The 57,671-nt window shown below is 62.7% G+C and carries 51 protein-coding genes (1 of these 51 running past the window's edge); 33 read left to right on the top strand and 18 right to left on the bottom strand.

The genetic code is table 11. The features are described from left to right. On the bottom strand, positions 1 to 181 hold the 5' portion of the coding sequence (locus BWR02_RS05550) for a thiamine pyrophosphate-dependent enzyme (protein WP_162560034.1). The gene continues 623 nt to the left of window position 1, outside the view; only the first 181 of its 804 coding nucleotides appear in the window; it begins with the start codon at positions 179 to 181; the stop codon falls past the left edge of the window. Positions 182 to 936: 755 nt separating this feature from the next. Here BWR02_RS05550 and BWR02_RS05545 point away from each other — a divergent pair. From BWR02_RS05545 to BWR02_RS05535, 3 genes are all read left to right on the top strand, one after another. Further along, positions 937 to 1,674, top strand: coding sequence for a HEAT repeat domain-containing protein (locus BWR02_RS05545; protein ID WP_162560033.1), 738 nt, complete (start codon positions 937 to 939; stop codon positions 1,672 to 1,674). Between the two features lie 156 nt (positions 1,675 to 1,830). Next, complete coding sequence (locus BWR02_RS05540; protein ID WP_139556761.1) at positions 1,831 to 2,280, top strand: hypothetical protein; 450 nt, start codon at positions 1,831 to 1,833, stop codon at positions 2,278 to 2,280. A 357-nt stretch (positions 2,281 to 2,637) separates the two neighbouring features. Further along, positions 2,638 to 3,144, top strand: a complete 507-nt coding sequence (locus BWR02_RS05535; protein ID WP_139556760.1) for a hypothetical protein — start codon at positions 2,638 to 2,640, stop codon at positions 3,142 to 3,144. A gap of 109 nt (positions 3,145 to 3,253) precedes the next feature. On the opposite strand, the gene BWR02_RS05530 is transcribed toward BWR02_RS05535, so the two are convergent. Then, positions 3,254 to 4,018 (bottom strand): 4'-phosphopantetheinyl transferase family protein, encoded by a 765-nt coding sequence (locus BWR02_RS05530; protein WP_139556759.1) that lies wholly within the window; start codon positions 4,016 to 4,018, stop codon positions 3,254 to 3,256. A gap of 453 nt (positions 4,019 to 4,471) precedes the next feature. Between BWR02_RS05530 and BWR02_RS05525 the strand changes: the two genes are divergently transcribed. Then, positions 4,472 to 6,172 carry an MFS transporter gene (locus BWR02_RS05525; protein ID WP_139556758.1) on the top strand — a complete coding sequence of 567 codons (1,701 nt, stop codon included), beginning with the start codon at positions 4,472 to 4,474 and terminating at the stop codon, positions 6,170 to 6,172. 114 nt (positions 6,173 to 6,286) lie between these two features. Here the strand turns inward: BWR02_RS05525 and BWR02_RS05520 are convergent, their stop codons facing one another. After that, positions 6,287 to 7,354: a CARDB domain-containing protein gene (locus tag BWR02_RS05520; RefSeq protein WP_139556757.1), complete on the bottom strand. Its 1,068-nt coding sequence runs from the start codon at positions 7,352 to 7,354 to the stop codon at positions 6,287 to 6,289. A gap of 73 nt (positions 7,355 to 7,427) precedes the next feature. Continuing rightward, positions 7,428 to 8,183, bottom strand: a complete 756-nt coding sequence (locus BWR02_RS05515) for a hypothetical protein (RefSeq protein ID WP_139556756.1) — start codon at positions 8,181 to 8,183, stop codon at positions 7,428 to 7,430. 530 nt (positions 8,184 to 8,713) lie between these two features. Here BWR02_RS05515 and BWR02_RS05510 point away from each other — a divergent pair. The 9 genes from BWR02_RS05510 to arsB all read left to right on the top strand — a co-directional run bounded on the left by BWR02_RS05510 (position 8,714) and on the right by arsB (position 17,059). Beyond that, positions 8,714 to 9,835, top strand: coding sequence for an FIST signal transduction protein (locus BWR02_RS05510; RefSeq protein WP_139556755.1), 1,122 nt, complete (start codon positions 8,714 to 8,716; stop codon positions 9,833 to 9,835). Beyond that, positions 9,814 to 11,517 (top strand): ATP-binding protein, encoded by a 1,704-nt coding sequence (locus BWR02_RS05505; protein WP_139556754.1) that lies wholly within the window; start codon positions 9,814 to 9,816, stop codon positions 11,515 to 11,517. Before BWR02_RS05510 ends, BWR02_RS05505 begins: the two co-directional genes overlap by 22 nt. Before the next feature lie 299 nt (positions 11,518 to 11,816). Beyond that, entirely contained in the window at positions 11,817 to 12,158 is a 342-nt protein-coding gene (locus tag BWR02_RS05500; protein ID WP_139556753.1) for an ArsR/SmtB family transcription factor, read from the top strand. Then, positions 12,155 to 12,667, top strand: coding sequence for an arsenate reductase ArsC (locus tag BWR02_RS05495; RefSeq protein WP_139556752.1), 513 nt, complete (start codon positions 12,155 to 12,157; stop codon positions 12,665 to 12,667). Before BWR02_RS05500 ends, BWR02_RS05495 begins: the two co-directional genes overlap by 4 nt. A 56-nt stretch (positions 12,668 to 12,723) precedes the next feature. After that, positions 12,724 to 13,101, top strand: coding sequence for an arsenite efflux transporter metallochaperone ArsD (arsD, locus tag BWR02_RS05490; protein ID WP_139556751.1), 378 nt, complete (start codon positions 12,724 to 12,726; stop codon positions 13,099 to 13,101). A gap of 31 nt (positions 13,102 to 13,132) precedes the next feature. Then, positions 13,133 to 14,890, top strand: a complete 1,758-nt coding sequence (gene arsA / locus BWR02_RS05485) for an arsenical pump-driving ATPase (RefSeq protein WP_139556750.1) — start codon at positions 13,133 to 13,135, stop codon at positions 14,888 to 14,890. Between the two features lie 50 nt (positions 14,891 to 14,940). Then, on the top strand, positions 14,941 to 15,384 hold the full coding sequence (locus BWR02_RS05480; protein ID WP_139556749.1) for an ArsI/CadI family heavy metal resistance metalloenzyme: 444 nt from the start codon (positions 14,941 to 14,943) through the stop codon (positions 15,382 to 15,384). Beyond that, positions 15,381 to 15,869, top strand: coding sequence for an arsenate reductase ArsC (locus BWR02_RS05475; protein WP_236101953.1), 489 nt, complete (start codon positions 15,381 to 15,383; stop codon positions 15,867 to 15,869). Before BWR02_RS05480 ends, BWR02_RS05475 begins: the two co-directional genes overlap by 4 nt. Before the next feature lie 68 nt (positions 15,870 to 15,937). Beyond that, a complete protein-coding gene (gene arsB / locus BWR02_RS05470; RefSeq protein WP_139556747.1) occupies positions 15,938 to 17,059 on the top strand; it encodes an ACR3 family arsenite efflux transporter in 1,122 nt (373 codons plus the stop codon). Between the two features lie 24 nt (positions 17,060 to 17,083). Here arsB and BWR02_RS05465 read toward each other — a convergent pair whose 3' ends face one another. The 6 genes from BWR02_RS05465 to BWR02_RS05445 form a co-directional block, all read right to left on the bottom strand. Next, positions 17,084 to 17,959 carry a SphA family protein gene (locus tag BWR02_RS05465; RefSeq protein WP_162560032.1) on the bottom strand — a complete coding sequence of 292 codons (876 nt, stop codon included), beginning with the start codon at positions 17,957 to 17,959 and terminating at the stop codon, positions 17,084 to 17,086. A gap of 56 nt (positions 17,960 to 18,015) precedes the next feature. Then, entirely contained in the window at positions 18,016 to 18,624 is a 609-nt protein-coding gene (locus tag BWR02_RS05460; protein WP_236101951.1) for an REP-associated tyrosine transposase, read from the bottom strand. 340 nt (positions 18,625 to 18,964) lie between these two features. Further along, complete coding sequence (locus tag BWR02_RS20805) at positions 18,965 to 19,135, bottom strand: hypothetical protein (protein WP_162560031.1); 171 nt, start codon at positions 19,133 to 19,135, stop codon at positions 18,965 to 18,967. A 169-nt stretch (positions 19,136 to 19,304) separates the two neighbouring features. Further along, positions 19,305 to 19,454, bottom strand: a complete 150-nt coding sequence (locus BWR02_RS05455) for a lmo0937 family membrane protein (RefSeq protein WP_139556745.1) — start codon at positions 19,452 to 19,454, stop codon at positions 19,305 to 19,307. Positions 19,455 to 19,583: 129 nt separating this feature from the next. Next, entirely contained in the window at positions 19,584 to 19,949 is a 366-nt protein-coding gene (locus BWR02_RS21070; RefSeq protein WP_201276174.1) for a Thivi_2564 family membrane protein, read from the bottom strand. A gap of 145 nt (positions 19,950 to 20,094) precedes the next feature. Further along, on the bottom strand, positions 20,095 to 28,818 hold the full coding sequence (locus BWR02_RS05445) for a glycoside hydrolase family 94 protein (protein ID WP_139556744.1): 8,724 nt from the start codon (positions 28,816 to 28,818) through the stop codon (positions 20,095 to 20,097). 328 nt (positions 28,819 to 29,146) lie between these two features. Between BWR02_RS05445 and BWR02_RS05440 the strand changes: the two genes are divergently transcribed. From BWR02_RS05440 to BWR02_RS05430, 3 genes are all read left to right on the top strand, one after another. Beyond that, entirely contained in the window at positions 29,147 to 29,872 is a 726-nt protein-coding gene (locus BWR02_RS05440) for a Crp/Fnr family transcriptional regulator (protein ID WP_139556743.1), read from the top strand. A gap of 383 nt (positions 29,873 to 30,255) precedes the next feature. Further along, positions 30,256 to 31,011, top strand: a complete 756-nt coding sequence (locus BWR02_RS05435; RefSeq protein WP_139556913.1) for a Crp/Fnr family transcriptional regulator — start codon at positions 30,256 to 30,258, stop codon at positions 31,009 to 31,011. Between the two features lie 312 nt (positions 31,012 to 31,323). Further along, on the top strand, positions 31,324 to 32,091 hold the full coding sequence (locus BWR02_RS05430) for a Crp/Fnr family transcriptional regulator (RefSeq protein ID WP_139556742.1): 768 nt from the start codon (positions 31,324 to 31,326) through the stop codon (positions 32,089 to 32,091). A 78-nt stretch (positions 32,092 to 32,169) separates the two neighbouring features. Here the strand turns inward: BWR02_RS05430 and BWR02_RS05425 are convergent, their stop codons facing one another. Further along, the gene (locus BWR02_RS05425) at positions 32,170 to 33,033 is read right to left on the bottom strand and encodes a transglutaminase family protein (protein WP_139556741.1); all 864 of its coding nucleotides are present in this window, start codon (positions 33,031 to 33,033) and stop codon (positions 32,170 to 32,172) included. A 206-nt stretch (positions 33,034 to 33,239) separates the two neighbouring features. Between BWR02_RS05425 and BWR02_RS05420 the strand changes: the two genes are divergently transcribed. Together BWR02_RS05420 and BWR02_RS05415 are read left to right on the top strand one after the other, a co-directional pair. Beyond that, positions 33,240 to 33,566 carry a chaperone modulator CbpM gene (locus BWR02_RS05420; RefSeq protein ID WP_162560030.1) on the top strand — a complete coding sequence of 109 codons (327 nt, stop codon included), beginning with the start codon at positions 33,240 to 33,242 and terminating at the stop codon, positions 33,564 to 33,566. A gap of 99 nt (positions 33,567 to 33,665) precedes the next feature. Then, complete coding sequence (locus BWR02_RS05415; protein WP_139556739.1) at positions 33,666 to 34,493, top strand: transglutaminase-like domain-containing protein; 828 nt, start codon at positions 33,666 to 33,668, stop codon at positions 34,491 to 34,493. Between the two features lie 94 nt (positions 34,494 to 34,587). Here BWR02_RS05415 and BWR02_RS05410 read toward each other — a convergent pair whose 3' ends face one another. From BWR02_RS05410 to BWR02_RS05400, 3 genes are all read right to left on the bottom strand, one after another. Continuing rightward, a complete protein-coding gene (locus BWR02_RS05410) occupies positions 34,588 to 36,333 on the bottom strand; it encodes an ABC transporter ATP-binding protein/permease (protein WP_139556738.1) in 1,746 nt (581 codons plus the stop codon). Positions 36,334 to 36,560: 227 nt separating this feature from the next. Next, positions 36,561 to 37,895, bottom strand: coding sequence for a Na+/H+ antiporter NhaA (nhaA, locus tag BWR02_RS05405; protein WP_139556737.1), 1,335 nt, complete (start codon positions 37,893 to 37,895; stop codon positions 36,561 to 36,563). Then, on the bottom strand, positions 37,892 to 38,587 hold the full coding sequence (locus BWR02_RS05400; RefSeq protein WP_139556736.1) for a VIT1/CCC1 transporter family protein: 696 nt from the start codon (positions 38,585 to 38,587) through the stop codon (positions 37,892 to 37,894). Before BWR02_RS05400 ends, nhaA begins: the two co-directional genes overlap by 4 nt. A 150-nt stretch (positions 38,588 to 38,737) precedes the next feature. Between BWR02_RS05400 and BWR02_RS05395 the strand changes: the two genes are divergently transcribed. The 10 genes from BWR02_RS05395 (at position 38,738) to BWR02_RS05350 (ending at position 47,005) form a co-directional block, all read left to right on the top strand. Continuing rightward, positions 38,738 to 39,874: an ABC transporter permease gene (locus BWR02_RS05395; RefSeq protein WP_139556735.1), complete on the top strand. Its 1,137-nt coding sequence runs from the start codon at positions 38,738 to 38,740 to the stop codon at positions 39,872 to 39,874. Between the two features lies 1 nt (position 39,875). After that, positions 39,876 to 40,703, top strand: coding sequence for an ABC transporter ATP-binding protein (locus BWR02_RS05390; protein WP_328591505.1), 828 nt, complete (start codon positions 39,876 to 39,878; stop codon positions 40,701 to 40,703). After that, the gene (locus BWR02_RS05385) at positions 40,700 to 41,638 is read left to right on the top strand and encodes an MlaD family protein (RefSeq protein ID WP_201276173.1); all 939 of its coding nucleotides are present in this window, start codon (positions 40,700 to 40,702) and stop codon (positions 41,636 to 41,638) included. Before BWR02_RS05390 ends, BWR02_RS05385 begins: the two co-directional genes overlap by 4 nt. Further along, the gene (locus BWR02_RS05380) at positions 41,635 to 42,282 is read left to right on the top strand and encodes an ABC-type transport auxiliary lipoprotein family protein (protein WP_139556734.1); all 648 of its coding nucleotides are present in this window, start codon (positions 41,635 to 41,637) and stop codon (positions 42,280 to 42,282) included. The genes BWR02_RS05385 and BWR02_RS05380 overlap by 4 nt, the downstream gene beginning before the upstream one ends. A 384-nt stretch (positions 42,283 to 42,666) precedes the next feature. Beyond that, positions 42,667 to 42,981: a BON domain-containing protein gene (locus tag BWR02_RS05375; RefSeq protein WP_139556733.1), complete on the top strand. Its 315-nt coding sequence runs from the start codon at positions 42,667 to 42,669 to the stop codon at positions 42,979 to 42,981. Positions 42,982 to 42,995: 14 nt separating this feature from the next. Continuing rightward, positions 42,996 to 43,226, top strand: coding sequence for an ElaB/YgaM/YqjD family protein (locus BWR02_RS05370; RefSeq protein WP_139556732.1), 231 nt, complete (start codon positions 42,996 to 42,998; stop codon positions 43,224 to 43,226). Between the two features lie 68 nt (positions 43,227 to 43,294). Further along, a complete protein-coding gene (locus tag BWR02_RS05365) occupies positions 43,295 to 43,525 on the top strand; it encodes an ElaB/YgaM/YqjD family protein (protein ID WP_139556731.1) in 231 nt (76 codons plus the stop codon). 59 nt (positions 43,526 to 43,584) lie between these two features. Continuing rightward, complete coding sequence (locus BWR02_RS05360) at positions 43,585 to 43,980, top strand: phage holin family protein (RefSeq protein WP_201276172.1); 396 nt, start codon at positions 43,585 to 43,587, stop codon at positions 43,978 to 43,980. Between the two features lie 137 nt (positions 43,981 to 44,117). Then, positions 44,118 to 44,426, top strand: coding sequence for a hypothetical protein (locus BWR02_RS05355; protein ID WP_139556730.1), 309 nt, complete (start codon positions 44,118 to 44,120; stop codon positions 44,424 to 44,426). Between the two features lie 161 nt (positions 44,427 to 44,587). Beyond that, positions 44,588 to 47,005 (top strand): phosphoketolase family protein, encoded by a 2,418-nt coding sequence (locus BWR02_RS05350; RefSeq protein WP_139556729.1) that lies wholly within the window; start codon positions 44,588 to 44,590, stop codon positions 47,003 to 47,005. Between the two features lie 253 nt (positions 47,006 to 47,258). On the opposite strand, the gene BWR02_RS05345 is transcribed toward BWR02_RS05350, so the two are convergent. Continuing rightward, complete coding sequence (locus BWR02_RS05345) at positions 47,259 to 49,139, bottom strand: PQQ-dependent sugar dehydrogenase (RefSeq protein WP_201276171.1); 1,881 nt, start codon at positions 49,137 to 49,139, stop codon at positions 47,259 to 47,261. Between the two features lie 734 nt (positions 49,140 to 49,873). On the opposite strand from BWR02_RS05345, the gene BWR02_RS05340 reads away from it, so the two are divergent. Beyond that, positions 49,874 to 52,636 carry a cation-translocating P-type ATPase gene (locus BWR02_RS05340; RefSeq protein WP_139556728.1) on the top strand — a complete coding sequence of 921 codons (2,763 nt, stop codon included), beginning with the start codon at positions 49,874 to 49,876 and terminating at the stop codon, positions 52,634 to 52,636. Between the two features lie 195 nt (positions 52,637 to 52,831). Here the strand turns inward: BWR02_RS05340 and BWR02_RS05335 are convergent, their stop codons facing one another. Then, on the bottom strand, positions 52,832 to 53,242 hold the full coding sequence (locus BWR02_RS05335) for a hypothetical protein (protein ID WP_139556727.1): 411 nt from the start codon (positions 53,240 to 53,242) through the stop codon (positions 52,832 to 52,834). A 174-nt stretch (positions 53,243 to 53,416) separates the two neighbouring features. Beyond that, positions 53,417 to 53,593, bottom strand: coding sequence for a CsbD family protein (locus tag BWR02_RS05330; protein ID WP_139556726.1), 177 nt, complete (start codon positions 53,591 to 53,593; stop codon positions 53,417 to 53,419). Between the two features lie 530 nt (positions 53,594 to 54,123). Here BWR02_RS05330 and BWR02_RS05325 point away from each other — a divergent pair. The 4 genes from BWR02_RS05325 (at position 54,124) to BWR02_RS05310 (ending at position 56,686) form a co-directional block, all read left to right on the top strand. Further along, positions 54,124 to 55,290 (top strand): class I SAM-dependent methyltransferase, encoded by a 1,167-nt coding sequence (locus tag BWR02_RS05325; protein ID WP_139556725.1) that lies wholly within the window; start codon positions 54,124 to 54,126, stop codon positions 55,288 to 55,290. Positions 55,291 to 55,499: 209 nt separating this feature from the next. Beyond that, entirely contained in the window at positions 55,500 to 56,018 is a 519-nt protein-coding gene (locus tag BWR02_RS05320; protein WP_139556724.1) for a PRC-barrel domain-containing protein, read from the top strand. Between the two features lie 213 nt (positions 56,019 to 56,231). Continuing rightward, positions 56,232 to 56,432, top strand: a complete 201-nt coding sequence (locus BWR02_RS05315) for a CsbD family protein (RefSeq protein WP_139556723.1) — start codon at positions 56,232 to 56,234, stop codon at positions 56,430 to 56,432. Between the two features lie 95 nt (positions 56,433 to 56,527). Next, positions 56,528 to 56,686 carry a DUF3309 family protein gene (locus BWR02_RS05310; protein ID WP_139556722.1) on the top strand — a complete coding sequence of 53 codons (159 nt, stop codon included), beginning with the start codon at positions 56,528 to 56,530 and terminating at the stop codon, positions 56,684 to 56,686. A 176-nt stretch (positions 56,687 to 56,862) separates the two neighbouring features. Here the strand turns inward: BWR02_RS05310 and BWR02_RS05305 are convergent, their stop codons facing one another. Further along, positions 56,863 to 57,153, bottom strand: coding sequence for a GlsB/YeaQ/YmgE family stress response membrane protein (locus tag BWR02_RS05305; protein ID WP_201276170.1), 291 nt, complete (start codon positions 57,151 to 57,153; stop codon positions 56,863 to 56,865). Positions 57,154 to 57,671: the final 518 nt, after the last annotated feature.

Here is a 57,671-nt window from a genome sequence, read left to right as displayed (position 1 = left end):
CGCTGACGGGGTCATGGCAGCCGTGGGCCACGACGACGTTGTTGTAGTTCACTTTCCCGGCGTGGCCGAGTGTGGCGCTGCCTTCAATGACCGGCACTTGAAGGCGAGTATGGGAAAACGCAGTCTGGCTGGCGATTGCGATAGCGGTTCCCATCGAAGCAACAATCAGTTTTTTAAGCATTTCTTGTTTCCTGTTTGTTTCCGTCACTGCAAAGTCTCTGGGTCTGGAGGCTGGGCGCCTGAGTCATTAGTCCAGTTTGAGGTCGCCCTGTCCGTTCCAGATCCTCCCCTGTAAAGCCCTCTAATCGTGGGCAGAGCGCCAAACACACTTTTCGTGCCATGCAGGCTCGCGCCGCGTCAGAGGCATCTGGACTGACCGGGTCGCGGTCGTTCCGGCGTGTTTCGGTGCGGGAAAGCGCTCACAAACATGGGAAATGACGCAGTTGACAACGATTCTCGGCGACGCAGGATTCTCGGTGCCGCTATGCCGCTATGCCGCGTCCGCTGCCGCGTTGGATACAGGTCTTCCGCGGCAGAAGCCAGTGCCTGTGTCATCAGGGTGGAGCGGTGCAGCCCTGAGCGCCGCGCCGCGCGTGGCGGCTGGCCATCACCCCTGTCGCGGTGTGCTTGAGCCAAGGACCAAAGGTCGGTTCGGCGTTCGGCGATGTGCAGATGCATCGTTGGCATTATTTCTGCAGTTTTGACTGCCTGCCGTTAGGGTCAGCGACACTGGACCGTGCGCCATTGTTTGTGTCCGCCGCCCCGGCCATGGCGATTTAAGAGATCAAGGTTCGGTTGGTGGCGATGACGAAGGTGCGGAAGATCGCGTTAGGTTCGTTGGCATGGGTGGTGGTAAGCGCGGCCTCAGAGCCTTGCCGTGCAGTTCCGTCGGAGGCGCCACGCAACGTCGTCGCAACCAGAACGGCCAGCGGCTTCTTGACTCTGGACGCGAGGGCGGCGCCGCTTGGCGCTGCGATTGACGAGCTGTCGCGGGTTGCCGGAGTGGCGATTCACTACTCGGTACTGCCCAAGGAGGTCGTGACGGCGACCTGTGCCGGGACTTCGCTGCTGACGGTTCTCGCGTGCCTGGTTGGACCCGCCGTGAACGTCGTGGCGGTGGATGCGGCCGATGCGGCCCGTGGCGGGTCGGAGGGACAGGCCGATGGCTTATGGATTACGGGCAGTAGCCTGGCACCTCGCGGGGAGACGGGAGAGTCTGGCGCCGGCGGGTGCACGCCCGCTGCGGGTCGGAAGCCCATCCGGTCGGACCGAGACATCAGGACCGCCAGGCTGACTCGAAAGGAAAAGGCGGACCTCATCGAGAAAAGTACCGGTCAGGATCCGGTGCAACGGGCTGATGCCGTCGCGCGTCTGGTGCTGGAGACTGGCCAGGGCGATGTAGAACTGCGTCGAGTCCTTGAGGCGGGGTTGACGGACAAGGATGCCCGGGTGCGCGTTCAGGCGGTTTACGGCTTGGCTCGAGAACCCAGTCCCGAAGCGCTTCCCGCGCTTCGAGAGGCGCTGCATGACGTCGATCCTGACGTGCGCCTGATGGCGGTCGATAGCATCGGTGCCGACGCCGCGATGCGTCCGCTGCTGGAAGAAGCCTTGGGGGACAGCGACGAAACCGTGCGGCAAGTGGCTGCGACGAAACTCAGGTCGGCGGACCGGTGATGACTGGCTTCTCTGCCGGGTGGAACTTTCGGGCTTTGGCTCGGGTGATGGCGGTGCGCCGAGCCCGCTGCGTAGACGCTGTGGGAGCTTGAAGGCGCCCGCAGCCAACCGTTCGCCCCACGTCATGGGGGCGTCTCAACGCTGGAGAGCAATGCAATGAAAAATAGGGTTATTGGTGCTTTTGGGGTGTTGGCTGGCATCGGGCTTGCGCCGGGGGTGTTGGCCCATACGCAGGGGGGGAGCTTGGGCTCGCCAGCCGCTGCAACGGACTACTACACCGTGACATGCTCCGACGACGGTAACGGTGCCCCGCTTTCGCTGGCGGCGCAGGTTCAGGATCTCTTGCCGGCCGGGTCCGCGCTGGTCAGCGTGACGGCTAAAAAGGGCAACGCGGTGACACACAGTACCGATATCGGAACCGATGGCGATGCGAACCCAAGCCCGGTGGTGTATCTGAATGGTGGCGCCGGGGTATACGACCTGATGGTATCGAAGAGCCGAAGCGGCGCCGAGACCTATACCCTGACCTTTCATTGCATGACCGGCACGAACGGCACTGGCGTGCATACGGGCACCAGCGATCCGGGAGTGCGGCAGAACCAATAGCGTGTCGCTAGAGCTGAGGGAGCGGGCCCGCCCGCGAATGGGCCTGGTCATTCATCACGTTGCGGCCAACCGCAAAGAACTGCATTGGAAGGCAGGCGGCACGGACGACAGGGCAGTTCGGGACTCGTGGGGATCCTTCACAGGCCAGCCCGAGCCCCCGCGCATACCCGCGTTCTGGAAGGCAACGCCACGCCAGTTGCGGGATGGTGCGAAAGCCGAGCAGAGCCCAAGCGCGACATGGCCACATAGCCTCCGCTTGCTTCTGTCGAACTCGCGCGGACGGAGAAGTCAGCGCGAGTTCGGAGTGCTTGGCCGGAAAGCGGTCGGGAGACACGGTTGCCAGGTGTGAAATCGTCGATGCGGCGAACCAACGAAGACATGATGTGTGCTGCGCGTTTCCTGCTCGCCACGGGAGTCCTTTGCGCTGCCCTCCCGGTGGCTGCCGTGAATGACTCGAAGCGATCCCCGATGGATCCCATCTATATTGAGGAGTGCGGGTCCTGTCACGTTCCCTACGCGGCGGAGTTTCTGCCGGCGTCCTCCTGGAAATCGCTGCTCGGAAAGCTGTCGGAACATTTCAAGTTCGATGCTGTTCCGGACAAGGAACATCTGAAGCCGATTTCCGACTACTTGTTGAAGCATGCCGGGCCGGTGACCTGGTTCGGAAAACCCCCGTATCCCGAGCAGATCAGCCGAGCTCGCTGGTTTCTCGGCGTCCATCAGAACATCGATGAGGTGGGTTGGCCCCGGATAAGGAAGATGGCCAATTGTGGCGTGTGTCATCCCGACGCACAGCAGGGGAAGTACAACCGGCTGATCGAGCCGGCCACTCAGTACCCATTTCGTCCCTTCAACGAGCGTTGACGCTTGGCGTTGCCGCACCGCCCGGCAGCTCGCTCGTTATCGGCAAGGACCATTGCCATGCTTCGGTCTTCGGGCGCGCCGGGCCCCGCGCCTTATCGTCGCCGTCGTGCTATGCGTACCCACGGGACAAGTCATCCAATCGCGAGTTGCCTGTCCACGCGAAGCGTCGGACACGCGCCAGACAGCGCGTGACCGCCAGCCCTGCTGCGTAGCCCACCGGTGCGTCCAGCGACACCAAGCGCCAGTCCAACCCGTCGTCCCGTTTGGCCTCGATCGCGATGCGGAACGTGTGGCCATTGGGATCGGGCATGATCTCGAACGCGCGCAGCGGGAGCGTCAGGCCGCAGCCTCGGCCCTTGAGATAGGCTTCCTTGAGCGTCCAGATCGCCCAGGGGGGCAGCGCTGCCTTGCCGTGGCCGTCCGACAAGCCCTGCGCCTCGCGCGCGGAAAACATATCAGGACACAGCGCCGGCCAGTCGATGACGCGCGTCGTGTCCTCGATATCGACGCCGACTTCGGCGCGCGCCACCGCAATGAGGGCCAGCGCGCCTGAGTGGCTGAGGTTGAAGCGGATGCCCCTGCCAGCGCATTCCGCGGGAAGGTAGGGCTTCCCGTGCTCGGTCGTCAGGAACTGCAATCGGTCGGGTCCCATGCCGACATAGCGGCTCAGAATCCGCCTCAGGGCGGTGTGGGCCGCAACCCAGCGTCGGCGGTCCCGCTCGAAACGAAAGCGCTGCGCCCGCTGCCGCTCGGTCTCGTCCAGGCAGCACGGCCAGGCATCCGGTGCATCGAGATCGACTTCCCAGACGTGGACCTCATGCTCATCCACCCGCAGGGGGGGCTCGATTGCCGAGTTGTTCGAAAGGTCGTGCACGGGGTGGACTCGGTGACGTCGTTCGATTGTGCCGTCGGAGTCGGTCGGACCGCGAGTCCGGCACACGGCATTCTACGGGTTGTGGTGGGCTTCATGCCAAGGCTGTGCCGCGGCCGAAGGAGCGCCTTCCGCGTGGGCCACAGTCGTTGGAACAGACCCATGGCATGCCCGGCTCGCGGCTCGTTGCGGTGGCGGGTAGCATAACGGGGGCAGGCGACTCATTCACCGGATGCCGGTGGGGTCGCCGGCACCCCGATAGGAAACGCCGAACCGAAGCCGTGCCGGTGTGGTTCGGCTCCCGTGAGACAAAACGCGGTTTCGCCTCACTTGCCGGGATCGAACGTTCACGACGTGTGATTCTGGCGATTCATCCGGCTGGCGCGGGAAGCTCCGGATGCAGCACGACTTCCCTTACCCTGGCAACGCCAAACCCAGACCGCCGGAGAACCGAGCATGCAGGCGCACGACAGTACAGCAGGCAAGGACACGGAGAGTGCCGTCGCGGAAACCTTCGTGGCCGGAACGGACGTGGCCAGCCCGGCGCCGTTCAGCGCCGCCGCGCCGACGGAAGGGCTGGCGTCAGCCACGAACGCATGGAGTCCTCTGCGGCAACGCCTGTTCCGCGGTCTGTGGCTCGCCTCGATTGCCTCGAACATCGGGACCTGGATGCAGGACGCGGGCGCGGCCTGGCTGATGACGACGCTGGCGCCATCGCCCACCTGGGTCGCCGCGGTACAGGTGGCAACGACGCTGCCGATCCTGGCCTTTGCGTTGCCGGCCGGCGCGCTCGCGGACGTCGTCGATCGCCGCCGCCTGTTGATCGGAGCGGAGATCTGGATGCTGGTGATGGCGGGGTTGCTGGGCGTGACGACGCTGCTGGGCCGGACGACGCCGGAATCGCTGTTGGCCCTGACGCTGGCGCTGGGGCTCGGATCGGCGTTCGCCATGCCGGCCTGGGCAGCGCTGATGCCCGAACTGGTGCCGCGGCCTCAACTCAAGCCCGCGATCACGCTCAACGCGCTGTCGATGAACCTGTCGCGTGCCGTGGGCCCGGCGCTGGCCGGTTTCCTGATCGCCGAGACCGGCACCGGGCCGGTATTCCTGCTGAATGCCGCGTCGTTCCTCGGCATTCTCGCGGTGCTGCTGCGCTGGCAGCGGCCGCCGCGCGACAGCAGTCTGCCGGCCGAGCGGTTGTTCGGCGCGATGCGGGCTGGGATCCGTTATGCCCGACATTCCCCGGCACTGCTCCGGGTCATCGTGCGCGTGGGCACCTTTTTCACGTTCGGGAGCGCTGCGTGGGCGCTGATGCCGCTGCTGGTCCGCCTCGAATGGAAGGGAGGTCCGACCGCTTACGGCTGCGTGCTGGCGGCGATGGGCGGCGGGGCGATACTCGCGGTGTTCGGGCTGCCGCGGCTGCGTCGGTTGCTCAGCGACGACTGGCTGGTCGGTCTCGCCTCGCTGCTGTACGCGGGTATGCTCGGTTTGCTGGCGCTGGTGCCCGGTCTGGTGCCGGGCCTGGCAGTGGCCGCCGGCGCCGGAGCGGCCTGGCTGAGCGTGATGACGACCCTGCAGGGCGCCGCTCAGGTCGCCTTGCCGGCCTGGGTTCGTGCGCGGGGTCTGTCGTTGGCGATGGTCGCGATGATGGGCGGCATGGCCGGGGGCAGTCTGCTGTGGGGTCAGGTCGCGAGCCACAGTTCGCTCCACGATGCGCTGATCATCGCCGGCATCGGCCTGGCGGTCGCAACGCTGGTGACCCTGCCGCTTCGGGTCGGTGGTTTCGAGAAGCATGACCTGACGCCGTCCCTGCACTGGTCTTCGCCCCTCTCCGAGCCCGACGTCGAACATGACCGAGGCCCCGTGCTCATCACCCTCGCTTACCGCGTCAAGCCTGATCGGTGCGAGGAGTTTCGTCGGCTGATGAAAGCCTTGCGTAAGTCGCGCCGGCGCGACGGGGCGTACTACTGGCAATTGTTTCGCGACACCGCGCACCCTGACTGGTATCTGGAGACCTTCCTGGTCGAATCCTGGGTCGAGCACCTGCGGCAGCACGAGCGCGTCACCGTCGCGGACCAGCGGCTGCAGGACCGTGTTCAGGATTGCCTGCATGAGCGGGCCGAACCCAGGGTTTCGCACTGGATTGCGGAAACCGGCTAGGCCTGGGCAGCACGCCCGGGAAACGTCGGATGCGAAAAAAGGCGGCGCCGGGTCAGGCGCCGCCTTCCGTTTGACCGATGCCCCGCACGCGTGCGCGGGAGCGGAGCGGTTCGGCTAGTTCACCCGAATGATGTGATAGGCCGTGTTGTTGGTCGACGTAATCTCGGCGAGCGTATTGTTCCAGTCCACATAGGCGCCGATGTAGTACGTGTTGCCGGAGGTCAGCGTGGCCGGAATCGTGATCGTGCGGGTGTAGGTGGACACGTCGCCCCGGCCCAGCCCGAACGGGAAGGTCTGCAACTGTGTGTCGGCGGTGGTGATCACGGCATTCGTCGAGAGGTACATGCCGACGCTGGTGTTCTGATAGCTCTCGCCGTTGTTTTCATAGGTGAACTCGACCCGGACCTGCTGCCCCTTGGTCACCTGGTACCGGCGTTGCCCGTTGAAGGTGGTGTACGGCAGTTCCACGCCCGAGGTGTTGTACATCTTGGTCAGGCCGTGGCTGCTGTATTCGCCCGAAGCGCCGGTCCGCTTCATGTGGACGACACCGACGTCTTCGATGACACCGCCGGACCAAAGTCCGTAGAGGGCCACCGCGCCATCGTTGGCATCCTCGCCCGAATAGCTCCGTGCCGTCTGGTCGGCCAGACTCACATGGTTCCAGTCGGAGCCCATGATGTTGTACTCATCCGCTTCATGACCCAGGCCGAGCGCGTGTCCGTACTCATGCATGGCCGTCGTCTCGAACGGCCGGTAGGCACCGCCGTAAGGCCAGATGGAGGTCTTGTTCATCGAGGTCGTATAGCCGGCCGCGTTGTAAAAACAGATGTCGGTTTCCGTCAACTGACCAGACCCATTCCACCAGGAATAGGTCACGGCGGGGCTGCACAGGCTCGCATCGGAGCTGAACCAGACTTCGCTCTGGCCGTTTCCCAGGCCGACCGATGCATCGTTGTAGAGCTGCGTAAACCGGAAATTGCTGGGATTCTGGTTCCATCGGGAAGCCACCGTGCCGAGCGCGGTTCGATAGGCATTGCCCGCCGGGAAACTTACGGCCGATGCGCGCAGGGTCGCGTTATTGGTCGGCCAGCGAGCATAGGTGGTGTAGCCGAAAGCCGAGAGGCTCAGCATTTGGGCGCAGAGGCCCAGGACAAGATGTCGCGTGGTGATTCGGATATTCATCGGTATTGCTCCTGTAAGGGGTTTTGCTGCGGTCACGCAGGTAATGCGCGGCGACCGGAGTTATCTGTTCTTGTCAGTGGGCGCTCGGGGGAGCGGCCGGGGTCATGTCGATTTTGGGCAGCGCGGCCTGTGGGTCGTCGCCGCTGAAGGCTTCCAGTCGCGCAACCGGGCTTTTGGCCACGGTGTCCACGATGGCCTGTGCGAAGGCATCGGAGCGCATCGCGTTCGACGGCGTTCCAGGCGCTTCGGCTTTGGCGTGGCTCTGGAAGCTCATCGTCCGACCGGCGACATCGGTCGTGACGACTTCCTGGAAGGCATGGCGCTTGCCGGTATGCACGCTTTTACCCTTGTCGATCGTGACTTCCTGTCCTTCGTTGCTGTAAACCTGATCGCCGATGACGCGGAACCGTCCTTCCTTGTTGCGGACCAATGAGCTCAAGGTGCCGCCTTTTTTGGCGAAGACGATGTCTTCGTCGCCGACGTCGAACAGCGGAGTCTGATCGCTGGTCATGAACAGGCCCGTGCGTGGATCCAGACCACCCAGGAAGCGCAGGGTGACCGTCTTCCCGGCCGGAGCGCCTTTCATGGCGGTGCTGACCTTGAACGTCACGAAGGTAAATGGCAGTTGGGCACTGTCGGGTCCGGTCGGCTCGGACAGTTCGTATTTCACGGTGTCCACGGTGCCGCGGAAAATGAAGTCAGCCTCGCTGACATAGGCATCCAGTTTCGGAGAGCCGCCGGAGCTGGTGGCAGGGCTCTCTGCGGAATAGATTCCGCCAACCGCAATGACTGCGGCGATAATCTTGCTGAGGTGATTATTGCGGTACATGGTGTTTTCCTCTTCGGTTTGGCCTGGGTCTCGTGAAACGCGATCTGTTTTTGGGTGAGGTATTTGATAATCCAGCCCGGATAGCGTCCGGATGGTGGTATCTGTAAATGACCTTCACCCGCCATGAATCCGGTTTCCTCCGGACTCGGGCGTAGATTACCGGCGGCCTTTTCATCGCTCCGTGACCGGTTACCAAGCCGGCCTGTGAAATATTCCCCGCCGGTCATCTCCGTCGATCACGATGCAGACTTGGTCGCCATGGAGCGGGAGGAACCATCGATGACGAGGTGCATGGGGCCTGCGATGTTTCGTTTTCCCGGGTCCCGCGGCTTGCCGATCGAGCGTCATGGCAGGGAGGGATTAGAGGCTCAGGCGGGTCGTTCCTGGCGGTCGCGATGCCGGAAGCGAGCACGCTACTTTCCAGCGGTTGGCTGGGGGATGTCTTGCCGTCTCGGCTGCTCTCTGATGTACTCCGAAGTGAACAATGACTGCTCCGAAGGGCGTAGTCCGATGATGGGACAAGGGTCACAATGACGACAGAGCAGGCGTGCTACGGGCCCACGGGCGGCTTGGCGGAACTTCTGCAGCGGTCCAGCGCGCCCGGTGCCCTGGTGCTGCTGCCCGAAGGAGAAGCTGGCCGCGTCAGTGCGATCCAGCGCGCTTTCAGGCAAGCCGGTCGGCGGTTGGTGGGGGCGATATTTCCGGCGCTGGTCGACGGCGCGGCGTTTCGTGAGCAGGGATGCTGGGTTCTGCCCTTCGAGTCCATGCCACCCGCAGCCTTGCTGGGTGACCTGCCGGGGGGGGCGGAGCAGGCGGCGGCGAAGATTGCCGCTGCCGTCGAGCCGCTGCTGACCGCCGAGCCTTTGACGCTGTTCATGGTCTTCGACGCGACGATCCCGAACATCGGCTCAATTCTCGATGCGCTTTATCTGCGTCTGGCCGATCGCGTCGCGTATGCCGGAGTGAACGCGGGCAGCGAAACCTTCCGCCCGATGCCCTGCCTGTTCGACAGCGGCAAGCTCGTTGGCGGAGGCGTGCTGTGCCTGCTACTGCCCGGCCCGCAAGGCGCGGCGCTCGATCACGGCTATCTCGCGCCGCCGATGGTCATCTCCGCCACCGCCACTGACGGTAACCGGATTCTCTCGATCGACTGGCGCCCGGCCTTCGCCGTGTACCAGGAACAGGTGCGGTCGCTGTACGGCGTCGAGCTGACGTCGGAGAACTTCTACCGCTGCGCCACCCATTTTCCGTTCGGCTTGCTGCTGGCCAACGACGAAGTCATCGTCAGGATCCCGGTGGCCGTGGAGCCCGATGGCTCGCTGCACTGCATCGGAGAGGTGCCACCCAATGCGATGCTGACCCTGCTCCGTGCGCCGGACCTGAATGCCGCGCAGACGGCCCGCAGGCTGGCGGAGCGTCTGCGCACGGATTTCGGCGGTGCGGCCGGCCGGGATCTGGTGACCTTCTACTGCGCCGGTCGGCGCGCTCACCTCGGTGCCGACGCCGTCGAAGAACTCGCTTGCCTGGCCCGCGCAACCGGCGCTCGGCAACTGGCCGGCGCCTTGTCGCTGGGCGAGATCGGCAGCCTGAGCTCCTGGGGCTATCCGCTGTTTCATAATGCGACTCTGGTTTGTCGGCCGAGGTTGCCGTAATGGAGCGCGAGCGCATCCTGACCGTGCTGTACGACCTCGCGCTGGTGATCGGCGCTCAGGTCGAGCTCGATGCCCTGCTGACCCGCAGTCTCCAGCGGATTCTGCTGCACACGGCGTTTCCGGCCGGCGTCGTGCTGTTGAATTGCGTGGCCCGCAACGCGGACATCGAGACCGAGATCGCGGCCGCCATCGGGAATTTCGCACTGGCGAACAAGCTCGGTCAGACGGTGATATTGCCGGAGCGCTTGCTGAATGGGCCGGCAGAGCTCTGCCGTGATTCCGAACTGATTTCCTGCATTCCGGGCGCCGAGCATTATCGGTGCTGTCTGCGGCTACCGATCGACGGCCAGGGGGTGATCCTCTTGCTGGCGCCGGCAGAACCGGCGACCGATCTGCCCATCACCCAGGTCTTTCAGCCGGTCATGAGCAACCTCGCCCGCGCCATCATGCTGTGCCGCAATCACGCCGCCTATCTGCGCGGGTTGCGCGAGGCCAAGGAAGCAGCCGAAAGCGCCAGTCTGGCGAAGAGCGCCTTCCTGGCCAACATGAGCCATGAGATCCGCACGCCGCTGAATGCGGTCATCGGCCTCGCCTATCTCGGTCACCGCGATACGCATGAGCCCCAGGCGCGCAGCCAGTTCGAGAAGATCTCCCAGGCGGCAAAGCATTTGCTGCAGATCCTCAACGACATTCTCGACATTTCGAAGATCGAGGCCGGCAAGATGCAGCTGGCCGCGGCCACGTTCGAGCTGCGCGACGTCATCGAGAATGTCCGCGGCCTGAACGAACACAAGGCCAGAGACAAGGCGCTGGGGTTGGTGGTCGAACTGGGACCGAATCTCGACGGTGCGTTTCTGGGGGATCCTCTCCGTTTGAGGCAGGTCCTGCTGAATCTGGTCGGCAATGCGTTGAAGTTCACTGACAGCGGCGAAGTGCGCTTGCGGGCACAGGTCGAAGAGGAGGGCAGCCCGGACTCGGGCTTGCTGGTGCGCTTCGAGGTACGGGATACCGGTGTCGGGATCGCTCCGGCGGATCAGGACCGCCTGTTCGAGGCGTTCGAGCAGGCGGACGGATCATCGACCCGGCCGCATGGCGGGACCGGACTGGGCCTCGCCATTGCCCGGAAGCTTTCGCAGTTGATGGGTGGCGATGCCGGGGTCGAAAGCACGCCGGGACAGGGCAGCACCTTCTGGTTCACGGTGCGGCTGCACCGCCAGACGGCCATGCCGCCGGCAGCACCCCATCCAGCACCGGCCATCTCGGTGGAGGAAGCCCTGAGACTCCGACATGCGGGCGCTCGTGTGCTGCTCGCCGAAGACAATATGATCAATCAGGAAGTAACCTCGATGCTGCTCGAAGACGTGGGTCTGTGTGTCGACATTGCGGCCGACGGTGCCGCGGCTGTCGAGCGCGCCCGCTGTGGCGAGTACCGCCTGATCCTGATGGACGTGCAAATGCCGGTGATGGATGGGCTGGAGGCGGCGCGCCGCATTCGTGCTCTGCCAGAGCGGTCGGCTCCGCCGATTCTGGCGATGACGGCCAATGCCTTCGAAGAAGACCGGCAGCGCTGTCTCGCGGCCGGGATGGTCGACCATCTCGGCAAGCCCGTCGAGCCCGCCGTGCTTTACGGCAAGATCTTGCGCTGGCTGGATCGGCCGCCGGGCGTCGAGCCCGGTACCTGAGTCTGCGCCGGCCGGGCAAGCGTCGGGTAACCGTTCACGCCCCCCTCGCGGGAGCGATCCGGGAGGCCGAGACACGCCGTGAATCCGTCCCTGGCTCGGCTGCGGGTTCCCGCCCGCAGACGGTCTCCGCCCTCCCGGCCCGCGCCCACTACCCGACAAGGCAGCAGGGTGAATGGTTACGATCGTCGGCTCCTCCTCCTGCGGGTCGCTGGTCACTCGTCCTGTCGCTCCTCGCGAGTCCGGCGCGCAGGTTTCCTGTGCCTCTTGTCACGTCTCGATATTTCGACTAATGTAGAAATATGGAAAGTAAAATGGTTGTGGCCGCGCTGTCGGCCCTGGCTCAGGAGTCGCGCCTCGCGATCTTTCGCCTGCTGGTGCAGGCCGGCCCAGCCGGTTTGTCCGCAGGGCGGATCGCGGAGTCGCTGGCTGTGCCCTCGTCCTCGCTGTCCTTCCACCTGAAGGAACTGAGCCGCGCCGACCTGTTGCTGTCGCGCCAGGACGGTCGCTTCGTGATCTACTCGGCCAACTTCGACGCGATGAACCGGTTGATTGCCTACATGACCGAGAACTGTTGCGGCGGGGAGCCCTGCGGGACGGATGATGTTGCAGGCGGGGTCTGCTGTGAGGAAGCCCGTGCATGAGTGAGAAACCCTACACTGTCCTGTTCATCTGCACCGGCAATTCGGCCCGCAGCATCATGGCGGAGGGCCTGTTGAACACACTCGGCGCCGGGCGCTTTCGGGCATACAGCGCCGGCAGTCACCCGACCGGTGTGGTCAACCCCCTGGCACTCGAAAGGCTTCGGAAGGAAGGCATCGATACCACGGGGCTGCGCAGCAAGAGTTGGGAGGAGTTCGCGCGCCCCGGTGCCCCGGAACTCGACTTCGCGATCACGGTCTGCGATCGGGCCGAGGGCGAGGCCTGTCCGGTCTGGCCGGGGCAGCCGATTACCGCGCATTGGGGCGTTGCCGATCCCGCCGCAGCCATCGGTTCGGAAGGCGAGCAGCGCCTGGCCTTTGCCCGGGCCTTCGCTCTTTTGGAACGCCGCATCGCACTGTTTGCCAACCTCAATCCGGCCAGCCTGGAGCGAATCGCGCTGGAGCGCGAGACGCGTCGCATCGGTCTCGAAGGTGCCGGCCCGCGCGGCTGAGAACGAGCCAGGCCGATTGCACTGATTTCACTCTGGTCATTTGCAGGAGTCACGCCATGAAACGCTTTGAAATCTACGAACCCGCCATGTGCTGCTCCACCGGAGTCTGCGGTGTCGACGTCGATCCGGTGCTCGCACAGTTTGCAGCCGATCTGCAGTGGTTGGCCGAGCAGGGCGTCGAGGTCCTGCGCTACAACCTGTCGCAGCAGCCGCAGGCTTTCGCCGCGAACCCCGCTGTCGTGAAGGAGATGGAGGCGGGGATCGAGCGCCTGCCGGTGGTCACCGTCGATGGGCAGGTTGTCTCGACCGGCGTCTATCCGTCCCGCGATCAACTGCGGCAACGGCTGGAGCACGGTGCGGCGGCCGGTCAGCGGGTGGTCGCCATCCCGGTCGTCGAAGCGGGTGGCTGCAAGCCCGGCAGCGGCTGCTGCTGAACCTCGCAGACGGCCCGGCAGGTACGACCCCATGGAACTGAAGCTGCTGACGACCCGCCACCTGTTCTTCACCGGGAAGGGTGGCGTCGGCAAGACGTCGCTGTCCTGCGCGACCGCGCTGGCGCTGGCGGAGTCCGGAAAACAGGTGCTGGTCGTCAGCACCGATCCGGCGTCGAATCTGGATGAAGTGCTGGAGGTATCGCTTGGGTCGACGCCGACCGCGGTACCGTCCGTCGACGGCCTGTACGCACTGAACATCGATCCGGAGGCAGCCGCGCGCGAGTATCGCGAACGGACGGTCGCTCCCTATCGGGGCGTGCTGCCGCCGGCGGCCATCCAGAGCATGGAAGAGCAGTTCTCCGGCGCCTGCACGGTGGAGATCGCCGCTTTCGATCAGTTCTCGGCGCTGCTGGGCGACCCGGAGCGCACCCGCGAGTTCGACCACGTCATCTTCGATACCGCGCCCACCGGCCATACGCTGCGGCTGCTGTCACTGCCGTCGGCCTGGAACGACTTCATCGGCTCGTCCGCGAATGGCGCCTCGTGCCTGGGTCCACTGGCGGGATTGGAGCAGCAGCGCGCGTTGTATGCGGCGACGGTGGCAAAGCTGGCGGATGCGGCGCAGACCACCGTCGTGCTCGTCGCGCGCGCCGAGACGGCCGCGCTGCGCGAGGCGGAGCGGACCGCCGGGGAACTGGCCGCGCTGAACATACGCAACCAGGTGCTGGCGATCAACGGCGTGTTCCGCGCGTCGGAGCCGGGCGATAGGGTTGCCGATGCGATGACCGAGCGCATGCGCGCGGCGCTGGCCGCGATGCCCGCCGCGCTGACCCGTTTGCCCCGTTTCGAGACCGCGTTCGTGCCGGGCGGCCTGACCGGCATCTCGGCCTTGCGGGATTTCTGTACGCCCAACGGGGCGCGCGCCGAACGGACGGTTCCAGTTGGCTTGCCGCCTGATCTGGACCGGCTCGACCGTCTGGTCGCCGCACTCGAAGCTGCCGGGCGGGGCGTCATCATGACCATGGGCAAGGGCGGTGTCGGCAAGACCACGGTTGCCTGTGCGATCGCTGCCGCGCTGGCTCACCGCGGGCATCGGGTGCTGCTGTCCACTACCGATCCGGCGGCCCACGTGGTGGCGACGATCGGCGCGCCGGTGTCCGGGCTGTCGGTGGCTAGGATCGACCCGGCGGCGGAGGTCGAGCAATACCGGCGCGAGGTTTTGGCGAGCGCCGGGGCAAGTCTCGACGCGCAAGGCCGCGCGCTGCTGGAGGAAGATCTGCGTTCCCCTTGTACGGAAGAGATTGCAGTATTTCGCGCTTTCGCGAAGACCGTCGATGTCGGCAAGGACGGTTTCGTCGTTCTCGACACGGCGCCGACCGGCCACACGATCCTGCTGCTGGATGCCGCCGAAGCCTATCACCGCGAGGTCATGAGGGTGCAGGGCGACATGCCCGTGGCCGTCCGCGAGTTGCTGCCGCGCCTGCGCGACCCCGCATTCACCCGCGTGATCATCACGACGCTGCCCGAGGCCACGCCGGTGCACGAGGCGGAGCGTCTGCAGGCGGATCTTCGACGGGCGCAGATCGCGCCCTACGCCTGGGTCGTGAACCAGAGCCTGCTGGCCAGTGGCACCCGCGATCCGCTGCTGGCCGAACGCGGTAAGCACGAGTTTCCCTACATACGGCGGGTAGCCGACGAACTGGCCGAGCGGTGTGTGCTTGTTCCCTGGCTGCCGGAGCCGCCCGTCGGCGTCAACGGGCTGGCCGTCCTGACCGAGCGTGCCGCCTGAAGCCGGTTCCGGTTGCCCGTTATCAGGCATCAATCCGAAGAGGTTCGACCGTGAAAAGACTGCATGTCCACCTCGCCGTGGACGATCTGGACAGAAACATCGCGTTCTACAGTGCCTTGTTTCAGGCGGAGCCGACGATCCGCCACGCCGATTATGCGAAATGGCTGCTCGAAGATCCGCGCGTCAACTTCGCGATTTCCGCTCGTGGTAGAGCGCCGGGGCTCGATCATCTCGGCATCCAGGTCGAGTCTGATGACGAACTGGGAACCGTGCGGGCCGCTTTGACCGCGGCCGAGTTGCCGGTCGCCGCTCAGCAGCAAGCGGCCTGCTGTTACGCCAAATCCGACAAGTACTGGACGGTCGACCCGCAAGGCATCGCCTGGGAGGCCTTCCACTCGCTGAGCGCGATCCCGCTGTTCGGAGATGACATCGTCATCCGCGTCGCGCCCGTTTCGAACTGTTGCCAACCGTCTGAACAAGGTGATCCATCGTGAACTCGAGACCCCTGAACATCCTGGTGCTGTGCACCGGCAATTCCTGCCGCAGCGTCCTGGGTGAAGCCCTGATCAATCATTTGAGCGCCGGTCGCTTCCGCGCCTACAGTGCCGGCAGCCATCCGGTGGGCAGGATCAATACGAACGCGCTGGCCACGCTGGCGCGGCACGGCCTGCCGACCGGCGGCTATACCAGCAAGTCCTGGGATGACCTGGGCGACACGCCGATCGACATCATGATCTCAGTCTGCGACTCCGCCGCCGGCGAGACCTGCCCGGCCTATCTCGGTACTGCAGTGCGTGGTCACTGGGGTCTGCCCGATCCCGCTCATGTCAGCGGCAGCCCGGACGTGGTCGAAGCGGCCTTCGAGGAAACCTATGCGGCGCTGGAAAAGCGTATCGGCCAGCTGTTGGCGCTGCCGGTCGAGACGATGTCGAGGACCGATCTGGCCGCCGCGTTGAATCGGATCGGGGAACAGGCCTGAGGCCATTTCGGCCACGCAACTCGGACACGTTTCAAGTACCCGCCCACCAAACCATCAGGTCGCCAGGCATGAGCACGGTTGAAGATTCCAGTTTGCCCCAGGTGGGATCGACGGGTCCCAACGCAGAGCCCAAGCGGCTCAGTCTCTTCGACCGCTATCTGACGGTCTGGGTGGCGCTGTGCATGTTCGAGGGAGTCCTGATCGGGAAGGCGATGCCGGGGCCGGTCGCGGCCCTGCGCGAGATGGAAATCTCGCACATCAATCTGCCGATCGCGGTGCTGATCTGGCTGATGATCTTCCCGATGATGCTGAAAGTCGATTTCGGCTCGGTGCTGAACGTCGGCAAGAACCCGAAGGGCTTACTGGTCACGCTGTTCGTGAACTGGCTGGTGAAGCCGTTTAGCATGGCCTTGCTGGGCTGGCTGTTCTTCAAGCACCTGTTCGTGCCTTGGATCGGGCCGGAAGACGCCGACCAGTACACGGCTGGCGTGATCATTCTGGCCGCCGCGCCGTGCACCGCGATGGTCTTCGTCTGGAGTTATCTGACCGACGGCGATCCGGCTTACACGCTGGTACAGGTGGCGGTCAACGACCTGATCATGCTCGCGGTCTTCGCGCCGATCGTGAAGTACCTGGTGTCCGGTGCATCCGGGCTGGAAGTCCCGTTCGACGTGCTGTTGTACTCGGTGATCGTGTTCATCGTGATACCGCTGGCGGCTGGGGTGCTGACGCGACGGTGGCTGCTGCAAGCTAAGGGTCGGGACTGGCTGGAGCAGGAGTTTCTGCCGCGGCTGCATCCGGTCGCGATCAGCGCGCTCTTGCTGACGCTGGTGCTGATCTTCGCGTTCCAGGCCGACAACCTGACCGGCCGCCTGCTGCATGTCGGACTGATCGCGATCCCGATCCTGATCCAGGTCTATTTCAATTCCGGCCTGGTCTATGGCCTGATGAAGCTGTTCAAGGTCGACTATGCGATCGCGGCGCCGGGTGCGTTGATCGGCGCCAGCAATTTCTTCGAACTGGCCGTCGCCACCGCGATCACACTGTTCGGGCCCGAGTCCGGTGCCGCGCTGGCCACGGTCGTCGGTGTGCTGGTCGAAGTGCCGGTGATGCTGTCGGTCTGCTCGGTCTGCAATCGCACGCGGGGCTGGTTCGCACAGTCCGTGCACGTGTCTGCGGGACGCGCGTGATTGCGTCTGGCCGCTCCGCGAGCGTCACGGGAGCGGCCAGGCCAGCAAGGACAGGCTGACGACCAGTATCTGCCCCTCCGTTCGCGCTCGCGCGCCCAGGTCCCATTCGTAGCGGGCCGTCAATTTCCCGCGGATGGCCGGGATCGTGATGCCGATCTCGGGGCCGACGCCGTAGACCCGCTCCCGCGCACCGCGCGCGGCGGCCGGTAAGGCCGAACCGGTGTCGTCCGCGACCTGCCACAACGCATAGGCGGCGACGCCAAAATCCAGTATCTGGAAAAACTTGGCGCCGAAGCCGCCCTGCAACTGCACCGTATCGCCGCGGGTCAGGTCGATCGAGAGCTTCCGGTGGTAATGGTTGTAACTGGCGAGCGCGCTCAGCCGCCAGCCACGGTCGTCATCGAAGAACAGCGTTCCTCCCAGCGACAGCTGCTGTGTCCATTGCGGCTGTCCCAGTCCTTCGCGATTCAGTTGCCCGGTCGGTGCATAAAACGCGTAAGACCCGACGGCATCGTAGCGCTGTGAGCGCCAGCCGATCTTCAGCGGCTGCACGACCAGATCGCCGAGCCCGGATCGGCCGATATCGGTCGGCGGCAGATCGGCCTGCGTCGACATCCACGCGACCGGAACCGCGAAAGCGGCGCTCAGATAGGGCCAACCGTCGGGTTTGATCGTTCCCGACACGCCGATCACGTTGGCATAGGCATCGATTTCGAGACCCTTGATGGGCAGCGGTTCCCCTTTGCGATTCAGCAGCCGGTCGGCAGAGTAATAGAAGAATCGATCACCGGCATAGACCCCTTCCGGCGATTGCGTGCCCGCGTCCAGCCCGACCGAGCCGAGCACCCGCTGGCCGAGCTCGCCGTCCGCTGCGGCGGCGTTGGCGAGCAGCCAAAGCACCGCCCACCATGACCTTGTAGGAGCGGGCCATGCCCGCGATTCTTTCTGCCACGGGCCTATAACCACGCCGCGTCCCAAAACGGATAATCGGCCAAACGCTCCACCAATCCCGCACGGAGCGGATTGGCGACGACATAACGCGCGGCGGTCCGAAAATCTTCATGGGATCGTAGGGCGTGATCGTGGTAGGCCGCCTGCCACAATGCCCCGCATCGGTTCAGGACCCGATTCGCGTGGCGGGCGCTTGCCGATTTTACTCGGTTGACCACTCGATCCAGCGAATCCTGTTCCCCCAGTTGCAACAGCCAGTGCGCGTGGTCGGGCATCAACACCCAGGCCAGCAGCGATGCGTCGCCCAGGACTGCCGGATCGATGAAGCAACGCGCCGCTGCGCAACCCGCTTCAAAGCTGGCGAAAAAGCTTTGGCGGTCAACCGTCGCCGAGGTCACCAGATAGGCTTGATACGGCACCGATACGCGCCCGCGCCGCAGAGCGTGGTTGCCGGGGAAACCTGCGTTGCGGGCGGGGTCGCGGTCAGGGTCGCGGGCGTGGCCCGCTCCTACGGCGCGGGGTAGAGGGTTGCGGTTGGGCTCACGGGCATGGCCCGCCCCTACGGCGGGGGGTAGAGGGTCGATCGGGTAATGGCGGGCGTCGGCCTCGTTCATGCTCCTGGACGTTTCTCCTTGCCCGGCAGTGGCGTGTCGGTCAGGCCGGCGTGCCACTTGCTGAATGTTCGGCTATGGCCGGTCCGGCGAACTGCGGTTGGTCGCGTGCCGGGGCTGGCCATCGGGTTTGGCGGATTCTAGCTTTCGGACGTCGTCAGGAGAAGCGCAGGGTCGCGGGCGTGGCCCGCTCCTACGGCGGGGGGCGGATGGTCGCGGTTGGGGTCGCGGGCGTGGCCCGCTCCTACGGCGGGGGGCGGATGGTCGCGGTTGGGGTCGCGGGCATGGCCCGCTCCTATGGCGGGGGGCAGATGGTCGTGGTCAGGGTCGCGGGCATGGCCCCCTACGGCGAGCAGACATCAAGGCTCGCGGAGCATGCGGTGCAGCGGATAAACAACGACCGCAGGATGGTTTCGATGGTATCGGCCGCCGCAGTGGCAGCACCGCTGATTTCATCGCCGATGGCACCAATCACCCAGCGGAGCGCATCACCGAAAACACGGAAGAGCCTCATGATGTTGACTCGTGTGGTGATTGATCGATCCGGGACCGTAGGTCGATGCCCGTCGTGTCAGGTGCGGGAATGTCGGGCAGGTCCCCGAGACTTTCTTTCGAAAGCCCGGGGAAACGCTTCCTGGTTGGAGTTCCCGGAGGTGGCACCCCGTTTGCGCCGGGCGTGCCCGCTACAGCACTCTTCGGCCTTGAATGACGCGAAGGATGATCACGACGACCGCGATGACCAATAGAATGTGAATGAATCCTCCCAAGGTATAGGAAGAGACCAACCCCAGTACCCAGAGAATAACCAGGATGATGGCGAGTGTTTCGAGCATTGTTTCTTCTCCAGAAGAGCCCATCCGTTGGCGAAAATGGTGCCCCCGAGGCGGTATTCGATGTCGCCATCGAACACGCTCGGGAGACGCTCAAAAAACCTAGGTCGAATAACGGATAAGGCTGAAAAGCTATGGGCTTCCGACGTGGATTCTGGGGATTCCACTCAGAATACCGAAGGCGCTCAGCAGCCACAGCACCACCGCGATGATCACCACGATATTCAGGATCTGCTTCATGCGCGATTCCATCGGGATGTAGCTATTGACCAGCCACAGCAGGATGCCGACGACGATGATGCCGATCACTATGGATAGCAACTCCCTTGGGACTGCGCTCAGGACTCCGAATACATTCAGCAACCACAGCACCACCGCGATAATTACCACGGCGTTCAGGATCTGTTTGATGCGCCCCTCCATGGGGATATAGCGGTTGACCAGCCATAGCAGAACACCGATGACGATGAGCGTGATGACGAGCGAAATTAGGTCCATGACTTTTCTCCAGAAAACTTAATAACATGAGTGGCGTAGACGATGCCGCCTGCCCGTATCTTCCCTGTCGACAACCACGTCGTCTCAGGGGCCTGAGGGATAGGCTCGGATCGGAGCGGTTGCACGTAATTTATGTTCTGTTTCATTAGCCCAGCACCACCTGCACTTCGTGCGTTCGTCCGTCGTCTTGTAAGGTGATGCCGGTCGCTATCGGCTGGGATTCTCCGTCCAGCACGATGCGGCTGACGCCGCGCGTCACGCCATTCGGATTCCGGACAGTGATTTCATAGCGCGCCGTTCCGTGCCGATAGGCCATGCGGTAACCGGGCCAGGCTCTGGGAGTGCACGGATCGATGATCAGGGTATCGGCCTGGACCCGCAGCCCTAAGACCCATTCCAGTCCGGCCCGGTGAAACCAGCCCGAAGCGCCGGTGTACCAGGTCCACCCGCCGCGTCGGACATGTGGCGGCTCGGCATAGATGTCCGCTGACAGCACGTAGGGCTCCACCTTGTAGGCATAAATGCCGGTCCGGGTTGCCGTGCGGTTGATGGGATTCAGCATACGGAGCAGCTCCGCCGCCTGATCCCCGTCGCCGAGCATTGCGTAGGCGATGACGGACCAGATGGCCGCATGGGTGTACTGGCCTCCGTTTTCGCGGATCCCCGGCGGATAGCTCTTGATGTAGCCCGGGTCCCGCTCGGTGCGTTCGAAGGGCGGGGTAAACAGCAGCACCAGCGCGTCGCCATAACGCACGAGGAATTCGCGGAGCGAGTCCATGGCCCGCTGGGCGCGCTCCGGGTTCGCTGCACCGGAAATCACGCCCCAGGTCTGCGCGATGGAGTCGATCCGGCACTCGGCATTGGAAGCGGAACCGAGCGGGCTGCCGTCATCGAAATAAGCCCGCCGGTACCAGGCGCCGTCCCATCCGTCCGCCTCTACCGCGGCCTTGAGTTGGCTTGTATGTTGGCGCCATCGCGCCGCTCGCGCGTTCTCTCCGCGGGCCTCGGCCACCGTGATGAAGTCGGGCAAGGTGGCCAGCAGAAACCAAGCCAGCCACACGCTTTCGCCTTTCCCCTGAAACCCGACCCGGTTCATGCCGTCATTCCAGTCGCCGCTGCCCATCAGCGGCAAACCGTGCCCACCCGTGCCCAGGCTCAGGTCGAGGGCCCGCGCGCAATGCTCGAACAGCGTCGCGGACTGCATCGACACAGTGGGGTCGAAATAGGCGTCATCCTGCTCCGGGTCGAGCGCCAGGCCTTCCAGGAACGGCACCGTCTCGTCGAGCACGGCGGCATCGCCACTCACTTTGATGTAGTGAGTCACGGCGTAAGGCAACCAGATGCGGTCATCGGAGAAATGGGTACGCACCCCGCGCCCGGAGGGCGGATGCCACCAATGCTGCACATCGCCTTCGGCGAACTGACGCGCCGCGGCCCGAAGGAGGTGAGCACGGGTGAGATCAGGCCGCGCGACCGCCAACGCCAGACAGTCCTGCAATTGATCGCGAAACCCGAAGGCCCCACCGACCTGGTAGAAGCCCGCCCGGGCCCAGAGGCGGCAACTCAGTGTCTGGTACAGCAGCCAGCGGTTCAACATCAGGTCGAGCGCCCGGTCCGGGGTCTTGACCTGCACCTTGGCCAGCAGACTATCCCAGGACTGCGTCACCTGGGCCAGCGTCGTCGCGACCGCCGTGGCGCGATAGCGCTCGATCAGCTCGCGCGCCTGCATGCGGTCTTCCGCCTGTCCGAGGAGAAAGACGACCTCCGCGCTGCCGCCGGGCTCGAGTTCGATCACCGTCTCCAGTGCCGCGCACGGGTCCAGTCCGGCGCCGACGCGCCGCTTCAACACATGGGAACCCAACAGTCCGGCCGGTGCCTGCAGGCTGCCATTGCGGCCGATGAACTCCGCGCGATTGGCAGTCCAGCCGGTCTGTAGCCCGGAGAGGTCGGCAAAGGCGATACGATGGCCGAATTCCCGGTCTCGGGCGTTGTAGGCAAACATGGCGCCAGTGCCCGCGTCCCGCTCGGTGATGGTGTGAAATGCGGTGACGCTGCGCGACGCGCCGAGCACCCATTCTGCGTAGGCGACGACGGTCAGCCGGCGGCTTCGGCTGGACGTATTCGTCAGCGTCAGGGATGAGATCTTGACCGGATCGTCCGGACTGACGAATTGCAACAGCTCGCTGTGGATACCGTGGGACGCATGCTCGAAACGGGTGTAGCCCTGACCATGGCGAATCACATAGCTCGCATTGTCGACCCGGATCGGCAGAGCGGTCGGACTCCACAATGCGTGGGTTTCGTCATCGCGCAAATAGAAGGCTTCCCCGGGCGGATCGCTGACCGGGTCATTGGACCAGGGTGTCAGCTGGTTCTCGCGGCTGTTGCCGCACCAGGTGCAGCCGCTGCCCAGTTCGGAGACCGTGAAGCCGAAATCGGCATTGGCGATCACATTGATCCACGGGGCCGGAGTCCATTGCCCCTTGTCCAGCACGATCACGTATTCGCGACCGTCGTCGGCGAATCCGCCGAGCCCGTTGAAGAACTCCAGCGGTGGCGCCACCAGGGCCGCGGTGTCGGTGTCGGCGACCGCGACCGGCTTGGGCGGAACGAATGCCGCGGCGGGCCTCGGGTGTCGCAACAACTGTTCGGCCAGCGTGCCCCGACTGCTGACGAGCACCGCGCGCGCCGCCGTCTGGAGCAGCAGCCGTTCTTCGTCTGCCAGCTGATCGACCCGCAGCACGAACACGCTGCCGTGCGCGGCATGCGCCGGGTGGCCCGACAACGCCTGGCTTTCCCGGATCATGCCTTCCAGCAGGGTCTGGAGTTCCTGGGCGTAGGACAGCTCCCTTTCGTTCAGGACCAACAGGTCGACGGCGAGACCCTTCATGCGCCAGTACTCGTGGGCGCGCATCAGCTGGTCGACGATGGTCCGGTCCTCCGGTCCGGAGACTCGCAGTAACACGATCGGAAGATCGCCGGAAATGCCATGCCGCCACAATCCGGTGACGTTCAGGGTATTTAGTTGCATCGCCCGGCTGGATGGTCGTAGCGAGGGGTCGGCATAGATCAGGCGGTTGGCCAGATCCTGAAATAGATGAGCCTCGTCGGGTTTGGTGCGCAGATGGTGCAGTTGCACATGGGCGTGCGTCCACGCCAGGGCCGACACGCGGTCGAAGGCAGCCACGTTGTGGTACTTGTCCGCGAGATCCTCCGCTGCCTCCCGTGACTCGGCGACCAGGGTCGTGAACGTCATGTGCGCCGTCGCGCCCGGGGCAATGCGAACCCGGGTGCGCAAGCTGAAGATCGGATCGAGAACGGCGCCGACGGTGTTCGTCAACGGGCGGCCGTCGATGACCGCAATCGGTTCCCGCAGCGTCTGTCCGCGCCCGATGAAACGCGCCCGGTCCGTTTCATATTCGAGCCCGTCGCCGGTGCGGCGGCCGGCGATCACATGGGCTGCCCAGAGCGTCGGGTCGGCGGACGTGCGCGGCTGCCGGCGCGCCAGTAGCGCGCGCGAACGGGGCAGATATTCGGTCCGGATAAACAGATTAGAAAAAGCCGGATGCGCGATGTCGGCGGTCAGGGGTGCCAGCACGACCTCCGCGTACGAGGTGATCTCGATTTCCCGCTCGCCGGTTCCGGTGTTCAGCAGGCTCAGGCGCCGCACTTCGGCATCGTCCTCGGGCGACACGACGATCTCGAGTGTACTGACCAGGGTGCCGTCCGTGCGAGTGATGCGGGCGCGGTCTTCGGCAAAGCTGACGTGGTAGTGTTCCGGCAATGCGGCTGTGGGCTGATACCCGGCTGACCAGACCTGACCGCTGGCGATATCGCGCAGATAGATGAAGCTGCCCCAGCCATCCCGCGTCGTATCTTCGCGCCAACGCGTGACGGCCAGATTCTGCCAGGCGCTGTAGCCCGACCCTGCGGCCGTGATCATCACGGCGTAACGGCCATTGGACAATAGATGCGCGGAGGGAACGGTAGAGGTGGGCGAGGGTGCCCGCCGAATCGGCGGCTGGGCCGATTCCTTGACGTCGGACAGCAGGTCGAGGTAAGGCATGCTGCTCGTTTCCGCGCCGCGCGGAATGCGCTCCTGCAGCAACAGATCGACCGCCTGGATCAGCGGCACGTGATGGAAGCGATGGCGCATCGCACCGTCATGCACCACATTCGCGAAGGCGACTAGGGACATGCCCTGATGGTGTGACATGTAGCAGCGAACGATGCCGACGCGCAGCCCCTCAGCCAGCCGGATCGGTGTGAAATCGAGGGCTTCGTAGAAGCCGTAGCGCCCCAGGGCCCCCTCCTTTTCAAGCCGCGCGAAGTTCGCGACGGCGGCATGCGGCAGGTACATGGCGGCCAGCGCCGTCGCGTACGGGGCGATCACCAGGTCGTCGCCAAGTCCTCGTTTCATCCCCAGGCCCGGCACGCCGAACGCGGCGTACTGATAGGTGAAGGCGAGATCGCGGACATTGAAGGCCGACTCGGAAATGCCCCAGGGGACGCCGCGCTTTGCGCCGTATTCGATCTGTCGCTTCACCACGAGGCGGCAGGTCTGATCCAGCAGGCTGTAGCGCGGGGTAAAGGTCACCAGCGACGGCATCAGGTATTCGAACATCGATCCCGACCACGACAGCAGGACCGTGCCGCGGGCGGCGCGTGTCACGCGTCGGCCCAGGTGAAACCAGTGCGTGCTGGGGACATCGCGCTTCGCGATCGCGATGAAACTGGTGAGGCGTGCCTCGGACGCGAGCAAATCGTAATAGCTCGGATCGAGGTCGCCTTCCGTCACCCGATAGCCGAGCGCAAACATGTGGCGCTCCGCGTCGTAGAGAAAGCGGAAGTCCATCGCGTGGAACAGTTCGTCCAGCTGCGTTGCCAGCAACTCCAGCCGGCAGGCGAGCGCTTCGGCCTGCTCGCCGGAGCGCTCCAGGATCGTTGCCGGTGCTTGATCGCCCGGTGCCAGTGCCAGCCGTTCGGGCGCAGCGTCGACCTGGCTTACGGCCAGCGCGCAAGCGCGCGGCAGGTCGGTGAGGCACGTGTCCAGGGAAAGCGCTTGCCGCCATGGGCCGGGGAGCGGTGTCTCGCCGTCCGCTGCGAGCTGAGCGTGGAGACGGTCGGCAAAATGGATCCAGGGCACCAGGGTGTCCACATCGCGCACGTGGGAGCGGAGGTCGTCGCGCAGGGCCTCCGTCCAGGCCAGCACTTCGCTGTCGCCGTCGTCGCCGCGTTCAGCGGCATGGGCGCGCGCCAAATCGAGCAGCGTGTCGGCGCAGGCCGTCAAGCGGCCCCACAGCTGACTCCACCCGGCCGGGTCAACCGGAACGCTTCCCAACAGCCCCGCGAGCATAACGGCTTGTTGGCTCAGCTCTTTGCGGGTCACCGTGAGCGTGCGCCGGTCATCATTGACTCGATCGAGCGCGGCCATCAGCAGGCTATGGGTATCCGCGAGACCGGTCAGTGCGTTCGGGAACGCCAGCGGTCGCTTCAGTGCTTCACGGCAGGCTTGAGACAAAGCCAACAGATGCCCGGCCAGGTTCCCGCTATCCACGGTCGACACATAGCGCGGTTCCAGCATATGCAGATCGCGCGTGTCATACCAGTTGTAGAAATGGCCATGGAGACGCGGCAGCGTGTGCAGGGTTCTCAGCGTCGCTTCTAGCCGGTCGACGGCGTCCATCAAGCCGAGCCACCCGAAATCCCGGGCCGCCACGACGGACAGCAGATAGAGGCCGAAATTGGTGGGGGAGCTGCGATGGGCGATAACGGGTTGGGGGTCTTCCTGAAAGTTGTCCGGCGGCAGATGGTTTTCCTCGGCCGTCACGAAACAGGTGAAATAACGCCAGATGCGCCGTCCGATCAGGCGCAGCTGCGCGGAGTCCTGGGGTAACAGGGTTTCGGCCCGGTCGAGTCGCGGCGGGAGGCTCAGTGCGCGGGCAATGACCGGCGCCAGCCACCACAGCAGCAGGAACGGGGCCGCGCCTTTGAGGCCAGCCGGATTGAACAGCAGCACCAGCGCGCCGGCGCAGACGACGATCGTCGATGAACTGCCCAACGGGCGGATCAGGTTACGGATGGCGTAACCCGACGCCGCCTTGGCTTCCAGTGCGGTGACCCACTTCAACAGCTGGCGCCGGGTGATAAACAGCCGGACCAGCGTCCGGGCGATGGCATCCATCATCCGCCAGGCGTGTTGGGCGAGCAGGGTCAGCGCCACCGCGCTGTTGCCCACGGCCCAGAGTACGTTCTCGCCGGCCGCCCGCACATGCGTCGCCAGCAGGATGCCGCGGCGGGGTGCCGTGAACCCGCCCATGACGGCCAGGATCGCGGGCAGGGCCAGGGCCGTCAGCACGAATCCGATCAGAACACCCTGCGGTGCGTTGGGGATGGCCCAGGTCGCGACCAGGGTGCAGAAAGCGCCGGGCGCCGATAGGGAGCGGCGCAGATTATCGATCATCTTCCAGCGTCCGAGCATCGGCATGCCCTTGCCCCGCAAGCCGAAGATCCAGGGGAGGAGTTGCCAGTCGCCCCGCACCCAGCGGTGTTCGCGTGACGCAGCGACCTCGGTGTGGGAAGGGAATTCCTCGAAGAATTCGATGTCGCTGACCAGCGCGCAGCGGGCGTAGACGCTTTCGAACAAATCGTGACTGAGCTGGGTGTTTTCCGGCACACGTCCGGCGAGGGCCGCCTCGAAGGCGTCGACGTGATACAAACCCTTGCCCGCATAAGTGCCGAGCGCGAACAGATCCTGATACAACTCGGAGACGGCGCTGGCATAGGCGTCGGTCCCGGATGCGCCGGCAAAGAGCCGGTGAAACAACGAGCGTTCCCGTCGCTCCGGCAGCGTCGGCGTCACGCGGGGCTGGAGAATCCCGTAGCCATCGACGACACGCCGAGTGCGGGCGTCGAAGACCGGCTGGTTCAGGGGATGGGCCGCCACGCCGACCAGATGCGATACCGCACCGATGGGCAACTTCGTGTCGGCGTCCAGCGTGATGACATAGCAGACGCCGGGCGGCGCGGTGGCGGGTTCGCCGTCCAGCGGCAGAAAGGAGGTGTCGGCGGCACCACGCAACAGACGGTTGAACTCATGCAGCTTGCCGCGTTTGCGTTCCCAGCCCATCCACTTGCCCTCGCCGGGATTCCATAGGCGCCGGCGGTGGAACACGAAAAAGCGCTGTCCGCCGGCGTACTTCGCGTTGAGCGCGGCCACGGCCGTGCAGGCCAGGTTCAATAATGCTTCGTCGTTCGGCATGGCTTCTTGCGGGGCATCCGCCCAATCCGACAGCAGGGCGAAGCGCACATGGCCGCCGGCATTGGCGAGATAGCGAATCTCCAACTGTTCCACCTGCTCTTTGACCCCGGCTTCACTGGTGAACAGCGTCGGCACGACGACGAAAGTGCTGAGCGTCTGGGGCACACCGTTCTTCAACTCGAGACGGGGCAGGTGGCGCGGCGGCAGGGCCGCAATGATCGCCCGGTTGACCAGGCCGACGGCGATATCGGACGCGGGTAACAGGCTGAACAACCCGAGCAGCAACAACGGAAAGCCGGAGACTCCGGCGGCGAGAGCGGCACTGACCGGAAGGGCCAGCAACAACAGGGTCAGCATAGCCAGTGTGCCCAGATAGGCGGGCGCCGCATGCGTCACGTAGACGCGGAGCAGCCGCTGCTTCAGCGATGGTCGATACGCGACGGCCTCTTCGAACGCGCACCGCCCGGCACCGATCAAGTGGTAGCCCGGCTCCTGCTCCCGCGTGTTGCCGACGGAGTTCTCGCCGACGCAACGCACCTTGGCGATCACTCGGCATGCGATATCCACCTCCGTATGGGGAGAACGCTTGGCGAGGTCCTCGACCGCGTGGCGATAACGGTCGCGGGTCAGGAAGTCCATGGCGGCGTAGCCCTCATGAGCGCGCAGGCACGCGTCTACCAGACTGGCATCCTCGACGAACTGAGGCCACTCGAAGGCGGAAATGGCCCGCATGCTGGTGATGATGTTGCGGACCGTCAGGTTGTCGGCGACCTGGTCGGCATGCTCCCGATGCACGATTTCATCGAGGCTGACGCCCTGCTCGTTCAGCCAGTCGTTGAGGACATCAAGGGACAGCGCGGCGCCCGGGTGCGGGTCGTGCAGACGCTGCAGAATTTGGACCGCATAGGCCTGACGCAGCGGAATCGGGGGTAGAACCGCGGGGGGCAGGCTAGGGTCGGGGGTGTCGCTTTGAACGGTAAGCTGTTCGATCCGGTCGACGAACTCGTCGGCGAGTCGACGCCCGTTCTGCGAACGCATGATGCGGACGGCCAGCCGGCGGAGGTTCTCGACCAACAAGACGCGCAGCGTGATCGGTATCGCCCAGAGCTCCCCCAGCGTCAGGGGGTCGACGCCTTGATACGCGTGCACGAACAGCGTCAGCAGATCCGGCGCGAAGCGGCTGTCGGTGTGGGCGACCAAAGCCCACGCGATGCCATAGACACGGGGATAGCCGGCGAGCATGCCTTCGGCCAGCTTGGGTAACTCCCGGTAATAGCTTTCGGGCAGGTCGACGTGGATGTCGCTAACCTGCTCTTCGATGACGTGGAAGTTATCGAGCAGCCATTCCGCCGCCGGCGTGATGGCCTGTTGCCGACCGACGGCCAGGGCGACGGCCTTGTAAGCTTCGAGCAATACCCGCGAGTTTTCCCGCACCCGGGGCATCAGCTTGAGTCCTTGCCTCTGGTGGCTGATTTTCTGTGCTTGCGCCAGACTAACGGCATGTTGTTCCAGGCGTTCGTTGCTGAACAACTCGAAACGGATCGGCTCTTCATCCCCCCCGGGGTGGTCGACTCTCGCGTACCGTCTTCTGTCTCGCCGCCTGATCATGTTGGGATGGTTCCGAGCCTGCAACAGGAAAGCCGCAAGTGGGCTTTTTGCGATGCCGCGGCGCGCTCGAAGCCCTTGCCTGAATGAGAAAACAGCCTAGGCGGAAGGGGTGGCGGGGTCTGTACGGTAACGCACACAGGGTTGCCGTCGCGTTCGGATGGCGCGTGCCTGGGGGTCTGATAACACTCCGGCGACGGCTCGCGCGGCGGACGAGTAGAGCGCTTGGTGCGGTGCCGCACCCATGACGGACCTCTGTGCTAAGCTCGGACACCGGTCCAGGCCCTGTTCATCCCGCGTTCGGTCCGGCGGCAAGAGGAGACGCTCGCTCATGAATGCCCAACCCAGTCCGCGCCAAAACCACCTGCTGAATGTCCTGCCCACCGACGAGTACGAGCGGCTGCTGCCTCATCTGGAACGGGTCGCGATGCCGCTCGGCGACGTGCTATACGAGTCCGGCGGCGAGTTACGCCATGTGTATTTCCCGACCACCTGCATCGTGTCACTGCTCTATGTGATGGAGAACGGTGCATCGGCTGAAATCGCCGTGGTCGGTAACGAGGGCATCATCGGCGTCGCGCTCTTCATGGGCGGCGGCACCATGCCGAATCGCGCCGTCGTGCAGAGCGCCGGTCATGCCTATCGGTTGCGGGGGACCATCATGCAGCAGGAGTTCGACCGCTACGGGGTTTTGCTGCATCTGCTGCTGCGTTACACGCAGGCCTTGATCACACAGATGGCGCAGACCGCCGTCTGCAATCGGCATCATTCCCTGGATCAGCAGCTCTGTCGCTGGCTGCTGCTCAGCCTCGACCGCTTGTCCGGGGACGAGTTGGTCATGACGCAGGAATTGATCGCGAACATGCTCGGCGTCCGCCGCGAGGGCGTCACCGAGGCCGCCGGGAAGCTGCAGCGCGCCGGGCTGATCGAGTATCGGCGCGGCCACATCAAGGTGCTGAATCGCGAAGGTCTGGAAGCGCGCGTTTGCGAATGCTATCAAGTGGTCAAGGCCGAGTTCGACCGCCTTCTGCCCCCCGCCGCCGGCGTGAGCTTTTGATCGCGCACCCAACCGGACTCGCTGTCCGCGAGGCGGTGGTTTAACTGCTGCGATCGCTTGCCGCGCGGGATTCCGCGACAGCTGGACTCCGAGGATGGAGCCGAATCTGCCGCGGTTTCCCTAGGTAGCCCTACGGATTGCGCCCCTGCCGCAGTGACCAAAGAATAGCGTCACCGAAGTGCCGCTGAGTTTCTTCTCCCATCACGCCACGGGGTGTTCAGGATGCGAGCGGCGAAACTCGAGAAGGTGCAGCGCCACCGCGTTTCGTCATCGCCGTTCGGAACCACGCCGGGCTTGGTGAGCGCACCCATGGCCTTTCGGCTGACATCAAGGGCTGATCCGTGGAGTTCCCTATGCCGACGAGACGCTTAGCCATGCCGCTCATGACCGATCGTGGCAGCCCGCGGCAAAATCATCTCCTCGCCTTGTTGCCCGCAGCCGATTACGGGCGTCTTCTGCCGTATCTGGAATGGGTTGAGATGCCCCTCGGCGACATTCTTTACGAGTCTGGGCACGAGTTGCGTCATGGGTATTTCCCGACGGACTGCATCGTGTCCGTGCTCTATTGTGACGAGAAGGGTGCATCGACCGAGGTCGCCATGGTCGGCAACGAGGGCCTCCTCGGCATCGCTCTCGTCATGGGCGGTCGAACCATGCCGAATCGTGGCGTCGTGCAAAGCGCGGGTCACGCCTATCGGCTGCCGCGGTCAATGTTGCAGCAGGAATTCGATCGCTGCGAGGCACTGCAGCATCTGCTGCTGCGGTACGCCCTGGCATTGATTACGCAGATCGCTCAGACGGCGGTGTGCAATCGGCATCACTCGCTGGACCAGCAACTGTGTCGGTGCCTGCTGCTGAGTCTCGATCGGTTGGCCAGCAACGAGTTGAACATGACGCAGGAACTGATCGCCAATCTGCTGGGCGTACGCCGGGAAGGGGTCACCGAGGCCGCCGGGAAACTGCAGCGCGCAGGACTGATCGAATACCACCGAGGTCATATCACGGTGATGGACCGCTCAGGACTGGAGGCGCGGGTCTGCGAGTGCTATCCCGTGGTCAAGACGGAATTCGATCGTCTTCTGCACCCGCCCCTTGGCCGGTTAGCCGGCAACCGACAGGCTGCCGCGATGTACTCGTGAAACAAGCCGTACATCCATTTGGCGAATGGATCGTGCAGCGCCAACATTGCCCGTCGGCATGCCGGAAGGGCCGGTTGCGTTCATCCCAGCCTCCCTGCACTCGAACCCCGGGGCCGGCTCTGCGGACCGCAGAGCTCGCGCCACATGCTCCGATGTGTTTCGCTGGAGCGCCGTGGTCATGGTGCCCTGGTCAAACCTCGATTCCGGATGGATGCGGTCGAAAGGCCGTGCGTGCGCCAGCGTACAGACCGCAATAACCCTTCAGGGTAGTTTTGACGCTCAGGTTTCCCCGCACATCGGAGGAGAGCGCCAGTGCCCTTGAACCAAGCGGTCCCCGCCACCAACCGCCTGCTGGCCGCGCTGCCACGCGAGGATAGTGAGCGGTTGCTCGCCGACTGTGAGGAAGTCGAGCTCATTCTCGCCGACGTCATCTACCGCGCCGGAGAACGCGTGCCGCACGTCTATTTCCCGACCGAAAGCTTAATTTCCCTGTTGACGCCTGTCGAGGGTCACGCGGCGTTGGAAGTCGGCCTGATCGGGAACGAAGGCATGCTCGGTATTACCCTGATGCTGGAAGTCGACACCGCGCCATTCCATGCGCTCGTCCAGGGGGGAGGGCCGGCACTGCGCATTGCGGCGCCGTCCTTCATCCACCAACTCGAGGAGAGTCCGGCGCTGCAACGGGAGTTGAAGCGCTATCTCTATGTCTCGATGAGCCAACTCGCGCAGACGGCGGCCTGCACCCGCTTTCATGTGGTGGAAAAGCGGCTCGCCCGCTGGTTATTGATGACCCAGGACCGGGCGCACTCGGATTCGTTTCACGTCACTCACTTGTTCCTCGCCTACATACTCGGTGTGCGGCGCGTCGGAATCACCAAGGCGGCCAGTTCGTTGCAGCAGCGGAAGCTGATCAGCTACCACCGCGGTGAGATGACCATACTCGACCGTGCTGCGCTGGAGGCCGCTTCGTGCAGCTGTTATCGCGCCGGGGAGGAAACCTATGCGCGTATCCTGGGGTGCGGTGCCGGCAGCGAAGCGAATTCCTCGACGGCGCCCGCTCCCCCGAGCGGAGTGAAGTGAGGCACGAGAGCTATGGCCGCTTCAGCGGTTTCCGTGTCGACCGGCGCAAGCCACGGGGAACGGGAGGCCAGATCAGGCCTACGCGGAAAGCTCGATCACCTCGACCACCACGCGCATGACCGGCGACTGGGGGCTGGCTGCCAGAAACGAACCGGCGACGGGTGGCACCGATTCGGGATGTCGGCTCACGGCTACGGCGATATGATCGTTACCGACCACTTGGCCGCAGGTCGGGTCGAAGCCTTTCCATCCGGCGCCGGGCAGGTAGACTTCAGACCAGGCATGGGTTGCGCCCTGACCTGCCATGAGGGTGGGGGAATAAAGGTAGCCGCTGACAAAGCGCGCGGCCAGACCCAGCCCGCGGCAGGCTTCGATGAACAAGGTCGCGAAGTCGCGGCAGGAACCGGTGCGCCTGGCCAGGGTCGTCGCCGGCGTCTGGACCCCGGGCTCCTCGCGTTGCTGATAGGTGAATCCGGTCGCAATCGCTTTGTTGATCCAGTCCAGCAGGAGATAGGTTTCGACGATCTGGCCGGAATACCAGAATTGCTGCAACCAGGTGTTCAGGAGGCCCGTATCCTGTGTGTAGATCGGCAGCAGGTAAGGATCCAGTTCGATGCGTTCGGCGGCATCGTATTGAAATGGAAACGATACGGCCGAATCCGCCACCAGAAAATCGAGCGGCCGGTCGTCGTAATGCTGCAGGACCAGGCGGCTGTCGATCACGAGTCGGCGGCACGGCTCCTTGAAGGTCACCAGAGCTACTGCGTTGTCGTAGACGTCGCGTTGCCACTGCAATTGATGGGCCGGTGTGATCGTGAGATGGGTCGACTCGATGCGGATGTCGTGCCCCTCGCGGGGGCGCAACAGCAACCGGTGCGGGAGCAGCGTCACGCTGTCAGCGAACTGGTAGGACGTCACGTGCTTGATCTGCAGGTGGCGCATCGGTATCTCTCCAGGCATAAGGCCACGGCAACAGGCGATCGACGGTCCGCCCTGCCACGCGACACGGCGTCATTGAGATATCGGCATCAGAAATGACATCGGTCCGGGCGATTATGCCCATCGCCAGATCACCCGTCATCGGCGATCGGTGACATACACAGTTCGTAATGCCTGATGGGGCACCCCACCCAAACCGGAATGCAGCAATGGAAATCGAACCAACGACACGGCTTTGGCAGCGCAAGCGCTACCGATTTTCCCTGGCCGAACTGGCTGAACTGTCGAGCCTGCCCGAAGCGGAGCTGCGCCAGTGGGTAGACCAGGGCGTGCTGGTGCCGATTGATCCGGAGGCTGCGCAATGGGTCTTCGGGGTGGACCACAGCATCACCGTGCGGATGGCGCGACGGCTGCGCAAGGACATTGCCCGCGAGCCCGACGGCCTGTCTCTGGTCGTCACGCTGCTGGACCGTGTCCAGGCGCTCGAAGCGGAAGTCCGCGATCTGCGGGCAAGCGCTCCGCAGAGTCCGCGTTAGGAGCCCCGGGTTGCAGGATTTTGGTCGGAAACACCGTGCCTTTCACGCTGCAGGGGGAGAACCCCGCGCAATTCATCGCCACACTCTCGAGGAGTCACCATGAAAATCCGGGTCGGCTACGAACTCATCTACGACTGCCCCCAACCGACGCCGATGATATTGACGTTGAGCATTCACTTTACGCGCATCTCCGATATCGTTGTTCCCGATCATCTGATCACGACCCCGTCCCTACCCATCACCGCGTATCGCGATGCCTACGGCAACTGGTGCACGCGGCTCGTTGCGCCGGCGGGCCGGCTCCGGCTTACGGCCGATGGGGTGGTGAACGATACCGGCATGGCCGATCGCGTTGTACCCTCGGCTCCACAGCACTCTGTGGAGGATTTGCCCGAAGAGACCCTCGTGTTTCTGCTGGGCAGCCGTTATTGCGATACCGATCGGCTCTCGCAGACGGCCTGGGATCTCTTCGGCAACACGCCGACGGGATGGGGACGTGTCCAGGCCATCTGCGATTACGTCCATCGCCATGTCACGTTTGGGTATGAACACGCCCGCGCGACGAGAACGGCCGGTGAGACGCTCGCCGAAGGCGTTGGCGTCTGTCGTGACTACGCGCACCTCGCCATCGCGTTCTGCCGCTGCATGAACATTCCCGCCCGCTACTGTACGGGGTATCTGAGTGACATCGGGATACCGCCACCCCACGGTCCGATGGACTTCGCCGGCTGGTTCGAGGCCTACCTGGGCGGCAACTGGTACACCTTCGACGCTCGCAATAACGTGCCACGGATTGGCCGGGTGCTCATAGCGCGGGGCCGCGATGCCGCTGATGTTCCCATCGCCCATACCTTCGGCCCGAACACCCTGTCCTCTTTCCGGGTCTGGACCGACGAGGTGCAGGAGCCCTCCGGGGCAGCAGCGTGAAAGCCGCTCAGTGACACAACGGTGTCACGATGAACGCCGCTGCGTCGACGGCGAATGCGGTCTTTGGGGCCAATGGGCCCCGCGGGAAGGAGCGTCAGTCCCCTGGTGGGGTGCCACTGAGATCGAGTACCGCGTCGATATCCTGATTCACATGGAGCAGTTTCCAAACCCACCCACCTCCTGGCGTGAGTTGGAGCATGGCATCGTAGCAATCAAGGTTCTCGACGTCGTCCCCGGCCGTGACATAGCTTATCGAGTGCTGACTAAGCAACTTCAGGATGCGGCCGACCTGATCGGGGCTCAAGGTCGTCGTGGGTCGGTCCAGGAAAGCGAATTGCGGGGCCGCAAGCATCAAGCGAGCGAAAGCGAGGTGTTGTTGTTCCCCCAGCGAAAGGATCTCGGCCCAGTCCTGCTGCTCGACGTCCAGCCCCCCAACCCGCTCCACGACGTCCTCGACCTCCAGCAGGCGCAGCGTCAGCAGGAGCTGATCATCAGAAAACAGACTCTCCGCACCGGTCCGCACCAGGACTTGACGCAGCGTGCCTTGAGGCAGATAAGGCCGCTCGGGCAAAAAAAAGATCTGATCCGGTTCAGGAAGCAGAATGCGCCCCTCGCCGCGCTGCCAGAGTCCGGCGCTGGCTTTGAAAAGCGCGACTCTGGCGGCTTCGTCGGCTCCCGAGATCAGTACCCGGGTCCCGAAAGGGATCGACAAGGACAGGGTCTTGATCAAGGGGTGGCCGTTTTCCGGCGACCGCAGTGTCAGCCCTTCGTAAGTGACGGCCCCGGCTTGCTCCTCGACTTTGATTTCCGAGCGCTCGGCCGATGGCTTGTGTTCAAAGCCGGCTACTTCCCACAACGCGCTTAGCCGGGATACCACGGCCCCGAAAGAGGAAATGGACTGGAACTGGGTGACGATCAGCGAAAAGGCTCCGACCAGTTGCGCGAAGGCGATCGTCGACTGCGTGATCACACCGAACTCGATCTCGCCCCGTATGAACATCGGCGCTACGACCAATGCCGGAACGATCTGGAGCAGGTAGTTGTAGCCGGCGCTGAAAAACCCGAGGTTCCGGTTCACGGCGACGATCTGCCGGAAATTTTCCGCCAGGTCCGCGATCTGGCGCAGCAATCGGCTCTTGAGCCGCCCCTCGTGGTGCGACATGGCGATCGACTCTGCATTCTCCCGAACATGAATCAGAGCGGCGCGGAAGTCGGCTTCCTTGTCCGATTGGCGAGAGTCCAGATCGCCGAGCCGGTGACCCAGGATGATGGTCAGCAACGTGCCGCACAATGCATAGCCGGCGGCCACGATGAATAGTGTCGGGTTGATCGACCACAGGACCTTCGAAAAAGCCACGACCGTGATAATCCCATTGAGCACCATGATGCTGAAGGACAGTGTCGTGGTTGTCAGGGCCCGGACGTCTTCGGTCATGCGCTCGTCGAGGTTGTCCACTTGCCCGAGCACCTTTGTTCGGTAATAGGTCCGATTGGCGAGATAAAGGGTGACGAGTTGGCCGGTTTGCCACTTTCTCCACAGCAATGCGAGACGCTCCTCGATGAAGCGGGCGCAGACCGAGACGACCGCGGATGCCGCGAACACACCGACGTAAATCTTTGCCTGCCAAACGAACCCGACCATGTCGCGGTTGGCGATGGCAGTCATGAAGTCGCGGCCGACATAGCTGTTCAAGACATTCAGGCCGTTGATGCCAAGCAGCAAGAGGATCAGCAAGATAATCAGCGTGCTCGCCCTGCCGCCAATCTCCGAGGACAACAGCGCTTTGACGACTCCGGCAAAGCGAATCCAAGTCAGCCGGTCAATCAGCGGTCGCTTCATGGTGATCCCCGATGCGTGTCGAACCATTCGGACCTGTCGCCGAGCCCAGCAATGGGTGTCACTGTCGGACCACTGAAGCCCCGTCTGGCTGGCTTGTTGAACACTCTGCAGCGGTCCGGGACGGTTTGTGCCGGCCGCGCGGACCAGGCGCGTCATGCCCCGCACGTTGGAATGGCTACTAGCTCAGCCCCACGGATCCTATCGTGGCAGCCGTGCGACGGCGCGCCTTACTGGCGCGGCAATACCAAGGCCAGCAGCGCCAGGCCCGCCAATGCCGAAACGCCTGACGCCAAGAAAATTCCCAACTTGGCGCTTTCGATCAGATCTCCGCTGAACGCCAGATTGACGATGAACAAGGCCATCGTGAAGCCGATCCCGGCCAGCAGGCTTCCCCCCGCCAGCAACCTCCAGCCCAGAGCGGGAGGGAGGATCGCGATTCCGGACCGCACGGCCAGCCAACTGAAGCCCAGAACGCCCAGGGGTTTGCCGAGCGCGAATCCGACAAACACGGCTACGGTGACCGAGTTGGCCAAGTCGCGCAGGGTTAGAGTGACCCCGGCGTTGGCGAACGCAAACAACGGCATGATGGCAAAACCCACCCAAGGATGGAGCGCCATCTCCAGGCGCTCGATCGGGGACAATGTTTCGCGCGCGGCGATTTCCGCGACCTGCAAGGTGTCCCGATCCTTGGTAGCCCCACTCCCCTCGCTGCTGGCCGGGTAGGCGACGACCTGATCCAGGATGGCGTGGAGACGCTGATCGCTGACCCATCGCCGTGCCGGCGTCATCAGGCCGAGTATGACGCCGACGATTGTTGGGTGGATTCCCGAGGCATCGAAAGCCAGCCAGATCAGTCCGCCGGCGATGCAGTAGATGGCAAAGCTGCGGATGCCGAGCAGCCCCATTCCGCGCACGACAGCGAGACCCAGCCCAGCTAGGCCGAGTGCGCCCCAATCGACGTAGCGGCTGTAACCGATGGCCACGACGAGGATCGCGCCGATGTCGTCAACGATCGCCAAGGAGAGGAGGAATACCCGCAGGCTCGGGGGAATGCGCGACCCGAGGAGCGCCAGACAGCCGATGACGAAGGCCGTGTCGGTTGCCATGACCGTGCCCCAGCCGCTTGCTCCGGGCTGACCGTTCTGCAGCAACAGATACAGTCCTGCCGGCACCAGCATGCCGCCGATGGCACCCGCAATGGATAGCGCGGCCATGCGCGGGTGGTTCAGCTCGCCTAGGATCAGTTCCCGTTTGAGTTCCAATGCGACCAGGAAAAAGAACAGCGTCATCAGGCCGTCGTTGATCCACTCTCTCAGCGACCGGGCGTACTCCATCGAACCGATCTGGAGTCCGATCGGTATCTCCCAAAGGTCCGAAAATGCGCCGGCCCATGGGGAGTTGGAAAGGACAACGGCAGCCACGGTGAACAGCAGCAAAATGGCGCCGGCGGCCGCCTCGATGCCGAGGAAGCGAACGAAGGCTTGTGTCAGCTGGTCGACCGGTTCCGTGGGCAGATGCGCAAGCTCTCCATCCGTCTGCGGGTCGTCGCCTGGTTTGCTCACACTGCAGCTCCGAACAGGGCCCCCACCGTGGCCGTCAAGCCCATCGCGAGCGCACCCCAGAAGGTGACGCGCATGGCTGCAACCATAACCGGTGCGCCACCAGCCCGTGCGGCTACCCCGCCCAACAGCGCGAGGAAACCCAGCGAAGTACCGGAGACCCAGGGAATCAGACCCGATTCAGGGGAGTACAGCGTGACCAGCAGCGGCAGGGCCGCACCGATCGCAAAGCTGGCGGCCGAAGCCAAAGCGGCCTGAATCGGCCGCGCACTCAAGGCATCCGAGATCCCGAGTTCATCGCGCACATGCGCCCCCAGCCCGTCGTGCGCCATCAGTTGGCTGGCGACCTTCTTCGCCAGTGCCGGGGAAAGACCGCGGCTGACGTAGAGCGCGGCCAGTTCCTTGCGCTCGTCGTCATGGTTCGTCGCGAGTTCCTGCCGTTCGCGCTCGATGTCGGCCTGTTCGGTATCGGCCTGCGAGTGGACGGACACATACTCGCCGGCGGCCATCGACATCGCTCCGGCAACCAGACCGGCAACACCGGTGAGGAGCACATTGCCGTGCGTCGCATGGGCAGCGGCCACGCCCAGTACCAGGCTCGCGGTCGACACGATCCCATCGTTCGCGCCCAGCACCGCGGCGCGGAGCCAACCGATGTGTTCGGTCCGGTGTCGTTCCAGGTGACGTGGGCGCATGTCGATCTTCTCTAAAGGGGCCAATGGTAAGACTTACGGGAACGCGGGGTATGCGCACGCGGCAGCACATGGTGACTCCTTCCGTTGCTGAGGCTCTGTGCGCCAGCGTACATACCCGACAAGGCATTTGCTTTAGCTTGCCGGATAGCCATGAAACCGATTCCCTTTGAGCCCGCTGCAGTCGATCAGCCCAGCCCGGCGGAGATCCGGTTGTCCGGATCCTGGACGGCGCGCGGCATCGGCAGCCTGGCACACCGCTTGGAATCAGTGCAAGTCGCTTCGGGAACGGACGCGATTGCCGATGGCGCCCATGTCGAGGCGCTGGACACGGCCGGCGCGTGGCTGCTCCAGGCGCTGCTGCTGCGGCTGCGCGCCGACGGCCAGAAGGTGACGCTACAGGGTTTGCGTCCGGATTTGGCTAGACTGTTCGACGTCGTGGCGCAGCATCTCGCGGAACGCGCCGGTAAGCCCGAACCTGTCGCCGGCCCGTCGTCGACGTGGCTCTACCGACTCGGCGCCAGCACGGCGGCGGGCTTCGAGCAGGCGGCTGCGATGCTCGGATTCGTCGGCGAGGGTGCCGTCGCGCTGGTCGGCAACCTCGCGCATCCGTCGCGCTTCCGGTGGCGTCCGGTCCTGTACAACATTCGGAGCGCTGGATTCGATTCACTACCCATCGTCGGATTGCTGTCCTTCCTGCTGGGGATCGTGGTCGCCTATCAGGGCGCCGACCAGCTCAGACAATACGGCGCCAATATTTTCGTGGCCGATTTGGTGGGGCTGTCGATGCTGCGGGAATTCGCGCCCTTGATCACCGCGATCATCGTTGCCGGACGCTCGGGCTCCGCTTACGCCGCGCAGATCGGCACGATGGCCGTCACCGAGGAGATCGACGCCATGCGCACCATCGGGATCGCACCCCTGGATCTGCTGTTGCTGCCCAAGCTCATCGCGTTGGTGATCGCGCTGCCGCTGCTGACCGTCTTCGCAGACGTACTCGGCGTCTATGGCGGCATGATCATGGCTCGCGCCCAGCTCGGCGTCGGCTTCGGCGAGTTTCTGGACCGGTTCGTCAAGGCCATCAGCATGACCTCCTTTCTGGTTGGCATCGGTAAGGCGCCCGTTTTTGCCTGCATTGTCGCGGTGGTCGGCTGCTTCCAGGGCTTTCGCACCCGGGGCGGCGCCGACAGCGTCGGCCGCCAGACCACGCGCAGCGTCGTGCAGGCTATCTTCCTCGTGGTCGTGGCCGACGCGCTGTTCTCGGTCGCCTTCAGCGCGCTGGGCCTCTGACGTGACGACCGCTGTGCAGACGACGGAGGTCGTCATTGAGGTCAGCAAGGTGTCTACGCGTTTCGGCAATCACACCGTCCACGCTGACCTCAGTCTCGACGTGCGTCGTGCCGAGATCTTTGCAGTGATCGGCGGCAGCGGCTCCGGCAAATCGACGTTGCTGCGCGAGATGATTCTGCTGCACACCCCGAACTCCGGCTCCATCCGGGTCCTCGGCCTCGATCTGGCCACCCTCGGGGATGCCGATGCGCTTGCGCTGCGTCAGCGCTGGGGCGTGATGTTCCAGCAGGGTGGTCTGTTCGGTTCGCTGACGGTGAAGGAAAACGTCGGCCTGCCACTGCGCGAACACACCGGTCTCGACGATACGCTGATCGATGACATCGCCGCGTGGAAGCTCGCAATGACCGGACTGGAGCCCGAGGTCGGCGCCCAGTATCCCGCCGAACTCAGTGGTGGCATGTTGAAGCGTGCCGCCCTGGCCCGCGCGCTGTCACTCGATCCGGAACTGCTGTTTCTCGACGAACCCACGGCCGGACTCGATCCGGACAGCGCCGGTGGCATCGACGATCTCGTGCTCAAGCTGCAGGATCTGTTCGGCCTGACCATCGTCATGATCACCCACGACCTCGACTTGCTGTGGCAGGTCGCCGATCGCGTCGCCGTCCTCGCCGGCGGCAAAGTGGTCGGTATCGGTTCGATGCCGGAGCTTGCAGAGAGGGACGATCCCGAGATAAGGCGCTTCTTCGACGGCCCCCGCGGCAGAGCGGCGCAGCAGAGCGGGAGACACACCGTCGGAGGACGGGGGAGGCCGGCATCGAAACCAAAGTGAACTACACCCTCGTCGGCGGCTTCGTGCTGGTCCTGGGTGCGGCGCTGATCGCGGGCGTGCTTTGGCTCGCATCGGGCGGGGCCTTTCAGAAGCACTACGACCTTTATCGCGCGGTGTCGGATGAATCGGTGGCCGGCCTCAACCTAAATGCGCCGGTCAAATACAACGGCGTCGACGTGGGCAAGGTGCGGGAGATACGCTTGGACGCGGGCAACCCGGAGCGGGTCAATCTGCTCTTTGCCATCGAACGCGGCACGCCGATCAAGGAGGACACGGTGGCGGTGCTCAACACCCAGGGCCTGACGGGCATAGCCTATGTCGAGCTCAGCGGTGGCGCGCGCGATGCGCCGTCGCTGCGTACGGCGCCGGGCAGCGACTATCCGGTGATCCGCACCAAGCCTTCGCTCAGCGCGCGACTGGAGAATGTGCTGACCACGGTGCTGGCGAAGCTGGACAGCACATCGGACAACATCAACGCGCTGCTCAGCGACGAGAACCGGGCTGCGCTGACCCGCACGCTTGCCGACATCGCTGCCGTGGCGCACACGATCGCCGCGCGCAAGGAGACGATCGATGCGGGAATCACCAGCGCGGCGCGCACTTTCGAAAATGCCGCGCGGGCAACCGCTCGTTCCGGGCCGGTGATCGAGCGTATCGACAGGAGTGCCCGCGCCGTCGAGAAAATGGGCAACGAGGTTGCCCGGGCCAGCGCCAGCGCCGGTGCTGTGGTCGAAGCTGTCGGTGCCGACGCCAGGCGCTTCACCGCGGAAACACTCCCCGAACTGGGACGCCTGCTGGGCGAACTCGGTGTCCTGGCGACCTCGCTGCGGCGCCTGACCGAGCAAACCGAGCGTAATCCGAGGGGTCTGTTGTTCGGTCGTACCCCGGTTCCGGAAGGTCCGGGTGAGTCAACAACCGGGAGGTCAAGGCCATGAAAAAACGCTCGATGGCGCGCTGCGGAAGGGGCTTGGTCATCGGTCTGGTGCTGCTGGCGGTCACCGCCTGCAGCTGGTTGTCTCCCGCGGCAACGCCGACTACGAGCTTTTATTCGCTCGACAGTGCGCGGGCTGCACCGCTGGCGGTGAGGGCACCGGCCACCGCACCGACCCTGACTGTCAATCCTCCACGCGCGGCGGCCGGCTTCGACAGTTCCCGGATCATCTACGTCCGAGAGCGCCACCAGCTGGAGTATTTCGCGCATAGCGAATGGGTGGACCCGCCGGCGCGGATGCTCGGGCCTTTGCTGGTTGCCGCCATCGAGCGCACCGGCGCGTTCCGTGCCGTCGTGCTGGCGCCCAGCGCTGCGGGTGGCGACCTGCGGCTCGATACCGAGATCATTGACTTGCAGCAGGAGTTCACCTCGCTGCGGAGTCGTGTCCGCTTCACGCTAAGAGCGTACCTGGTCGACGACAAGACGCGCCGTGTGCTGGCCGGGCGGCAATTCGATGCGGCTATTCCCGCTGCCAGCGACGACCCCTACGGCGGCGTGGTGGCAGCCAATCGGGCGGTGAAAAAGGTGCTGGCAAGCCTCGCGGCTTTTTGCGCCGAGACCGCGCGCGGTGTTCGGGCGGAGAACTGATCCGCGGGGCGGCGCCCGCATTCTAGTCGACTTGCCAACGATAGGGAGCCGCCATTATTGGTTCCCGATAATCTTGCTCCACGGCACAAGCGCCCGGCCCAAACAGGACGAAGCACCAGGCAAATTCAGGCTTTATCCAAGTGTCGTATCCGAAATTTGGAAACCGTAATGCCGCTGATGTGGAGGGAGCGATGTTTCGCTTTACACCAAACGGCAGGACAGGCGCGGAAAAGTTTACGTAATCCCCGGGGACAGTCTGTGCGCTACCGTACCGACTGCAACCCGGTAGATGGATATCGTTTCGTCAACGCGTTGCTGTGACGCGTCCTTATTTTCGGCTCAGACGAGCAGTGGCGCGGTGGCTAATGGGGGGTAATTCCGGCAATGAAGTCCCACATCAAATTTGGCTATAAAGTGCTTCTGGCTTCGATGATTTTAATGGCTAATGGGTGCGTACTTGTAAATGAAAATGACGGAACTGCGACTGATGTTGATGATCGCGTCGTCGCGGCCAGAATAAAGGAAGCGATTTCGACGGAGCCTGCCTTGAGGTACGCGAGGATCAATGTGGAAACGTCGAACGGCATCGTGCAACTCAGTGGCTTCGTCAATTCCGATGCGAATATCGCCAGCGCCGTTGTAGTAGCGCGCGGTGTCGATGGTGTTAGGTCGGTGAAGAAAGACATGTTACTTAAATAGACTCGGAGAATACGATGGGAACCACGGAAAAAGTGTCAAAGTTCGCTCACGAGGCGGGCGACAAGATTGCCGATGCGGCAGATCACGCGGCTGAAGTAATCGGCGAAAAGGGAAAGCAGATAAAGAGCGCCGAACAACGGCTGATGAAGCAGTGTCGCGGTTATGTTTGCGGCCACCCGGTCGCCTCCATTGGGATCGCCGGTGCGGCTGGGTTTCTGCTCGGTTGGATGTTGAGTCGTCGCTGAAAGCACATCCTTTTGTTGTGACTGTGAATACGCTGATCGCCTAGTCAAAGAGTAGAGAGGAAGACGTCATGGAGACTATCGATAATGTATCGATTGCTGCCCACGAGGCTGTCGACAAGATAGCGAGTGCTACCAATCGAGCCGCCGAGGTGATCGGTGAAAAGGGTGATCAGCTCAAGAACGCTGAGCAGCAACTGATGGAAAACTGTCGCGGGTATGTCCGTGAAAACCCGCTAACCTCGCTCGGTATCGCGGCAGCGGCAGGGTTTCTGCTGAGCCGCCTACTGAGCAGCCGCTAGCAGGGCTGGTCTTGATAGCCCCAGACTCAGAAGGACCACAGACTTCCGGGCAGGCTGCGATGAGCGGCGGTCCGGTCAGCGAATCCCGAGTGCTCGAAGACATCCAGTCCCTTTGGGATGAGCTTCGTGCACTGGCTCACGATCGCTTCTTGTTGGCCGCGCTGGAAACGCAGCGCGCGGGCAAGAGTCTAGTGGGAATGATGGTTGCCGGCATCATGCTGGCCGTCATGCTTAGTAGCGCGTGGCTGGGACTCATGGCTGCGGCGGTCATGGCACTGGTCGGCGCGGGTCTGGCTTGGAGTGAAGCCCTGCTGCTGGCAGTCGCGATGAATCTGCTGTTCGCGCTGATTCTCTGGGGAGTGATTAGGCGCAACAGCCGCCACCTGCAATTCCCGGCGACCCTTCGCAGTCTTCGGCCTGTGCCCGACGCTTCCCGGAATCCGGAGCCATCGTGATGGTGGCCTGGACGTTCGCCCGAAACCCTCCCGGATCTCTGACCGGCCGCATCGCGGCCGCGGAGCGACAGCTTGCGAGTCGCCGCCGGGGGCTGGATGCTCGCGCCGCCGAGCTGATACGGAAGATACACCAGCGGATGACATCGCCCACCAGCTTGCTGCTGGCAGGTGGAATCGGGTTCCTCACCGGAGAACTGACCCGGCCGCGGCCCTCCGCATCGGTCGCTACCGCCGATGGTCCCGGCGTCGCCCCGAAAACACCGCTGAAGTCGGCTATCAGCCTGATTGCCTCGGCGCATACCTTGTATACCGCGCTGCCGGTGGCCTGGCTGATGAAGGCCGCTCGACGCTCCCCGCGCTCGGGTCGGCCGCCCGAAGCGCAATGCTCCCCGGATGCGGCCGCTGCTGATCACGCTGCCGAACCTGGGGAAAACGGTTCCCAATGACCGCGTTCGACATACTTGCTTTCAGCCGGCATGGGTGATCTGCGGGCGTGAGCGCCACCGCCTACCCGGTCCTTGATCTGATGGAACTGGTGGTGGAATGAGTCGTGGCCGGAAACTCGTTACGCCGCGTATCCCCATCCGAAAGGAATAGTGACCCGCTCATGAACACACCGAACACTGATGCCACACGGCAGACCCTGTCCCCCGATCTCCTGAGCAAGATGAACGCTTATTGGCGGGCAGCCAACTATCTGTCGGTCGGGCAGATCTACCTGTACGACAATCCGCTGCTCAAGATGCCTTTGACGCTGGAGCACGTGAAACCGAGATTGCTCGGCCATTGGGGGACGACGCCGGGGCTGAACTTCATCTACGTCCACCTGAATCGGGTCATCAAGCAATATGATCTGGACATGATCTACGTGACGGGTCCGGGACATGGCGGACCCGGGATCGTCGCCAACACCTACCTGGAGGGCACTTACAGCGAGCTGTATCCCAAGATCTCACGGGATGAAGCAGGTCTGAAGCGACTATTCACCCAGTTCTCCTTTCCGGGCGGCATTCCCAGTCATGTGGCTCCCGAGACACCAGGGTCGATCAACGAGGGTGGGGAGCTTGGTTATTCGCTGGCCCATGCCTACGGCGCGGCCTTCGATAACCCCGAACTGCTGGTCGCCTGTGTGATCGGCGACGGCGAGGCTGAAACAGGCGCATTGGCCACCAGTTGGCACTCCAACAAATTCCTCAACCCCGTTCACGACGGCGCCGTGCTGCCCATTCTGCATTTGAACGGCTACAAGATTGCCGGTCCGACCGTGCTCGCGCGAATTCCCCGCGACGAACTGGAATCGCTGTTCCGTGGCTACGCTTATGCGCCGCATTTCGTCGAGGGTGACGACCCGGAGACCATGCACCAGCTGATGGCGGCCACACTCGATACGGTGATCGCGGAGATTAAGGCCATCCAGCGAAAGGCCCGCAGTGACGGTTTCCGCGAGCGCCCCCGGTGGCCAATGATCGTGCTGCGCTCGCGGAAGGGCTGGACCGGGCCAGAGCTAGTCGACGACAAACCGGTCGAAGGAACGTTTCGCGCACACCAGGTGCCGGTTGCCGAACTCGCGAAGAAGCCTGAGCATCTGAAAATTCTTGAATCCTGGATGAAGAGCTACCGTCCGGAGGAGCTATTCGACGAGCATGGCGCGCTCCTGCCGGAACTCGCCGAGCTGGCGCCCACAGGCGACCGGCGCATGGGGGCGAACCCGCATGCCAATGGCGGTGCGCTGCTCCGTGACTTGGTGATGCCGGATTTCCGCCACTACGCTGTCGAGGTTACAGAGCCCGGAGCCGTGACGGCCGAGGCGACCCGAGTACAGGGCCGCTTCATTCGTGATGTGCTCGCTGGTAATGCCGATGCACGCAATTTCCGTGTATTCAGCCCGGACGAAACCGCGTCGAATCGCTGGGATGCGGTGTTCGAAGTCACTGACCGCTGTTCGACTGCGGACATTACCTTGGCTGATGAACACGTTGCGCCCGACGGCCGGGTCATGGAGATGTTGAGCGAGCACCAATGCGAGGGTTGGCTGGAAGGCTATCTGCTCACCGGCCGGCACGGCTTCTTCTCATGCTATGAAGCCTTCATCCATATCATCGATTCGATGTTCAATCAGCATGCGAAGTGGCTGAAGATGTCGCGGGCCATTCCGTGGCGACGACCGATTGCCTCGCTGAACTACCTGTTGTCCTCCCATGTTTGGCGCCAGGACCACAACGGCTTCAGCCACCAGGATCCGGGTTTCATTGACCACGTGGTGAACAAGAAGGCGGATGTCATCCGGGTCTATCTCCCTCCGGATGCGAACACGTTGCTCTCGGTGACGGACCACTGCCTGCGCAGCCGCAACTACGTCAATGTGATCGTCGCGGGCAAACAGCCGGAAGCGCAATGGCTGAACATCGAGGCCGCCGTCAGGCACTGCACGGCCGGGCTAGGCATCTGGGAGTGGGCCAGCAACGACGAGGGCAGCGACCCGGACGTCGTGATGGCCTGCTGCGGCGACGTGCCTACGCTGGAGACGCTGGCTGCAGTCAAGATCCTGCGGGAGCACTTTCCCGAACTCAAGATCCGCGTCGTGAACATCGTCAATCTGATGACCTTGCAACCGCAGAGCGAGCATCCGCACGGCCTCTCCGACCCCGACTTCGACGTTCTTTTCACTCGGGACAAGCCGACCCTCTTTGCGTTCCACGGATATCCCTGGCTGATTCATCGCTTGACGTACCGCCGAACCAATCACGACCAGTGGCATGTGCGAGGGTACAAGGAGAACGGAACGACGACCACGCCCTTCGACATGGTGGTGCTGAACGATCTCGACCGTTTCCATCTGGCTATCGACGTCATCGATCGGGTGCCGAGCCTGGGCTCACGCGGTGCGTACACGAAGCAGTTGCTCCGTGACAAACTCCTCGATCACACCGCTTATATCGAGCGATACGGTGAAGACATGCCGGAAGTTCGAGATTGGCGGTGGGATGGGGGTGTCGTTTCGGAAGGGCAAGTCGCAGAAGGCTGACCGAAGGGTGTCCGTGTGCCGCCAGGGACGGATGCCAGGCATAAAACGTGGGAGTTCGTGGGCGGCCATGGCGCCTCGGCTTTTCGACCGAGCGCCTGGCTTGCCCAATTTGCGCCGCACCTGCATCGTAACGGCTGTATAGCCAATGCCATTCAAGGTCTCGCCTTTCGCCCTCTAGGCAAGCGCCTGGACAAGGGCCCAACAACGGCGCGTGTTTAGGCGTCCGCGCTGGAAGAGACCGAAAGACCGCAGCCTAGTTCTGGACATAGACCATGATCCTGTGGGCGCCCACGAATCCTCGTTCATCAACAACCCTCATGCTCAACCTGTGCCACCCGTTCGTCAATCCGGTAGTGTCCCAGAGATTGTGGTCGCCGCCCAAGTGGTAGTGGTTGGTGTTATTGATGTCCGTGAACTGCAGTACGCCATCGATAAAGAATCGGCTCGAAAGAACAAGGTGGCCTTCGCTGAATGCGTTGCCAAAAAATTCGGCCTTCGTGCCCGACACGACATCCGCATTCCGCGGCATGGCGATCAGAGCCCTAGGTGCCCTGGCAGGTTTGTCGTCATCGATGGCATTCACCCAAAGCCTGGTTGATGCCAGGCCAGGCGCGAGAAATCGGAACGTGGCGCTTTCGTCGAAGAGATTGATGTCCTGGCTTGGAGATACCCTGAACGTCTGTGAAATATTCCAGTTCTTAGGTGTGAATGTGAAGGATGAGGGGGGCCCTATGATGGTGCCGGGTGTCCGTGTTCCGGTGACGTTGACCACGACATTGGTCGCAGGCGCCTTTGCCAACGTGATGGAGGTGACGGCACTTTGGCCTTCAATGACCTCGGCCTGACTGGATGACAGTAGGATCGCTTGCGCGGTCGTTCCGGTATATCGAATGCTTACCACCCTGCCGGTGCCGCGATCAAGATAGTTAAGTGAACCATCTGGCCCGACATCGAGATCGGTAGGGAGGGTGAGCCCATTATCAAACTCAGTCGAGAATTTCGGGTCGGCTGGATCAAGATAGCGTATCCATCCCGAGCAGTAGTCAGAAAAGAAGTATTTGCCCAAATACGGATGTGGGAATTTCTGGTTGGCTGGATTATAAAATGCTCCTCCCGTTATGGCACAGCCGGTGGGCGTTCCGCGCAGATGTTGATACGTAAAGATAGGGGATGAGAAGTTGTGATTCGAGGATGGCCCCTCACTTATTGGCCATCCATAGTTCCTTCCGGACCCGCCGCGATTGATCTCTTCAAATGAATTTTCGCCCACGTCATTTATCATGATCTCCCCGGTCAGTGGCTGAACTGCGAACGTAAACGGATTACGTAGGCCCAGTGCCCAGATTGCGCGATTCTCTCCCGTTGTTCTGCCGGCTACCCCGGGGAACGACTGTGGGTTGTTTTCAGGGATAGAGCCGTCTGAATTTATTCGCAACATCTTTCCCAGTCTGTTGGACAATGATTGGGCGTTGGCTGCTTGGCCATTTTCGCCTACAGCGATGTAGAGTTTTCCGTCGAGCCCAAAGTGCATGGCCCCTCCGTTGTGAATGGTCCTCGTAGTTAAAGGGTCCAGATCGAGAGTGACCCTTTCGCTTCCCGGAATTACCCTGCTGCCATTGGCTGTAACTCGTGTAACACGATTATGCGCGGGAGTCGATTTGACCGTATGATAAAGATAGACGTAGTGGTTGATTTCGAAAGAAGGATCAAGTGCCAGACCCAAGAGTCCACGCTCACCGGTATCGTCGACGGAAAGAGTGGCAAAAGGGTTTGGTAGTAGGGTATCTGATTTTACTACCCGTACTCTGCCCGCCTGTTCGGTGATGAATAGGCGCCCGTCCGGTGCGGACGAAATAGAAGTGGGTCGGTCGAGTCCGGTTGCGATCGTGCGTTCCGAAAAGCCGGGCGGAATAGCGACCGCCATAATGGGGGTGAGGCAAATCGTCAGGTATGCGGCCTTCGCTGTCACCTGCTTACTAGTCGGTCTACGTTCTGGCATGGAGACATTCATGGTTTTGGTTCTGTTCAGTGTGAGTATGTCGTCCTGGCTTCTCTGGCGTTGCAGGCGAGTTGAACCCTGCTCTTGGTAACGCGTTGTTTCTCGGAAGCGTAGCCTGCTTTCACTCAGGCTCATGTGTATCGAGTGTCGGCCCAGTCGCCCTATCGGCGGTCCCATGTGTCCTGTGGACCATGTCTTTCACCAGAGTAAGATTGGTCTGATTCCCTAGGCGATCGTTATGGGGTCGTCGCCGTCGTGGAGCCTCGCTTCCAATGCAAGGGTAATAGCCTGCGCTGAATGACACCCAGAGTCGGTACGGAAGCGCACATGGTTTTGCATTCGAGGGTTTGTGTTGCCGGAATTATCTCGTGGCGAACGGTTGGCGCGTTCAGTGGTTAAGTGGTTGGGCGTGACCACGTCCAAGGGCGGTGGTGGGGTGGGTAAGTGACCAGAGGGACATGAGCTATGCGCTGCGGGCGTCGTCGGGCCGGTTGGCAATGAACCCATCCATGTATCCAAGTTCATGAACCTGGCTTCCGGCATTACCTCTTGGACCGCTCTTGATGTTGGTATGGGTTGCAGCGTCAACAGAACTCTCCGGCAGGCCCCACAAGAGGCGGGTGACATGTCGGGTATCGGACGAGTGCGCCGGTTTTGTCGGACCCATAGTGACGGCGGTTCGGTGTGTCTTGAAGAGAGCCGGATCGGGCGGCGGCGGAAATCGGAGCTGTCGGTCTGGGAGGGGTTGAGCTAAGTCACGCGATGTCAGGGAGGCATTCTGGTAAGGTGAGGGCGACGCTTTAGTGGGTTAGGCGAGTCGTCTTGCCCTCGCCTCTAGCGCGCGCGGTTGGGCTCCATGGAGAGCAGTCATGTCTCGCAAGTCGATCCGCCGGTCTTTGAACCAGCATCCGCTGCCGCTCCGGCCCGCGGCGTTCGGTCTTTCGTCCTTGCATACGGCCCAGATCGCCGGTCTGCTCGCTGCTCAAGCCCTCAACAGCCTCAACAGCGCGCCCGACGGGTTGAGTGAAGCGGAAGCCAGGCGTCGCCAGAGTGAATTCGGTCTCAATCGGCTCGAGGAAGTTCGAGGCACTCCGCTATGGATGCGTTTCGCTCGGGAATTCACGCACTTCTTTGCCCTCATCCTGTGGGTTGCCGCGGCACTGGCCTTTTGGGCCGAACGGCTGGGGCCGGGCCAGGGAATGCGACAACTGGGCATCGCCATCGTTGGCGTCATCCTGATCAACGGGGTGTTCTCGTTCTGGCAGGAGTACCGGGCCGAGCGGGCTCTGGACGCATTGCGTCGGTTGTTGCCGCAACGGATCAAGGGCTTGCGAGATGGTCAAGTGCAGGAATTGGGCGTGGAGTCCCTCGTTCCGGGTGACGTTATCCTGCTCGAGGAGGGCGACAAGGTGCCGGCCGACTGCCGGTTGATCGAGGCGTTCGGGATAAGGGTGAACGCCGCGACGATCACGGGAGAGTCGCTCCCGAAAGCGCGCAACGCCGAACCCGATCAGAACGATACGCCGCTCACGGCCAGGAACCTGGTACTCGCCGGGACCAGCGTCGTTTCCGGCCAGGCGCGTGGCGTCGTGTTCGCGACCGGCATGCATACTGAGTTCGGCAAGATCGCCCACCTGACCCAGAACACCGAGGAAGTGTCCTCGCCCCTGCAACGGGAAATAGCCCGCCTGTCGCGCATCATTGCCGCGATGGCAGGCGGCCTGGGCGTGGCCTTCTTCCTGATCGGCCAGACGATCGGCCTGCCGTTTTGGGACAACTTCATGTTCGCTATCGGGATCATCGTCGCAAATGTGCCGGAGGGGTTGCTGCCCACGGTCACGCTATCGCTGGCCATGGCAACCCAGCGTATGGCCAAGCGGAACGCGCTGGTGCGGCATCTGCCGGCCGTCGAAACGCTGGGCTCGACGACGGTGATCTGCTCCGACAAGACGGGTACGCTGACCCAGAACCATATGGCGGTGAAATGCCTTTTTGCCGACGACCGTTTCCAGGCACCGGAGGTGGGCAGCGCGACCGAGCCTCCGGTCGAAAGCCTTGTCTGGCTGCTGCGCACCGCTGCGGTCTGCCACAACGTGCATCGGGTAGTCCGGAACGGCACGACGGAATTGCTCGGCGATCCGATGGAAGTCGCGTTGGTGGAATACGCGCAGCGCCTTGGCATGAGCCCGGACGCTGACCGACGAATTGACGAGTTGCCGTTCGACAGTGACCGCAAGCGCATGTCTGTCGCCTGCGATGAAGGTGCGACACGCATGTTGTATTGCAAGGGCGCGTTGGAATCGCTGTTGACCGTTTGCGATCGCGTGCAGTGCGACGGACTGGAGCGGCCTCTCGATGCGAGCCGGCGCGCGCGCCTGTTGGCCGCTCAGAACGAAATGGCCACCTCGGGCTTGCGCGTACTTGCCTTTGCCTACCGACAGCTGGGCTCGGACGAGGAACCTCGAGAGGAGCGCTTGACACTGTGCGGACTGGTAGGTCTGGAGGACCCGCCCCGACCGGAAGTTGCGCCGGCGATCGAGCATTGCCGGTCCGCTGGCATCAAGGTCATCATGGTTACCGGCGATCATCCCGTGACGGCCTTGGCGATCGCCCGTGAAATCGGCCTGGTGCGTGGTGATGCGCCGGTCGTGCTGCGCGGCGACGCCCTGCCGAAGATGACGAAGGCTGAGTTGCAGTTGGCGCTGGATGCGCCGGAGATCCTGTTCGCTCGCGTAACCGCCGAACAGAAGATGCTGATCGTGCAGGCCTTGCAGCGCAAGGGGGAAATCGTCGCCGTCACCGGCGACGGCGTGAACGATGCGCCGGCCCTGAAGGCGGCCGATATCGGTATCGCCATGGGCATCACGGGCACCGACGTGGCTAAGGAAGCGGCCGACATGATCCTGCTCGACGACAACTTCGCCAGCATCATCGGCGCGGTGGAAGAGGGACGGGCAGTGTTCGAGAATCTCCGCAAGTTCCTGACCTACATTCTGACCTCGAACATCCCCGAGTTGGTGCCCTACCTCGCCTTCGTGCTGTTCAAAATCCCGCTGCCCCTCACGGTGATCCAGATCCTCGCCGTGGATCTCGGGACGGACATGCTGCCGGCGCTGGCCCTTGGGGCCGAAGCGCCCCACTCCGGCCTGATGCGGGAGCCACCTCGGGCGCGCACCGAGCGATTGCTGCACTGGCCACTGCTGCTGCGGGCTTATCTATGGTTGGGCATGATGGAAGCTGCTGTGTCATTGGCCGCCTTTTTTCATGTGCTGCACGGGGCGGGCTGGCGTTATGGGGAAGTGCTGGAACGGCAGGATCCCCTTTACTTGCAGGCGACCGCGGCCTGTCTCGCAGCCATCGTGCTGACCCAGGTCATCAATGTGTTCCTGTGCCGCCATCCAAGCCAGTCCGGTTTTCGTTTCGGTCTGCTGACCAATCCGCTGCTACTGTCGGGCATCGCTCTGGAACTCGGGCTGATACTGCTGATCGTCTACACCGAGTGGGGGAATGCCCTGTTTGGCACGGCACCCTTACCCGCCGCATGGTGGGCCTGGGTCACTCCTTTCGTGGTGACGATGGGGCTGGCCGAGGAAGGGCGCAAGTGGCTCGTCCGCAGGCTAACGTCTGAGTGACCCACGGGTATGGCCCTGGAACGGTATCTTGACAAACGGGGATGACGCGGGCGTGTGGGACTGTTTCCGGCGCACGGTCCGCCGCGACGACCAACACCGTGCCGTCGGCCGACTCCCGGGCAACCGAAAGCGCGAGGCATGCTGAAGGGAGGGCGCATCTCCCGCTCCGGTTTATCTGCAACTGATCCCTCGAAGCTAACGAGCGACAAATTTTCTTGAGCTTTCTTGGGTCTTCAGGACGTCCAGCAGCAGTACTTCGACCCGACGAGTGGCCGCTTCGCACTCCGGCACCGCTCGCGGCAACAGACGCATCGTTTCAAAGCTAACGTCTTCCGAGACAGATTCCGCCGCCACGACCTCATTCAGGGGTTCGCAGGCTTCATCCATTATGGCCTCCGCCTCACTGACTGCGGAGCCGTCAGGACTACTTTCTTCAAGCTCAGCAGAGACGTTGATCAGGTTATTCATCACACTGTTGTGATAACGGAAGACACGCTCAAACTGTGTCGCGAATTGCTCTTTGGTCATTGTCACGTCGCCTTTCTCCAAGGTTCTGGTGCGGATCGACGTGCAGCCGAAGACGATCGCGGCGCCGATTGCCAGCACGGCTCCTTTTCGCCTCCACCCGTGGAATGGCTTATGCATGGAGGACCATGGCCATGGCGAGGCATGAAACACCCGTGTAGGTTCCCCTAGTGACAGGCTCGTTGTTGTCTTGCGCATGGCCGATGTTCCATGGCTGATTTGGCGTTGTAGATTCCCGGCCCAGAGGTCTACAGGTTAGTTGCCCTTTTTGATGTCTTCCTTGATATCGCCTACCCCGGCCCGAACCTTGCCCACATTCTTCTGAATTTTCCCTTCTATCTCCATGCCTTCATCATCCAATACTTTACCGGTGACTTCCTTCACTTTGCCCTTCGCCTCTTCGATTCGTCCTTTTACCTGATCTTTGTTCATGACAATCTCCTAATCGTTATTCCGCTACTCACCACACATGGAGAAGTTAATCCATGGTGCGATTCACAGCCTACTCAGCAAACTGAATGCGGTCGGTACGCTAGCACACATAGGTCGAGGGCCAGCTTTGCACGGGGCTAACAGCTCGTTCCGGCAACTCATCGGGAACTGAACTGAACTGAGCTCAGCGCAGGTGTTTGCCTACGAGCTAGGCTCGGATGATGGTGCGGTCTGGGTATCGCCAGGAAAGGAGCACCCTTTGCGTCGATCCGCCGATCATGCGTTGGCCGCTCGCTCACGCTGACGTCAGCCAGTCGTTAAGCCGCGAAGACTCCCGGTTCCCGCGGTGTCCGCAGACCCGCCCTTGATACACGTGCGGTGCTATGTGCGATAACGAACAGACCGCGCCTAATCCTTTGTTTAGGATTTCATTGCCCCGTTTCGAAGGCGCTCGTCAACTGACGTCCAGTTGTTGCAGCAGCGAAGAATCGGGCTAAGCGAATCCGCGCGTAGCGGGCGAGGCACAAACGATGGCGCAATCAAGCGACTTACCGACCATCTCTGGTTTCGACGGTCTGTTTCGGAGAATTCAGCAGCAGGTTCAAGGAAAGATTCGGGCGCCCGTAGAGTTCACGATACCCGGGGAGCGCACTTACCGCCTGGGTAAGGGCGAGCCAAAGGTCAAGGTTGTGGTCAACGATCCAGCAGCCTTGGGCGCTCTCCGGAATCTCGACGAATTGAAGATCTGCGAAGCCTACGTGAACGGAAGCCTGGAAATTGCTGGCGATATGTTGAGCTTCGTCAGCCTTCGACGAGCCTTGCGCAACAGCCATCCGTTGTATTCGCTGTGGAGCCGCCTTACCCCGTGGCTAATCGGGCGTCTCACTAGCGACCGGTTGGCGATCGCGACCCATTACGACTTCCCCTGCGAGTTTTATCTCCGCTTCCTAGGCCCGACGCGTTGTTACTCCCAAGCGCTCTTTGAGCGGGATGACGAGGCACTCGAAACAGCGCAGCAGCGCAAACTGGACTTCGCCATCGATGCCTGCCATCTGAAGCCGGGTGATCATGTCCTCGATGTCGGTGGTGGCTGGGGAAGTTTCGTGGAACACGCGGGTCAGCGGGGCATTCGGGTCACGGCGCTAACCATCTCGCGCCAGTCAGAGCAGTTCCTGACGGACCTTATTGCAAGGCGGAACTTACCCTGTAGAGTCCGGAATGAGGATTTTCTGGAGCACACTGCATCGGAGCCCTACGATGCGATCGTCATACTTGGTGTGATGGAGCATCTCCCCGACTACCCAGCCGTACTGAGGCAACTCCAGCGTTTGCTGAAACCTGGCGGACACGTCTATCTCGATGCAAGTGCTTCCCAGCACAAGTATGCCAAACCCGCATTCATCTCACGCTATGTGTTTCCTGCGGATCATGCTTACCTATGCCTTCATGACTTTTTAACCTCGATGGCAAAAACACCACTTGAGCTTCTGGCGGTACACAATGACCGTCACAGCTACTTTTTGACATGCAAGGCCTGGAGCGAAAATCTCGAGGCCGCCCGTAGTGAAATCACGTGCCGCTGGGGCCAAGCGCTTTACCGTTGCTTCCGGCTCTATCTATGGGGCTCCGCCTATGCCTTCCGCAGCCACAGTTTGGAGGCTTTTCGGGTAGTTATCAGGAGCCCCGGTGATATATGAGTCAACGACACTGGAAACTCTAGAGTCGGTCGCGGCGCACATCTGACGATTTTTGCGATAGTTACTCGAGTAACCTACTGGCGGCAGCGGAAGGCGGACTGACTGCTGTGGACAAACAGGAGCGGGCAGGTGATGAGGCGGTGATCGGGTCCGTTTCAATGCTCAGTGACATCATGGAACCGGGTTGAAGCACAGTTTCGGAGAAATTTATGAAAAAAATCGCATCCCTGATCGCTATCTCGATATTGAGTTCGGTGTCGATTGGCGGTTCATTGGCAGCCGATGTTCAGAAGAAAAAACAAGAGACATTAGAAGCGCAGACAAAGTTAAAGGACGCGCGCCAGAAAGAATCCGAGGACCGAGCCCATAAGGCGAATGAGTCCATGCAGCAGGTAAGCCGAGCGAGTCGGATTATTGGTACGGATATTAAAAACTCAAAAGGCGAGAATCTGGGCGATATTAAGGAGTTGGTTCTCGATCCTGAAAGTGGTCGAGTGGTGTACGCGGTCGTGTCATTTGGTGGCGTTCTGGGTATTGGGGATAAGCTCTTTGCCGTGCCATGGAGGGTGCTGAAATGGGTAAAGAACAAGGAGTATTATCTTCTCAATGTAGAAAAGTCGACCCTGAAGAAAGCGCCAGGCTTTGATAAGAAGCACTGGCCGGAAAGTTCAAGTCAGTGGGATCATCAACGCGAAGTATTGGATCAGTTTTACCGCGTGGAGCCCTAGTTGAGTCGGTAAGGAGTTATGATCTTTTTGGTGAATGCGAGAATAAGCTGAAGGCGGATCGGTCGTATTTGACGACTTTTTTGAGGCTGATCGACATGGTCAATCAGTGGCCGCCTATTACCGGTGCCGCTGATCATTCGATGCCATGGGGCTGAGGGGCGCAGGAGAGCGATACTCCCTTTTTTTTTAATAGGAATCTATAGGGGAAAAGTCATGAGCTGGAACGTAATAGAAGGTAATTGGAAGCAACTCAAAGGGAAAGTCAAGGAGGCATGGGGTGAGTTGACGGATGATGAAATCGACCAGATTGCTGGGAAAAGAGATATCCTCCTCGGCAAGATCCAGGAAAAATATGGAATCGCGCAAAATGAAGCGGACAAACGGATCAGGGACTTCGAAAACACCTTGGATTGATCCCTGCGTGCAGTCATCAGTGAGCACTGGCTGAGTGCGCGGATGCCGCTCGGAAAGCGGGCGGCATCTTCTTCACCAATTTGGAGGGATTGGATATGTCTCTTGGCACGTTATTAATCCTGGTGCTGGTCCTGATGCTCTTGGGAGTGATACCGACCTGGCCACATAGTCGTGGGTGGGGTTACGCACCTAGCGGAGCGATCGGGGTTCTTCTCCTTATCGTTCTGGTCTTGTTGTTGATGGGGCGAATTTAGGCGTAAGCAGGGTAATCAACAGGAGGAAAGTGCGTCTACGCCAGAAGAGCATAATCGTACGCGAGAAGCCTGATCCCTGGGTTTCATCTCGATTGGTGCAGGTAGCTTGTGCCTAGCGAGTAACACGAAGGGCGCGTGCTTCCCGACGTCGTCGGTCTACGTTGGCAACGCCGCGACTAGGCCTTTCTGATAAGGCGCAAGAGCAGCAAGAACACTACCGCACCCACTGTTGCGACAATCAAACTGCCAAGTCTGCCACCGCCGGAGGACAAGCCCAGAACATCGAACAGAACACCACCCAGCACCGCGCCACATACCCCGACAAGGACGTCGCCGACAATGCCGAAGCCACCACCCCTCACCAATTGCCCGGCCATCCAACCGGCGGCGAGACCGATCAGCACGTACCATATAGCCTGCATAGAACCTCCGGCTTCACAAATGTAAAGATAGACCCGCGAATACATCGAGAGTCGGTCTCAGTCAGCCCTAGGATATGTAGGGCCGGTTTTCGGAACGCGATTGGGGGTACGACCCCAGGGGGTTAAGCCGCTAAGGTGTTAAGGCAAGATCCGCGGCATTCAGGACGAGTAATCCCCTACGAGCGAAATATGCTCTGTACCCGTTCAACACCGTTTTATCAGTGAGAAGGCGGCGGGCACCCGGCTGCTCAGTTGCCTAGTCGGAACTAGGGACAGCGGACAGGTGCGCATGCAAAACGCAGCAACACACGCCGCGGAAATCCCCGCTTTAGCTTCCGGCGGCGGCCGGCAAGTCCGAGGCGCGCCGACTACGGATTATGCCGCAGATCGGGCGGTTGATGGCATCGCTAGCGACACGGAGGGGCGTCGGCGCCAGCTAGGGAGCCTCTGAACAAATGCGGCTGGTAAGCTATCGCCAACAGAGCACGTGAACGCGGTGACCGGATGAAACAGACGACCTTCGCCTCGCTGGCCTATGACCAGAAGAAGAAGCAGACCCGACG

It is taken from the genome of Methylotetracoccus oryzae, from assembly GCF_006175985.1.
GTDB classification, from domain to species: Bacteria; Pseudomonadota; Gammaproteobacteria; order Methylococcales; family Methylococcaceae; genus Methylotetracoccus; species Methylotetracoccus oryzae.
The sequence above is the reverse complement of the archived record's forward strand: the minus strand, read 5'-3'. Positions and strand labels throughout refer to the sequence as shown.

What these genes read in the sequence shown, in the direction of transcription:
- BWR02_RS05540 (WP_139556761.1), top strand. Translation starts at nt 1,831, where the DNA reads ATGAAAAATAGGGTTATTGGTGCTTTTGGGGTGTTGGCTGGCATCGGG.
- BWR02_RS05535 (WP_139556760.1), top strand. Translation starts at nt 2,638, where the DNA reads ATGCGGCGAACCAACGAAGACATGATGTGTGCTGCGCGTTTCCTGCTC.
- BWR02_RS05525 (WP_139556758.1), top strand. Translation starts at nt 4,472, where the DNA reads ATGCAGGCGCACGACAGTACAGCAGGCAAGGACACGGAGAGTGCCGTC.
- BWR02_RS05520 (WP_139556757.1), bottom strand. Translation starts at nt 7,354, where the DNA reads ATGAATATCCGAATCACCACGCGACATCTTGTCCTGGGCCTCTGCGCC.
- BWR02_RS05515 (WP_139556756.1), bottom strand. Translation starts at nt 8,183, where the DNA reads ATGTACCGCAATAATCACCTCAGCAAGATTATCGCCGCAGTCATTGCG.
- BWR02_RS05510 (WP_139556755.1), top strand. Translation starts at nt 8,714, where the DNA reads ATGACGACAGAGCAGGCGTGCTACGGGCCCACGGGCGGCTTGGCGGAA.
- BWR02_RS05500 (WP_139556753.1), top strand. Translation starts at nt 11,817, where the DNA reads ATGGAAAGTAAAATGGTTGTGGCCGCGCTGTCGGCCCTGGCTCAGGAG.
- BWR02_RS05495 (WP_139556752.1), top strand. Translation starts at nt 12,155, where the DNA reads ATGAGTGAGAAACCCTACACTGTCCTGTTCATCTGCACCGGCAATTCG.
- arsD (WP_139556751.1), top strand. Translation starts at nt 12,724, where the DNA reads ATGAAACGCTTTGAAATCTACGAACCCGCCATGTGCTGCTCCACCGGA.
- arsA (WP_139556750.1), top strand. Translation starts at nt 13,133, where the DNA reads ATGGAACTGAAGCTGCTGACGACCCGCCACCTGTTCTTCACCGGGAAG.
- arsB (WP_139556747.1), top strand. Translation starts at nt 15,938, where the DNA reads ATGAGCACGGTTGAAGATTCCAGTTTGCCCCAGGTGGGATCGACGGGT.
- BWR02_RS05460 (WP_236101951.1), bottom strand. Translation starts at nt 18,624, where the DNA reads ATGAACGAGGCCGACGCCCGCCATTACCCGATCGACCCTCTACCCCCC.
- BWR02_RS20805 (WP_162560031.1), bottom strand. Translation starts at nt 19,135, where the DNA reads ATGAGGCTCTTCCGTGTTTTCGGTGATGCGCTCCGCTGGGTGATTGGT.
- BWR02_RS05455 (WP_139556745.1), bottom strand. Translation starts at nt 19,454, where the DNA reads ATGCTCGAAACACTCGCCATCATCCTGGTTATTCTCTGGGTACTGGGG.
- BWR02_RS21070 (WP_201276174.1), bottom strand. Translation starts at nt 19,949, where the DNA reads ATGGACCTAATTTCGCTCGTCATCACGCTCATCGTCATCGGTGTTCTG.
- BWR02_RS05445 (WP_139556744.1), bottom strand. Translation starts at nt 28,818, where the DNA reads ATGATCAGGCGGCGAGACAGAAGACGGTACGCGAGAGTCGACCACCCC.
- BWR02_RS05440 (WP_139556743.1), top strand. Translation starts at nt 29,147, where the DNA reads ATGAATGCCCAACCCAGTCCGCGCCAAAACCACCTGCTGAATGTCCTG.
- BWR02_RS05435 (WP_139556913.1), top strand. Translation starts at nt 30,256, where the DNA reads ATGACCGATCGTGGCAGCCCGCGGCAAAATCATCTCCTCGCCTTGTTG.
- BWR02_RS05425 (WP_139556741.1), bottom strand. Translation starts at nt 33,033, where the DNA reads ATGCGCCACCTGCAGATCAAGCACGTGACGTCCTACCAGTTCGCTGAC.
- BWR02_RS05420 (WP_162560030.1), top strand. Translation starts at nt 33,240, where the DNA reads ATGGAAATCGAACCAACGACACGGCTTTGGCAGCGCAAGCGCTACCGA.
- BWR02_RS05415 (WP_139556739.1), top strand. Translation starts at nt 33,666, where the DNA reads ATGAAAATCCGGGTCGGCTACGAACTCATCTACGACTGCCCCCAACCG.
- BWR02_RS05410 (WP_139556738.1), bottom strand. Translation starts at nt 36,333, where the DNA reads ATGAAGCGACCGCTGATTGACCGGCTGACTTGGATTCGCTTTGCCGGA.
- BWR02_RS05400 (WP_139556736.1), bottom strand. Translation starts at nt 38,587, where the DNA reads ATGCGCCCACGTCACCTGGAACGACACCGGACCGAACACATCGGTTGG.
- BWR02_RS05395 (WP_139556735.1), top strand. Translation starts at nt 38,738, where the DNA reads ATGAAACCGATTCCCTTTGAGCCCGCTGCAGTCGATCAGCCCAGCCCG.
- BWR02_RS05380 (WP_139556734.1), top strand. Translation starts at nt 41,635, where the DNA reads ATGAAAAAACGCTCGATGGCGCGCTGCGGAAGGGGCTTGGTCATCGGT.
- BWR02_RS05375 (WP_139556733.1), top strand. Translation starts at nt 42,667, where the DNA reads ATGAAGTCCCACATCAAATTTGGCTATAAAGTGCTTCTGGCTTCGATG.
- BWR02_RS05370 (WP_139556732.1), top strand. Translation starts at nt 42,996, where the DNA reads ATGGGAACCACGGAAAAAGTGTCAAAGTTCGCTCACGAGGCGGGCGAC.
- BWR02_RS05365 (WP_139556731.1), top strand. Translation starts at nt 43,295, where the DNA reads ATGGAGACTATCGATAATGTATCGATTGCTGCCCACGAGGCTGTCGAC.
- BWR02_RS05360 (WP_201276172.1), top strand. Translation starts at nt 43,585, where the DNA reads ATGAGCGGCGGTCCGGTCAGCGAATCCCGAGTGCTCGAAGACATCCAG.
- BWR02_RS05355 (WP_139556730.1), top strand. Translation starts at nt 44,118, where the DNA reads ATGACATCGCCCACCAGCTTGCTGCTGGCAGGTGGAATCGGGTTCCTC.
- BWR02_RS05350 (WP_139556729.1), top strand. Translation starts at nt 44,588, where the DNA reads ATGAACACACCGAACACTGATGCCACACGGCAGACCCTGTCCCCCGAT.
- BWR02_RS05345 (WP_201276171.1), bottom strand. Translation starts at nt 49,139, where the DNA reads ATGAGCCTGAGTGAAAGCAGGCTACGCTTCCGAGAAACAACGCGTTAC.
- BWR02_RS05340 (WP_139556728.1), top strand. Translation starts at nt 49,874, where the DNA reads ATGTCTCGCAAGTCGATCCGCCGGTCTTTGAACCAGCATCCGCTGCCG.
- BWR02_RS05330 (WP_139556726.1), bottom strand. Translation starts at nt 53,593, where the DNA reads ATGAACAAAGATCAGGTAAAAGGACGAATCGAAGAGGCGAAGGGCAAA.
- BWR02_RS05325 (WP_139556725.1), top strand. Translation starts at nt 54,124, where the DNA reads ATGGCGCAATCAAGCGACTTACCGACCATCTCTGGTTTCGACGGTCTG.
- BWR02_RS05320 (WP_139556724.1), top strand. Translation starts at nt 55,500, where the DNA reads ATGAAAAAAATCGCATCCCTGATCGCTATCTCGATATTGAGTTCGGTG.
- BWR02_RS05315 (WP_139556723.1), top strand. Translation starts at nt 56,232, where the DNA reads ATGAGCTGGAACGTAATAGAAGGTAATTGGAAGCAACTCAAAGGGAAA.
- BWR02_RS05310 (WP_139556722.1), top strand. Translation starts at nt 56,528, where the DNA reads ATGTCTCTTGGCACGTTATTAATCCTGGTGCTGGTCCTGATGCTCTTG.
- BWR02_RS05305 (WP_201276170.1), bottom strand. Translation starts at nt 57,153, where the DNA reads ATGTATTCGCGGGTCTATCTTTACATTTGTGAAGCCGGAGGTTCTATG.